We start from the raw sequence: 57,671 nt of genomic DNA on the forward strand, positions 1-57,671 counted from the left end.
CGGAACCGCTTGAAATTGGTCCAGTTATCCGTCTGCTCCTTCCAGAACTCCCAGGAGTCCTCCCAACCGTTTATAAGCATCTGCAAAAGCATGGTGGTCGCCACCGAGCGCACAAGCACCTTGGTGAAAAACTGCCGGTAACGCGCGGGCATTCCCGGCGGGGGCGCAATGTCGCCGATTGCCCGGCTGATTTTTTCGTTTAAGCCCGGCACAAGGCCCGTCACCATGCGGAAGTTCGATTCCGTCCAGTCCGGGGCCAGAAGCAGCAGCCGCGCCGCTTTCTGCAAGGTCGGATTTCTGCCCATGCGCCCCAAGTGCAGGCCGCCGAAGTCCTCGTTGATAAGGCGCGCCGCGATCTCGGCGACCTTGTCCGCGTCCGGGCGCGGCCCCTTGCCTTTAAGGTGCGCGTCGTGCCGCTCCTGCAACAGGTGAACGTACTCGTTGACGAACGCCTCGGCCTTGAGCCCCGCGAAAAAGCGCCCGAAAAGGGATGTCTCGAAATTCTCCCGGCCCCGCCTGATGCCCCGGATAACCTTCACGGCCCGCTCAAACCCGGCTGATTCCGCAAGGCTTTCCACGATGCCCGGCATGGAGCGAAGGGCGCTCTCGTTCCAGTCGGCAACTTCACCAAGGGTCAGTCCGTTTTTGACGCCCAGGGTGATGAGGGGGTGATTGTCCATTATCTTTTGGAACCCGGCCTTGTACGCCGAAACCGGGTTGACGCCCGCGCTCTTGTAAACCCGGCCCGTCATTGGGTCCTTCATTTTGCGGCCCGCGATCCATCCGTGATTCACAGCAAGCGCCCAGCTTCGCGTTCCCGCCATGTGATGGAAAAAGCTCGACAAAAGTATCCAGCTTTTGAGGGACGCATTGAACCGCGCAAGCCACGAGGCCCCCGGAGTCTGCCGGAAAAGCGCGTCAATGGCCGTCATCTTGTTTATCATTTCGGCAAGCTCGGCGGGCGCGTAAAGGTGCCGCTTTTCCCACATATCCGCCACCTCATGCGTGGGGCGGTGCTGGATAAAGGCCTTGCTCCAACCCTTTTGCGCCGCGAATTCCTTTGCTTCCTCTTCGGTGTCGAAAATCCGGTAAGCCCGCTCATTGCCCGCAAACTTGAACAGCGCCCATTTCTCCGGCACATGCCGCACCGGAGCCACGAAAAACGACCGCGTTCCGTAGGTGTCTACCATCAAAGCCGATGCGTCGTCAGGCCCGGCCCCGGCGCTTGCCGACTGCCCCGTCCATTCCCAGACCGAAAAGCCCGGCGCTTCCAGCTTCGCGTATCCGGGGCGGTTGGAATCCGTATCAAAAAGCCGCCGCCCTTTCGCGTCGCGGGTTTCGTAGCCGTTTTTCAGAAAATCCTTATGCGCCAGAATGGTTTCAAGCTCTTCGGCATAGGTCCCCCAACTGTTGGTGAGGCCCTTTACGCCAAGCTCGTACCCGGCCTCCCAACCGTCCAGAATTGAATCCAGGCTCCGCTTTTTGGCGGCGGTGGTGGAAACCCTGAACCCGTAGCCGCTCCCCGCGCCCGAAAACTCGGCCTTTCTTTTTTCCGGGAAGCTCCATATCCGGCGCACGTAGTCGTCGGCAAAGCTCTGAATGACCTTGTTGGCCTTGGCCACGTTAAAGGCGTTCGTAAAGCGCCGCCCGATCTCATCCGCCAGGGCCTTTTCTGAGTCCGTCAGGCTTTCCACCCGGTCCAGAATCGCCAAGTGGTCCTTGATCTTGAGCTTCTGCTTTCGTGATGTAAGCGGGCTCATCATCTGTTTTTTTGCCCAGGCACGATGCTTTTTGATCCTGCCAACATCGCCCTTCACGTCCCGCCAGACCATGAGGGCCATGTCCAGAAGGTCGCTGTCCGTGTTCCGTTTCCACTCATCAAACCCCACAACCTTCTTGCCCAGAAACTTCCGGCTTCCTGCAAGCTGCTGAAGGCGCTTCTGAAGCCTCATCACGTCCGTCCGGGCCTGCTGAACCCCCACGTCCTTCTGCTCAAAAAGCCGGTTGGCGTAGCTGCGGTTCTGCTCAAGGTCCCGCGTCAAGGAAGGGCCTGTTGGCTTGACGGTGGAAAAATCCACGGAGAGATTCCTGCCAATGGCCGCCTCAACCACGGTCGGCCTTCTGGCCTGAACCGCGCCCCGCTCCAAGTCCCGCACCACGGAAAGCCCGGTTTGCGTAACAAGGTTCACCAGGGCGTCCGCCCAATCGGCCAGCCGTTGCAACACCTGCCCCACAAAGGTCTTGCGGTCGAAATCCCTTTTTGCAAGCGCCCATTCCACGTAGCGCGCCCGGTCTTCCTTGCCGCCCAGGAGGGCGTCATCCTTTTTTCCGGCTTCGTCAAAGGCGCTCGCAAAGGGGAGCTTTCCAGCCTTGTGCAAGCCCTTCACCGTGGCGCTCAGGGCCTCGATCTCATCCTTTGTAAAGAGTCCCAAGTCCTCCAGGCCGTGGGTCGCCTCATGCGCGAAGGTCCATTTATCCCCGGCCTTTTTTGAAATCGTGATCCGTCCGTCGCGGTACTTGCCCTTCACCACCTCGCCCGTTTCAAGCTCCCGGCCACGGCTGGCCTTAAAGCTCACCGAATCCGCGCCGATTTCGTCTACCGCCTCCACCAGAAAGCCCACACCGTCCGCGTTCTTCACGAACACCGCGCCGTCCGGGCTTCTGCCCACGCTCCAACCGGCCTGCTCCGGGAAAAATCCCCTCACTTCCCGGATGCTGATATCTGCCCAAGGCGCGAAGGCATCACCGTCAAAGGCCCCGGTAATGTCCCCGGTGGAGAAATCCGCGACCGGCAAGTGGCTTGCAATCCCAACCGCAACAGCCGCTTCCGCGTCGTCAGCTTCTTCCGGCTTTTCTCCAAGCCCGGCCAAAAGCTCATCATCGCTTTTGTCGTAATAGGCGACTTCGCCCCCAGGCTGGCCGTCGCCCGCCACCAGCACGTCCAGGGTCACGCTTCGCAAGGCGTTGCGCATCCCGAACATGACCGCGTCCATCATTTTCCGGTCCGGCTCAACGTCCGGCGGCGCGTTCTTCCCGGCCTCCTCAAGGGCCGCGTTCACTTCACCAAGGCGCTTTTCGGCGGACTCAAGCAGGCCCTTTTCCTCAAAGGGGATTTCGGCGTTTTTGGCGTAATCCGCCTTTTCCCTTTGCAGGTTTTCAAGGCGCTTTTGAAGCCTCCTGTCCTTGCCGAAAACCGGGGCCGCCTCGCGGTTTTCAACGAACTCCAAGGCACCCTTGGCCGTTGCGTACTGCATTCCTTCCCTGGTGTAGGCCTTTTCGGCTCCGGGTATCCCGCTAAAAACCACCGTGGCCTTGCCCAGGTTGTTCACCCCGGCTATGGTTTTTTGCTCGTTACCGTCCTTGTCCGTGAATGTGGGCAGGAAAAGAGCGTCAACCTTTATCTCGAAAAGTCCCCCTATGCGGAAGGTTGCCGTTTCGCCGGGAAAGCTGTGTTTCTCCCGCAGGGCCTTTAGTTGATCTCTATACTGGCTCCTGGTTTCCTCTTTTTGGGAGTCCAGAATCTTCTTTTCAAGAACCGCTTCCTGGAACTTGAAGTCGTCAAAATCCCTTTTGGTGTAGTTTTTGAAATGCTCCAAAGCCTTTTTGCGGTTCTCGGCGTGGAACTTTGCCGCCAAATCCAAAAATTCCTTGCGGCCAAGCTCCCAGCCTTCAAAGGTAATGGTTTTGGCCTTTATGTCGCCTTTTTCGTTCTGCCCGAAAACTGCGCCGTAAGCCTTTTCCGCAGTCACGGCTTTTTCTATTTTGGGAGCAGCCTCCTCGATCTCCCGCTTGGTTTGGGCCAGCATCCGGGCCGCCTTTGAAACGCCCATCTCCCAAAGGGATTTTTTCACCTTAAGATCGTTCACTTTATGGGCAAGGTCGTGCTGCTCCCATAAAAGGGGGTTTCCCGCCGCCGCCGCGCTCATCTCTGAAAAGCTCAACTGCTCCGAGCTTACCGGCTCAGTCATGGTGCGGCTCCATTCCTCGGACCCCAGAATCTTGTCTATGAACCGCTGCTTTTTCTCCAATATCTTGTAGAAGACCGAATCAAGGGACCGATCCACAACATAGTTGGTGATCTTCACGATCTTGTTCATGTTACCAAAGCGCACCAACCGCCCGTTGCGCTGCTCGAAAAGCATGGGGGTGTAGTTCACGTCAACGTGATGAACCCGCACAAGCCTGTCCTGGATGTTGACTCCAACCCCCAACGACTCGCTGTGGCCGATTATGACCCTGGCCTCGCCGCTTCTGATCTTGTCGAACATCTCATTTGCGGCCTTGTCGGTCTTGGCCTCGCTCCGAAGCAATATCTCGTGCCTCGGCACCCCTTTTTGAACAAGCAGATTCCGTATTTCGTCATAGGCGTTGAAATATCCGGGCGTGCCTTCGCCCGACTGGTAAACGTCCAGAAAAACCGCCTGGGACAATCGGTCCTTTTCGGTTTTTTTCCAGGTATCAAAAATCTCGTCCGCAACGTGAAAGAGTTTCCCCTCCTTCACGTCCGCGAACCCGATGGGATCCACCAGCCTCAAATCAATGGCCGCCTTACGGGCCAGAGTGTTTATCACCACCGGCACCGCCGACGAGTCCCGCTTGTCCTGCCCGCTAAGTTTTTCCCACGACTGCATCACGCGCCGCAAGCCCGCTATGAACATGCCAAGCCTGTCCGAGCGAGGAATGACTTTGACTTCCGGCTTGCCGCCCTCGATCTGAGGCAGGTCAAGGCCCGCGTTGGCCGTAAGCATTATGTCGGTTCCGGCCTTGAACATGGCCATTAGTTCCGGCATGTTGGTGTAGTCGTTGAACCGCTCCACCCGCTTGATCTGGCCGGTGGCCGTTTCCTCCAAATCGCTTGTGGTGTCGCAGAAGGCCGCCGCGAAGGCGTCGAAGCTCCGGGCGTGATACTGCGCCAGAACGTCCGGGCGCACGTAGCGCATCATGGTCCAAAGTTCTGCTATGGTGTTCGATATTGGCGTTCCGGTCGCCAGCACCACGTTCTTGCCGCCGGTTTTGCCCTGCACCCACCGCGATTTCAAAAGCAGCGTGTCGCCTCGCTGGGAGCTTGATTTATCAATGCCCTTGATCCGGGGCATCCGGGTGAAAAACTCGCCGCGTTTGAAGGCATGCGCCTCGTCAATCAAAAGCGCGTCAATCCCAAGGTCCTCAAAATTGAGGATTCCCGGCGCAACCTCGCGGGCCATGAGCTTTGCGAGCTTTTTCTTGTAGCCGTTAAGTATCCCTTCAAGCTCCTTTACGGAGGGGGCCTTTTTCCCGGCGCGTTCCCGTTCGGCGATCACTGCGTTTTCGGCCTCGTCAATGCGGGCCTCCATCATCGCCTTGTACCGCTCCTTGGAGTCCGGTATGGCCTTGAACCAGTCGTGGGGCACCACAATGGCGTCCCAATCGCCCGTTGCGATCTGGGACAAAACCCGCTGCCTGCCCTTGCCGCGCTGGGTGTCGTCCGGGATCAAAAGTTTCGCCTGTGGGTAAAGCTGCGCGAACGCGCTTGCGTACTGGCCCACGGTGGAGCCCTGCACCACTATAAGAGGCTTGCGGGCGGTGCCAAGTCGGCGCATTTCCATGGCAAGGGTTACAAAGATATTGGTCTTGCCGGTGCCGACCCCGTAAGCCAGGAGCACGGATTCCTTCAAGGCCCGGCTGACGGCGCGCTTTTGAAGGTCGCGCAACTTCACATCATGGCTGGCCCCCGGATAGTGCTCGATTGCCGGAGCCGCAACCTTTTTGGTCACGAAACGGTTGATCTTGTCGTTGTATTGGGCCGCCACGTTCGGCCCCCATTTTTCATGCCCGGCAATCCAGGCGTTGAAGGCTTTCACAAGCTCCTTCTGCTTGGCCACGGCCCCCTCGGTGGCTTTTTTGTTCAGCACCTGCCGCACTCGCTCTTTGCCCGAATCGTCCGTATACGGCACCGGGTCATGGCACACCGGGCGCTGCTGGTTAAGCGACATCCTCAAAAAATCGTCCGCCGAAAGGGAGCCGCCGCTCCACGTAAACTCCCAGGAATCGCTTTTTACCTGATCCCCGCCAAAGCCCTTTGTAAGAACGTGGGTCACGCGCTCGTCGTTGACGCTTCCCAGGCGACTCACCGAAACATCATCGAGGCCCAAAACCTCGGAGCCGAAATCCGTGTAAACGTCAGTGTCAATCCATGTTGCGCCGGGCCTCACCGCTATCTGGCCTATGGTAAGGTCAACGGGCAGAACCCTTTCAAGCGCCAGCGCGTTCTTCTCGTACCTGGTTACGTCCTTGGCGAGCTCCCGGACCTGCTCGAACTTGGCTTTTACGTCTCCCGAAAGATACTCCGAGGCCGACACCCATCCGCCCGTGGCCGGGTCGGAAAAAACCTCCGGGCTTTCCCAGAAAAGGCTTTCAATCTCATCCTTTGTCTTTCCCATCACCTCGGCAACGTAGCCCGTGTCAAGCTCGCCGGTCATGGCGTATGAAACCGTCACGGCGTCCCCCACGCTTTCCACGTTCTGGGGTGTCCTGGTAGGGAACATGGTGCGGCGCGAAAGGCATTCGGAAGGAACGTACTCCACCACGTCCTTGAATATTTTGTCCCCGTTCGCGGCCCGCGCTTCCTCCTTGTGAACCTTCGCCGTCTCAAGGGCGGCAACCGAAACGTATTCGGTGTCAATCTTGCGAAGAAATGAGCCCCCTTCGTGAAGGCGCTTGTGGTCCCGCACAAAGGCGTCGTAGTGGGTTTTGAGCGCCTTTCGGGCGCTTTCGACTGCGGCGTCCGGTGCGTCCGGGTCCAGTTGCAGGCGTATGTAATCCTTGAAGGCCCTTTTGATGGCCATGTACTTTCGGGCCTTGTCGCGGGCCTGCTTTGCGCCGCCTTCTTTGTCGGAGAAAATTTCGGCCTCCCGCAAGGTCCCCTTGGCGGCATCGCCCCGCGTTATGGTGGGCTCCGCGTATTCGCCCTTCACAACGGTGTAAAACCTGCCGTCAACCTCTACAAGGCTTCCTTCCTGATCGCCGGGCGAGGCGGGGCGGCGGTTCACAATCTCGCCCTTTTCGATCTGGCGGCCCTGCTCCATTATGCCGGGCGCGAAATTCCCCACAGCCCGCGCCAACTGCTCCGCAAAAGGCGCGTCCTCCTTCGGGAAAACCGTGTATTCCTTTTCGTCCGCCTGCCTTGCGTGCATCTTGCCGCGCATGGAGTGGGTCCCCAAGACCATTTCAGGATGCTCGGCGAAATACTTGTTAATGGTTGCGGTGTTGCCCTCTTCGGGGATGTCGATTTCCACGGTTTCCAGGAATGACGGGTTATCCACGCTCGCCAGTTGGTCCCCGCGTTTTTGGAACACCAATATGTCCGTCACAACCTCGGTTCCGGCGTTTGCCGCAAAGGCCGTGTTGGGAAGCCGCACACCGCCAACAAAGGCGGCCCGCTGGTGCAAAAACTCCCGAACGCTCATGTTGCTTTTGGCGTTCGCGGTCCAGGCGCTTGTAATGGCGATAACAAGCCCGCCGGGGCGCACTGCGTCCAGGGATTTGCCGAAGAAATAATTGTGCAGGCTCCACCCGCCGTAAGCTGGCCGGGAGGCGTCGTAAACGCTGCTTTTTTGCGCAAAGGGAACATTCGTGATTACAAGATCGAAGCCGTTCATGCGCCGGGCTTCTTCAAAGGGCGCGACCTGAACATCGGATGCGGGATAGAGGGCCTCAAGCACGGCCCCGGTGAGGCGGTCTTTTTCAACGGCGGAAAAGCGGGATTTTTCTGCAATGTCGCGCGGTGCCAAGCCGATGAAATGCCCGGCTCCGGCAGCGGGCTCAAGCACACGCCCGCCCGAAAACCCAAGCCGCCGGGCAAGGGTCCACATGGCCCCTATGACTTCCCGGCTGGTGTAATGCGCGTTTTGTGTGGATTCGCGGGCGGAGTTCCACTCCTCCTGGGTCATGAGCCCGCCGAGCAAAGGATGCAGGGCGCGCCCGTATTTCCTTTCCCATTCAAGGTATTTTTCAAGCCCGACGGAGCCCCGCCCGAAAAAGCCTTCGGGAGTCTCGTCCGGGTATTTTTGTTTGAAATCCAGGAACTTGGTGAACCTGTAATCAAAAACCTTCTGGGAAAAGGCCCCCCATCCAACAAACTTTGCAAGGGCCTTTTTTTCCGCCGGCGTTGCGGGCCTGCCTTCGGCCTTCACGGCCAAAGCCGTGCGCAAAGCCTCGATGTTCGCCGTTATGCGGGGCTCCACACCGCCCACAACGATCTCATCATCGGGCGCTATTACGTGGTTGACACCCTGTTTTCCTCCATGTCCTTTGCCGCTTCCCGGTCCACCCAGGCCCAAATCTCTTTTCTTTTGGCCTGCGCCAGGGGCTTCGGCGGTCTCACCGCCATCAGGGCCGGGCCGTCGGAGGGCGCTATCACCGCGTACTTGTACTCTATCGCCTGATCCTCGTCCGCGCCCCGTTCCTTCACCCGGTAGTAGCTCACCATCGCCCGCTGCACCGCCTGCACCACCTGCCTGTCGAGCCTTGCCGGGTCCTCCTGGAACATCTCCCATGTCTCCGCCGGATAGTTGTCCAAGAGCCAGGTCAGATGATCCCGGTACTCCGCCCTGGTCCTTGGTTTCTCGATCTCCACCCGTATCAGGTTGCTCATTTGCGGCTCCTTTCGCTTCGCTTTGTTTGTCGGAAACAAAGCGTTCTATATACGGTTTTATGCCCGCACCCAAGTTAACAATTAAGAACGAGAAAAATTCCTTGGCGCTCTTGCCCGCCGCCCGGAACGCGGCCAGGGACTTTTCAAAGTGCGGCTTGGCTGCGGCGTAGCTTTCCTCATCAAAGCCGCCGATACCGGGGAAGCTTTTGAGGCCCCCGCGCGATCCGCCCGCAAGCTCGTAAAGGGCCGTCAGGGATTCCTCAACACCCGTCACGCCCTGCTTTGCAGCCTCACCCAGAAAACCCGCAAGGCTCTTTTTCGGCCCGGAAATTTCTTCCTTATCCGCCTTGGGAACGAACTTCCGGCCCGTCATCATTGCGATTGCGCGGCTTTGAGGCGCAGGCGAAGGCGCAGCGGATTTCGATTCGTCAGGGGCGCTTTCGGGAAAGACTGCGTCAGCCTCAAGACCGGGAGAGCCTTCCCCGTTTGAAAGACTGCCCGCCCGCTCCACGACGTCAGCCACAACGGTGTCAGGGTCAAAGGGCTCGACGGGAAGAATTTTTTCCTGCTTCTCGTCAAGAGCCGCCCGCCGGACCGCGCTTATTATGTCGGAAAAAACGCCCCGGATTTTCGCGCCGCTTCTTATGTTGCGGTCGATAAAAAGGGCCAGGGCGCTAATGTCGCGGGGGAGATAGTCGGTTTCCTCGAACATCCGGCCCTGGTCCACCATGTCAACCACCAAAAGCTTTTTGGCCTTGGCCTTACGAACAATGGAAACGGCCTCGATGATCTTTTCGTCAATCCGGGAGCCCTTCAAATCCGGGCTTGCAACCTTGGCCTGCACCATGGCCGGAGCCGTGGCCATCAGGGCGTTCAAAAGGTTTTTCTGGTCAGGGTCGGTTTCCTCGCTTATGGCCTCAAGGTATTGGTCCCCCCAGGCTTTCACAAAAACCACGTTTTTCACGCGCTCCAAAAAACTCTTGGTCACGCTTCCGTCCGCGCCAACCATACCGGCGGCGGCATTCAGGCCCACCTTTTCGGCCACTCGCTGCAAAAATCCAAGGTTTGCGCTTGCGCCCACGTCGCCGGATTCGGACGGATGAAACAGCAACAAATCCTCGTCCGTAATCATGGCGGCGTCCGAAAGGGCCTGCTCGGAGCGCGAAAGCGCCGCGCCCTCGCTGTCGTTGGCAAGGCGCGTGAACTCCACCCGGTCCTTCACTCGGCTCTTGCGAACACGGACCAGGACGGGCCGCCTCGTTTTCAAAACCGCGCCCGGATCAAGGCCGAAGTCCCCGGCGTTTTTTACAAGCCAGTCCTGGTAAGCTGAAGGGTCGGAAATCGAGCCGTAACCGCCCGACTGGTAGGTGATCCCAAGGGCCATGACGCGCCCGTTGCCAGCCTCAACCACCATGTCAGGCCCCACGATGGGAGCCCCAAGGGTGACGCTCGGTGAGGCTCCCAGCTTGGCCGGAACGAGCCGCCGGGCGATTTCAAGAACCTTCAACTTCATGGTTTCGCGCTTGCGGTCGCGGTTTTGCAATTCGGCGGGATAGGCGGGATTGGTGGAAAAATCGGTGTTGTTGGAGACGTTGAGCCTGTCAATGGGCGCGACCGCGTACCGGAATTTTACGGGCTCGTCGCTTTCGGGCAGATAGGTTTCGCCTTCCTTGCCCCAGGCTTCGGCGGGAATACCAGCGGATTCGGCCTCGTCCGTTTCATCGGTTGCCGGTTTCGTTTCATCCTTTGCGACTTTCGTCCCGGCCTTTGTTTCAACCTTCTCGGCCTTTTTCCGCCATGCCGCAAGGAGCGCCGCCATCTTGTCGGCCTCTTCCGCGTGCCACCGCGAATCCCGGTCATGTGCCGCCTTGTTTTTTAATGTTCTGGCCCGCTCCGCGCTTTCCCGGAAGGACTTCGCCCTTTGCCGGGCGAACGCGACCCCGCGCACAAGATCGTCTTCGGTCTTGTATTTTCCATCCTCCAAAACGTCGCGGTAAACGTCCGCCACGGGGATCGCCGGATCGTCGGGTATCATCCTTTCAGCGCCGACCGCCTGGACAACCACCCCGTTATCGGACTCCACGGTAAAAATATGGCGGACCTCCGAAGCTTGGCCACCCAACACGCCCTGCATCCTGTAGCTTTCGTGCCCGGTTATGGTGCCGCGCCGCCAGGGCTTGCCGTCCTTTACCAGAATCACGCGGTCGCCCTTGTCAAGCGCCTTGGACTTTTCCTCATCAACGGCAATGTCCGGCAGATCGTCGCGGCCCTTCAAATCAACAGGCTGCAAGGCGGCCTGCGCGGGCTTTTTGCCGGTAAGCATCTGCATAGCAGGGCTCACGGGCTTTGATGCAGCCTGCCCGGCGGGCTCGCTTGGATTGGTTTCCTTGCCCGAAAGAGCCTTCAAAATCCTGTTGGTGGGGTCGGCGTCGCTATAAAAGCTCCAGGCTTTTCTCGGCCCATACCAGCGAGCACCCAGGCTTTTAAGCTCCATCATGTGGGTTTTGGTGTTGCCGGTCACTTCCCAAACAGGCTTGCCCTTTTTGGTGGTCGCCCTGGTGACGTTAAGACCGTAATCAGCCAATGATCCGGTTTGCTGCGCGGCGGGCTTTTTGCCGGTAAGCATCTGCACTGCCCGGCTTGGTCCGGGCGCTTTTTCCTTCTCCGGGGCAGGCTCGGCAACCGCCTTGCCCTCAGCTTCCCTTGCCGCCTTTTTCGCTTCTATCTCGCCCGCAAGCTCATCCAGAACGCTTGATAGCTCGTCCGGATGCTCGGCAAACCACGCCAGTTCGGCGTCAATGTCAGGCTTGGCGGTTTCCTTTTCAGACGGAGCCGGTTCTGCTTCCTTTTTCCCGGATGTAGCCCTGGCTTTTTTAAACGCCTCAAGGTCGGCCCGGACCTCATCGGTTCCTTCGCCCTCGAAATAATCGCGTAGCTGTTCCGCTGTGTCGAAAAATATCGTCTGCGGGCCATCATTATCCAGAATATAGGCAAGCTCAGGGCTTTCAACACCGTCAACAACGGTGCTTCCGCGCCGGTAAGCCTCAAAAAGCCTGTCGAATTTTTCCTTTCCAGCATCAAGAGCCTTTGGCTCAGGCGCTTCTTCAATCACCGGCTGAACAAGGGGCTGGTCTTCGCTGTCTTCGCGGCCAGGAGCGGGATTTTCAACGGCCCCATCAATAACCTGATTCCCGGAGGCCTCCGTGCTTTCCACATCCTGCGGTTCCGGGTCATATTCCTCCATCACCGGCTGCTCGCGCCTCATAAACTCCGGCGTTTCATATACGTATTTGTCATTCAAGGTATTCCAGGGGGTTTCCCCGACTGTTTCGCCCTCCTGGCTTTCCTCAACCGGGCCATCCCAAGCTGGTTCTTCATAAGCATCAGCAATGGGTTCATGCGCTGGAACGGGCATCGGGCCGTACATTTCTTCGGCAACCTGCCGGGCGAAAACATCCGTGGGCTCCTCGCCATCGAAACGCGCAAGCACCCCATCCCAACCTTCGGCGTCCTCAACGTCGCTTCTGATGAATGCCTTCTGCCCGGCGGACAAAAGCGCCGTGGTATCGCCGGAGGAAACGGCAGCCTCGGTTTTGGCCTTGCGGGATGCTTGCACAAGTTGGGCCGCATCGTTCACGGAGCGCGCCACCGAATTTTCGCGCAGGGCGGCCTTGCGGTCGGCTTCGCGCCTGCCTGCCGCTTCCTTGCCGATTTCGGTCACGGCCCCGCCTGTCCCTCGCATGGGTCCGGTGGGAAGCGGAATCCCGTCATCAGAAACCGCCGATCCCAAAAGATCGTCAAGGCCCTCCTTGGCCGCGTCAACCGCCGTTTCAGTCGCCGCCTTCCTTGCCTTGGTTTTTTTGCTCCAGGGGAAGACCCGAAAATGTTTCGTTTCGTAAAGTGGCTCCCGGCCACGCAGCAGATTCAGCCGCGCACCGGGCTTGCCCATACCCGAAAAATCCTCATCAAGGGGCACGGCTTCGCCTTTTCGCACAACCTCTGTGGCGCTTTTTTTCCAGGCAGCGCTTACAACGGGGGATTCCTTTTTTATGGCGTCCGCAACAAGGTCAACCGCCCAAAGCCTGTCCTTTTCGCTTGCAGTGGAATCGGAAAGATAACGGGCCGCCCGGCCTTTTTCCCTGTGGGCTATTACAGCGCCAAGCCCACCGAAGATAACGCCGGTGACGGCTGTTGGACCAAGAACATCAATGGCTGCTGACCAGAAACGGTCATCGCCCATGTCAACCGAGCGGCGCACCTCCGCCTGAACGCCCGCCGTGAGGGCCTCGCCGGTCATTTCGGTTGCGGCTGTTCCTGCTATTCGCCCGGCCACCTGCCGCGCCCTGGTCGCCAGAAGGCTTTGAACGCCAAGTTTAAGGCCCGCCTTGCCGGGCCTTGTCAGGGGTTTCAAGACCCCGGCTGTGACGCCCTCAAGAAGGTCCGTTGCGAACTCGAAACCTCCCTCGGCCAGGGCGCTTTGAGCCGCCGCGCCCGCCGCCGTTTCTTTGTCAATGCCCTGGTTGTGGGCCTCCTCCATGAAGGAATCGAATTCCGAAAACCCGTAGACAGTGCCGCCCGAAAGGGCGAACGCGCCCACGGCACCAACCGGGCCGCCGATCACCGCGCCCGCAATCGTTGCAGGCCCCTGGGTGGTGAGGCTCTGGCTTGCGCTTTTAACTCCTTCGGTAACCCACCGGCGAAGGCCCGTTCGGGCCTGTTTGCTGGTCTGCACAGCCGGAGTGTCGTAGGAAAAATCCGAAACAGATTGAACCGCCCGGTCAAGAAGTCCGCCGCCTTCCTGTTCGTCGCTTCCACCCGTCACCGCCTGCAAGGCCCGAAGGCCCGTCTCCACACCCTTAACCGGCCCTGAAATCACGGCGGCTCCAACGTCTTTGGCAAAGCCGCCCGCTCCGGGCCTGTCCGGGGCCGTGTCCTCCATGTTGGCGTCTATAAAGGAGTTGCGCCGCCGCCTCATGGTATCCTGGTCGTAGGCCGGGGGGCGGCCCTTGGGGTTTTCCCACTGGTCGAAAAAAAGCCCCAGGGATTCGCGCTTTTTCGACGGCTTTTGCGCCTGGAATTCGGGTGAGGCGGTGAACTCCGACAAAGCACCGGTTTGCCGGTCGTAGTCGGCCTGACTTCCGGGAATCAGTTCCTCAAGGTAGTCGTCCAGGCTGCTGTTGTAGAAACCGCGCGGCATATCGTTATCCCTTTATCGGCTGGCCAACGGGTATCATCCCGGCGGGGCGTTTCACCGGCTGCGGGCCGTAATTCAAAATCGCGTCCATGGCTTTTTGGATTTCGCCCTCGTGGCCGCCTTTCCGGGCCTTGTGCAGATTGCGGCCAAGGGCGACGGCAACGGAGCGCGGAAGTTTTTTCAGGGCCATTTCGGTGCGGGCCTCCTTCTGGCTTCGCTCGTAGCCCTTTTCATCGGCGGGTATAACATCGGGCTGGTGTCCGGCCTTGCCGGTGGGTTTTGCGGAAGGCGGGGGCGTATCCGCGCCGCGCCCGTAATAGTCGGCGCTCAATTCCTCTGCGGGAATGAAGCTCTCCCTGAACTTGGCGTATCCGGCGGAAGCGCTCTGGGCGGTTCCTTTGCCCTTTTTGCCTTCATCTTTCTTTTCACCGCCGCCCGAATAAGCGGCCCGATCCACTTCGTCCATGGCCCCCCAGGCTTTGCGGGCGTCGGACTCCCACCCGCTTACGCGCTTTTCTATCGTTCCGTTGAAATAGGGCGATGCCTTGAAAGCCGCCTGCACCGTGGCCGCGCTTAGGGGAGCCGTCCCCGCGCCTGGAAAGAGCGCCTTGAACTGTGCGGCTGCTGCGGGGCCGAACCCGTATTCTTTGATCCAGCCGTCAAGGGTTGCGGATTTCGGATGTTTGCCGGAGGCCGAACCGCCGTACCCGCCACCGCCGTTCGCGGCCCTGTAGTCAACATTTTTGCGGGTTTCACGGCCTTGGGCCGCAATTTCGTCAAGCCTGTCCTGCTTGGACTGCCTGCGTTCCTTGTCGCGCTGGGCTATGGCGCGGGTCTCTTTTGCGCGGTCCCGGACCTCATTCACCACTTCGCCCCACTCTTTGGCGTCCGGCAAGTAGTCGAGGTTCGGATACCGGCTCTTTATGGCGGCCTGCTCATCCTTGGTAAGCCCGCCTTCCGAAAGCCTCTGCTTCACGGGTTTTCTGGTGCGTCCGTCCTCAATCTGCGCGCCGATTGCCGTTGAAACATCTATTGCTTCGGCCCGGATAACGAGTTTGCCCGTGTCGCCCTTGTAATGGGCAAGAAACTTCTCCTTCGCTTCGGGCGTCAAAAGGCTTGCCCAATAGCCCACGGGCCTTGTCTCGCGGTTGCTGCCCGGAAGATCACGCAGCCTTTTCACCTCATCGCTCACCCGATTGATGTTCACATCTATCGTTCCGAGGCTGTCCGGCCCCCAACCGTTGGCCACGGCCTGTGAACGAAGGTCATACAGAAGGTCCAGCCGCTTTTGCTCGAAGGGGAGCGGATCCGCCGCGTACGCCTTTCGCTTGGCCGTAGCTTCGGCCAGCCTTGCCTTGGCCTTCTGAACCCCTGGAGAAACATTATCAGCGTTTGAGGACGTGCGCGGGTCATTGCCGGTTGCGTCGTTTGCTCCTGGAAGCGAAAAAGCGGCGGCAATGCTGCGCGGATCATTGGCCCCCACGTTTGGGGATGCCGGATCATTGCCGCTTGGAATGCCGCTTGACGGAGCGTTTGCTCCGGGGGTGAGGGCCTCTTCGGACTCGGCGGCAGAAAGCCCGGCAACGGCCTTTGCGTGATCATCCTCAAGTTTGCGGCCCACGTTGGTTTTCCCGGCCATTATGGCCGCAAGCCGACCGCCGAAGCGCTTCTTCATGTCGCCATTGCTTACGAATTGCCGGTCGGTGCTTACCGGGTTGCGATACTTCCACCGCTTTGTTTTGGGGTCGAAATCGGCCTGCATGACTTCGGAAAAATCGCCCAAAAAGTCAGTGGCCGCGTGAGCCTGATCCAGGGGGTCATCGCCCCACAAGTTGCCCGCAAACGGCTGGTTTTCCATTTGAAGCTCGGCAAGCTCGGCTTCACGGCGCGGCCTTTCGTACTTGTCGAAAAGGGCGGCCTCGGTTTCGATCTGCGCCTTTTTGAGCCCAAGCTCGGCCCGCTCATTCTGCGCCCGGCCAAGGCCCGCCACGCCCTGCGTAATGGTATCGGCCAGCGAGGCATAAGCCCGCCCAACGTCCCAATCAGCCATTATTCATCCTCCGGGCCGAAGTCATCAAAGCGCCCCGCGCACCTGATCCAGAAGCGAAGTATTGGAAGCCGCCGCGTCGCCATTGCCATTCATTTTGCTCATCAGCGCCGAAAATTGCGCATCGTCGCCGGTGTAGTTGGTGCGGGGAAGCGACACCCCGAACACGGTGTTAAAGTAGCTTTTCGGCTCAACCGCCTTGGGGTTCGCGTCCCAAAAAGCCGTCGCCCGTGCGTTTGCGGGCTTGTAGCTCGTGGACTTGTCCCAGGCCGGGCTTCCGTTTCTGCCTCCGGTTACGCTGAACATGTCCCGTATGTCGTTCGTGGCAAGCCCAAGCTGCTTGCCGATCGCTTTGCCTTCCTCGATATACGAGGTGAAGTCCGTGGGCAGGCTGTCGTAATCAAAAAAGGTGTAGTCGCCCTTGTTGGTTGTGCCGGTCTTTCGGTTGGCCATGTAAACCGAGTCATAGTCCGGCGCGTCCGGGACCGCGTAGCCGCGCTCCCTGGCCTTGGCCCATCCGTTTTGAGCGGTTGACCAGTCCTCCTTTAAAACATCGCTTCGATACGCCTTGTCCCAGGGCGAGTCGTCGTTGCCGAAAAGGGCGTCATTCACAACGTCCATGCCGGTTTGAACCGGGTTTGCAAGCAGATTCCCGCCGCCGTAAGCTATGGCTGCGGCCAGGGCGGCAGGTCCAAGAATGCCGGGGATTCCTGCAAGAGTCGCCGTCTTGGCCGCCGGAGCAGTCGCGGCCAGGGTTCCGCCCGTGGAATATGTGGTCACGGGAGCAACGCTTGCGGCAGTAAGGCCCTCGGCTGCTGCTGCGGTTGCTGCGGGCGCTGTTGCGGTTGCGGCCCATTTGGCGGCCAATGACGGGAAGATTTTCGCCAGGGCCGCCTTGCCCGCGCCGATGATCGGAGCCGTAAGCCCCAACTGGTGCGCACCCATAACGCCGGAGACGCCAAGGCCAAGCTGGCCAATGGTTTCCTGGTTGGATGCGCTTTCCCGGTTTGCGGCAAGCTCTTCGACTGCTGTTTTTTTTTCGAGTGCTATCCGCTGGCGTTCAAGCTCAAGTTCCGCCTTGGCCGCGTCATCGGCGGCCTTGTAGGCGTAAAGCTCTCTTAGGGAAGGCGCAGCGGCTTCAACCTCGGCGGCGGCGCTTGGATAGAGCTTTTTCCGGTAAACCGCACCCATCTGACTTGTATTAGCCATTGCCCACCCCCAGGCCCATGGAGCCCCGTTTCTTTATAAACTCGCTCAGTTCATCCAATTGATCCTTGGTCTGTCCGTCCTCCCGGAGTTTAGCCAAGCCCATGAGCCCGGAGATTCCAACCTGTGCGGCCCCAAGCCCTGCGGTTTTGCCTGCCTGATCCTCACGAAACGATTTTAAGGCCCCGGCCTCCCAAACCTTGTTTGCAAGGGCCTCTTTTTGAAGGCCAAGCCCTGTGGCTGCGTTTTTCTCCTTGGAGGCCGTGGCGAAATCCTGTGTCATGTTTTTGGCAGCCAGCCCGGCGAGACCCGCGTCAATGCCCGCCGTGCTCACCATGGGCGCGTTCTGAGGAGCCTTGGCGATCAACCGCGCAACGGCGCGCTGGTACTGCGGAGTTCTTTTCAGGGCTTCGAGGTATGCGGATTGGGCGCTCATGAGTCCTCCCGTTCAACCTTGTATTCGAGGCCAAGGCCCTCAAGCCAAAGGCCGGGAGCGGAGGCCGAAGTTACAGCCGCAATCCTGAACCGCACGGCCCAACCTTGGGCGTTGATGGAAACTGTTTTGCGAAAAAGCCTGCCCGCGCCAGCGTTTAGGGCCACGGTTCCAAGGCTTGTGAAGGAGTCGCCGCAATCGGGAGCGACCCCCAGGGCCGCGTTTGCGGGCTCGCTCAAAAGATGTCCCCAAAGCCGGATTTTGCTCACCAAGGCCCGGTTCCAGGCCCCGGCAAGCAGCAAGTCGCCTGTTTCAAGCTCGCAGGTAATGGCGGTGCCGTTCCAGGTTGGGCCGTGTTCCAGGCGCAGAACGTGGCCGTAACGCCCGCCGCCGTATACATGGCGAACGCCGGAAGCGCTTGAAACCGGCACCGCGCACACCGGGTGGTTGTTCTCGCCGGGATTTTTGGCGAACCACGCCCGCTTTTTGAGATCAAAGACTGCCCAGAAATCAGGCTCGGTTGAATCATTAAGGGGTAGCAGAAGGTTCAACTCGCCGTGGGCGGAGTCGTAGAACATCACGGCGCAGTCCAAAGCGTCCGGGTTCACGAAGTCCGGGGAATCCTCGTCAAAGAAGCGTTCGAGTCCGCATAAAGGAGTCAGCACCGCGCCGTCGAAAACAACAGGACCTGCGGCTGAAAGCCAAAAAGCCACGTTCCGGCCCAGGCCCTGGTTCACCTCAAAGCCCATCTCGGCGGCGCAAAGGGCACGCGCCGACACGCAGCCAATGGAGCCCGAAACAAGCCGAACCGCGAAATCCTCCGGGTTGCTGCCGGTCAAAATGTAGGTTTCGGTCTTTTTGAGGCCCAGCCAGAAGGAGTGAACGTCGTTCCCGAAGCGGTTGAACATTTCTATCCCGGCGACCAAAGGTTCGTTACCCCCGAAGTAAAGGGCCTGTTTGCCGCCGTCCGAACTCAATTCCCCGTTGTTGACTTCGGGAGCAGATGGGGCGGAGAAGTCTACGCGCCCGCCTTCGCCGCCTTCGGAGTAGCCGCAAAGAAGCAGGCGTCCGCCGTAAGTTGATGGAAAATCGCAGGCTCTTGGGGCCTTGCCAGCCGGGATGCCGAAGCAGGAGTCAATTTTTACGTCCGCCGAAAGCGCCGCTGAAAACGCGATCCTGTAGGCGTAGCCGTTCACTCCGAAAAGACTTGCGGGCGCTTCCTCGGTTTCATTTGGCGGGTTCCAGGCCATGACTCCGCTCTGGCCCAGACTCACCCAACTCATCGAAGTCCCAAGTATTGTCCCATCCCGTGGCGCTCCAAGGCTTACCCAACTGGCAGGCCCGTGAAAGGAAACCGTGGGCCGCGCCGTGCTTGCGTTTGTGCTGCCCGCGATCATGGAGAAAACAAGGCCCGCCATGCGCTCCTCGAAAATCACGGTCACATACCCCGTGGTTGCAAGGGCGGAAAGGTCAGCCGCGATGGGATAAAGGGCGCTCGAAGCCTCGGCAACTTCCAGGGTGTAGTCCTTGTCAGCCGCGCCGGTGTAAACGTGGAAGGCTATGGCCGTGCGGTTCACGCCGTCCCAAACATCGCCCAATTTTTGGAAGGGCGCGTCAAGGGTGAGCCTGCAAATTTCGGCGCTCCCGGCGGAAAGCGAGAAAAGGTAGGCATAGAGGAAGAGCCCGCCGAAATTCATGGGCCGGGCCATGCCGCAGGTTGAAGGGAACGAAATAGCGCCCCGGTCAACGGAAAACCCGGATGAACCATCCGTCACGTAGAGCGCCGCCATGGTGTTGCCGTTCCAGGCGGAAACGCCCACGCTTGCGCCGGTTTCGTTGTTAGGAGCGGACAGCAGCGCCTTTGCGCCTTGAATCGGCCTTGGAGAAAATGCAAGAAAGCTGCGGGAGGGCGTCATGTACTGGTTCACCGGGAGGGTGAAATCGCTGGTCCACCTGCATACGCCCTTGCTCCACCGGAATTCGTCAATCCTGCCGTTGACGTAAAGATAGGTTGATCCGCCGCCCGCGCCGCGCCCGATTTCGAGCGGTGCGGCAAAGTCAGGTATGTTCACGATCCCGCCCGGCCAGACCGCAAACACGTTTTTGCCGTCCACGAAAAGGTACCACTTGCCCGTGCTGTCCCGGCAAAAGGCGATGTGATACCACCTTCCCGTGGTGAAACCGTCGGCAAAATGAGCGGTGTTTGCTGAAAGATCGGAGCCGTTTCCAATCCAGAAGGTTAGGAAGTTATTGCGCAAAAGAAGCGAAAAGCTGTTCAGCGAATCAACCCGCTGCTCGAAAACAAAGGCCCCGTTCGGGTATGCGCCCGGAAGCACGTTGAAGTTCACCCAAAAATCAACACTGAAAGCTCCGGTTCCAATATGCCAGTCGGCGGAATCGGCCATTGAAACGTAATCGCCAGCGCCGTCCAGGGCGAGACTCGATGCGCCGAATTTTTTATCAACGGTTGAAAGCTTTGCGTTGCCGTAAAAGGTTACAGAGTGGGCCGAAGCGGACGAATCCGTGGTGGATGTGGCCCCGTGGCTTCCGTCGAAATGCAGCAGGCACTTGGTGTATGCGTCGTTGCCGCCCCCAAGCTGCATGGTGTTGCCGGTGGTTTTCAGATTGTTGTTGATGGCCTCGGTTACATCCAGCACGCCGTTTTCTCGGTTTTCGTAAGGGAGCGCCGTTATGGTGACAGCGGCCCCGGCGGCTTCGGTGACGATAACGTCCTCAAGCACAGTCAGGGTTTTGTTGCCGGTCCCGGAGATTGAAAGCACGGTCACGGTGTTGTTGTTGGACGCGCTCCCGGAAATGGTGATCCTCATACCGGGCCGAAAGCCTGCCGCCCAAAAATCCACGGCAGCCGATGCTATCGTGTCGCCGGACGCCGCAAAGCTGATGTCCGAGGCGGTGACTGTTACGTCGGTCAGGAGAAAGCAGGCTGCAACCTTCATGTCCGGCCCGTTCCAAATACAGATTTCCCTGCTGTTGGCGTAAACCGCGCTTCCGTCCGGGCCTGTTGAGAAAGCGCCGCTTGTGGCTCCTTCGTCGTCCTCCCAGAGGACTTCGGCCTCAAACTCGCCTGTTGCGGGCGGTTCTGCCCGGTTCTCGAACACCCGGCCACGGCCCAGGGCGTCTTTGGCGCGGACCAGCAAAAACGAGGCGTCATCGGGTGTGGAGCGTATCTGCACCCCGCAGTCCGGCGTCAAGGCCCCAAGCAGAAGGCCGCTTACATCGCCCGTGACGCCCGTACCGGGAGCCGGATTTGACACTCAGCCGCCATCGTCGGAGGCCACAACCAGATACCGGAAGCTGACGGGCTCTTCCAGAACGTCGGAGAACTCCGGCACCTGCCCGCCGAACGGGACCGAATAGCCGGAGTCCGTGAAGATGTTGACCGTGACCCTGCCGTAATCACCATAGGTTGCTTCGAAGCGGATCCGCACGTAGTAGCGCACGCCCAGGTCAAGCTCGATTGCGCCGCCCGCGCCGCCGTCCGGGTGCAGAAAGGTGAGGGCGATCTTGCGGCCATAGCCCCATGAGGTCATATTGATAAGCGTCGCGTCCAGGGCGAGGTAGTCCTCGTGGTCGGTGTAGCGCAACTGGTCGTTGGTTTTCCCCGTCGAGTTCACCATGGTCCAGAGGCAAAGCCCGCCGTGGCTCAGGTCAACGTCCGCGCCGTCCGTAATGCAAAAAGAGAACTTGTGCTCGAAGCTTTCGGCAAAATATCCGGCCCCGAAATCCCGCGTAACCGCCACGGCCTCAAGGGCCATCAGGTTTGACACGGCGATGCTGTTTTGGCTTACCGTAAGGCGGTTGTCGGCGGTGTCGGTCTCGGAATAATTGGCGGCGAAATCCTCAATGCCCGTTGAAAGCGGCTGGGAGTTGATCCGGCTGAACCCGGAAACAGCCTTCAATCCTCCGCCCGGAGCGTATCTAAGGTTCACGAGCTCCCGGTAGTTCTGCGGCCCGATGCGCGAAGAATCCACCGAGGCGGCCCATGCGCCGTTGAAATCAATCTCAAGTCTCTTGGGCTCGTAGGCCATGTAATCACCTCTTTCGGGACTCGAATCAGAAAACAGATTCCTGCATTTTCAGCCGATAAATGCCCCTGGGGAGGCGCTCAACTTTGCCGTCCTCGATAAGGCGGTCCAGAATTGCCTTTGCTCCCTGATTGGTCTTGCACAGCATATGACCCACCATGTCGAGCCTTGACGGCCCCTGACCTGAAAGCCCGTTCATCACGACCTCTTTCAATTCCTCGATCTCATCCATGCAGCACCTTCTAAAGTCTTGTGGGATATGAATTCTGCGCCAGCGCCATTCTTCCCATGCGCTTGCGCGCTTCCCTGATTTCAAGCTCGTAGGTCTTGTGCCAGTAATCGGCCCCGGCCATTTCCTTTTTGGTGTCCATGAAAAGCGCCGCCGCCTTAAGGCAGATCGCCGGGCAGTGCTCGTCCGGGATTCTCCAGGTTCGGTAATCCGCGAAAACGGGTTCGGGTTTCGCCACGTAGTCAATGCGAAACGTGTCCCCGGCGTTTAACGAAGGAGCCCACAAGTAAAGCTCGTGGGTTGCGGCTGGCATCAGAACCGCCGCGTCGTTTGCGGCCCACTGGTTGACCGCACCGCCGAAAAGGGCGGTTACAAGGTATGTTTCGTTGGCGTCCTCGTCAGAAAGGACATCCAGTACAACACCTTTGGAGCCGTCCGTGGTGTTGGCGACAAAATCGCGCGGATGCAGAAGCGGGGCAAAATCGGCGGAGTTCAAAACAAGGGTGCATTCCCCGTTCGCAACGGCCCCGGAAACCTTGGCACTCCCGGTCCTTGGCGTGGGGGCTTCGGACCGGGAACGGATGGTGAAGGCGACGGGGGTTTCCTCGGCCTCGGTCCTGTCGGCCAGCCGGATTTTCTCGTAGCTTGTCAAAACCGGCCATGAGACATCGCCGCCTGCCGTCTCGTATCTGGCGAACAGGCGGCGATTGCCCATGGTGCGCTCATAAGGCTCGATGTAGTCGGGCGGAAGCGGGTAGGTTTGCCGACCGGCCACGGTGGTTATGGAAACGCTCGAAGTCAGAATCCGGGTGCGGCGGCAGAAGTCCAAAGCGGCCTCGTCCAGGTACTGGTAGGCTTTCCTGAGCGGACAATATGCTTCGCTCACGCCCACCTCGTTCAAGGCGTCCAGCATTCTTTGAACGGCTGCCGCTCCGTGCATGTCAGGCCCCGCGTTCCGTAGGGTTCAAAGGCTCTTCCGGCTCTTTGGCCGCCCGATCATAAAGGTTCGCGCCGCAATGGGGGCAGACCGAAACATCCTGGTACATCCGGTCATCCTCCAAAGAGAGCTTCCCGCAACGGGGACATCTGCGCAAATCGCTAAACGCCATGAGTAAAAGTCCTTAGAAATCCGCTTCCTCGTTATCCGCCGGTTTTTCTCCGGCATCGGCTGGCCTTGCTTCGAGGTCGCCCGCAACGGCCACGGACTCCACCGGCGCGGGCGTTTCAAGTGCAAGGTCGCTTCTGCGATAGCGAAATTCCTTGAAAAGGATTTCATCGCATGCACCCCACCAGTCGGGCCGGGATGTAAAGTATTCGCTCCATACGCCCGGACCCTGCCACTCGCCGTCACCGTCGCGCCGGGAGCGGTAATAGGTCGCGGCGTCAAGGTCGGCCTCGGCGAACATGGCCTTGTCGTTGTGGTCGGCGGCCTTGGCGGCCAGCCGCTTGTTGAGCGCCGCGTAGTATTCCTCGGAAATCCTGCGGCCCTTCATCTTCCACCAGCGGTCCGCAACTTCGCGCTGCCGGGGGTCAGCTATAACGTCCAAATCTTCCGGCCCGCGCACGGGCGCGCCGTTTTTGAACCCGTACTGGCCGTCCGAAAAAAGGAAAATCTGCCCGTTGGAAGCCTGCCAGCTTCGCACCACGGTCAGCACCTTCTGGCGTTCAACGCCGGTCGCCGGGTCTTTTACGGTCACAGTCAATGTCTGCATGGTTTTTCATTCTCCGATTAAAAGAAGGGATACCGTGACCGCAGCAGGGGCGACCGTCGCCGGAAGCTCGATCATCCCGCCAAGGTCGTAGGTGGTGCTGGCCGCCGTCCCCGGGAGACGCGGGAAAACTTCGCTGCCGCCGGAATCAAGCACCTTCGCGCCGTCGGTGTTGGCCGCCGCCGCCGTGGCCCCTGTGACCACTCCCTGGGTGTAAATTTTCACCTTGTGGCTGGACGGATCGTACTTGTAGAGAAAGCCGTTCGTGACCGGCTGCTGAACAAGGCCGAACTGTATGATCTTTTTGAAGCCGAAATTGCCTATTGCGGGAAGCGGCACGCCCCCCGCAGGATAGGTCAAGGCCCCGTCTCCGAAGGAAACGTCAAATATCCCCATGGTCTTGTGTGACCTTGGGGAGATGTCCACGCATCCGCTTTGGGGTGAGACCGCCACGTTTGCCGAAGTAATCGCTGCCATCGTTCATTCTCCAATCTTGAAGCCCTTTGACCGGGATTAGGTTGTCTCGATCATATCCGGCAGGTTCGCCATCACCTCCGGGTCGTACTGAACCAAGAGGAAAGGCCGGACGTGTCCGGCTGCTCCGGTCCCGGTCGCTCTCACGGTCAGTTCCGCAACAACCTCATCACCGGGCATGAGCACGGTCCCCACCGCAGCCTTGTCGTAAAGAATCTTTCCGGCGGCGGTGGTTCCCAGGATGAAGTTGGCTATGTCGCCGTCACCGCGCCCGGTGTCGCTTCCGGCGGTGATGCGCCTGTCGAACTTCATGACAGGTGTCGTGGTCGCGCCCGCGCAGGCTTCCGTCACAAGAAGCCCGGCCAGCAGCACGATGCACTTGAAGGGCACTATGAAAAACAGGATGTCGGCAGGGGCTTGGTCGCAGTCCACCCCGGCGGTGTCCGCGTAGCCGACCGCCTGCATCATGGGGAGTGCTATTGGAAGATCGCTTCTGAGCATTTCAATTCCTCCTTGTGGCGGCCCCAGAAGGAGCCGCCGTCAGAAAGTTCTATGCAGAACAAACACGGATTATTTTCGCTTCGCCATCGTTGGCGGTATCCCAATAGGTCCCGTATGCCACCTTGCCGTACCACGCCACGGCCTTGCGGCGTCCGAAGTCGCTCTTGTAGTTGGGATCCGCCAGAAGATGCGGCGATTCGATTTCAAGGCGTGCAAGGGCCTCGTCGCCGAAGACGATTCCCTCGCCAAGAACGCCGCCGCTGCCCACGCTGTTGGAAAGCGCGGACTCGTTGGTGACCTCGATGAGGCGAATCATCTCCACCCGGCCAAGCTCGCCGGTGTAGAGCACGTCGCCTTCCCGCAGGTACTTGAACCAGTCCTCCAGGCCCTTGTCGTCCTTGAGGCCGCGAAGGGCTTTTGTTGAAAACAGGCCGATGTAGTGGCGCGCCTCGTAGGGCGGGATGTGCAGGTCTTTGACCATGTAGTCGCGGATGAGCCCCAGGAGCGACTTGTTTATGTTCTGGGTGGCGACGGTTGAAGGCGTGCCGTCAACGTCCCAGGTGCCGGACGTGAGGCCCGTGGGGATGAAGCAGACCTTGGCGGATTTGAGCGCCGATGCCGAAGCGTTGTCCATGCAGTGATGCATCTGCTGCATGAGGGCCTTCTGGCAGGCTTTTTCCGGGTCGAACACGGAAAGGTCCTGTGCGAGGCTGGTGAATTCCACACCGCGCCCGAATTCCTTGATTGAGAGCGTGCGGGAGCCCATGACCAGGGTGTCAATGGGGATGCGCACATCTTCGGTGAGCTCGCCGTTGTTGGCAGGCACGGCCATGGCCTTGTAATGGGGAATCGTGATGGATTCGCCCATGCCCTTGCCGTATTCGGAAACGTTTTTGGAAAACTGCGCGATGATGAACTCGCCCGCCGCCACCTTCATCATTTTGGCGGAGAGCTTGTGGTTCTTGTAAACTCCTGTCAGGGCGTCGTACGCCCAGGTAAAGGCTTTCGCCATTGCTGCCCCCTTTCATCACAGGCGGCGGCGGGCCGCCTTTATGGCGTCGTTTAAGGTGAAGGGCTTTCCGTCGTCGGGCTCATCCGCCCCGGACGCTGGAAGGCCCATCCCACCACGGCCCATCGGGCCGAACGAGCGCCGCACAGGCCGCGTTTTTGCCGCCAAGTAGCTGTTTGTTTTTTCGATTGCCCAATCGGTCTGGGCGTCAATGGAAAGCGGTTTGCCGCCTTCGTCCGCTGCCGGAGCCGTGGCCGCGAAGCCGTAGAAAACAGGCATGTCCTCATCCGCGATTTTGCCCCGCGTACGCGCCCGGTTTTCGATGTAGGACCGCACTTCCTTGGGGTCCGCCTGCTGGCGCGGCGCGGGTTCATCCCGTTCCGGCTCTGGTTCGGGCGGCTCCCTCCTTTCGGGCGGCGCGGGCGCGGCGTTTCTTGCAGCCGCAATCTTCCTGTGGGCTTTCGCCCAAATGCGTGCGGCCTGCTCTTCGTGATCGGGCGCGTCTTCGGGAAGCGCGTTCACGGCCCGGACCGCCTCCAGGTAATACCCGGTGGCTTCGTCCTCATCCCTGGCCTCATCCACCTCACGCCTTGCTGATTCCTCGGCTGCCCTTTCCGCCGCCTCGCGTTCCTCCTTGAGGCGCTTGTTCTCCTGTTCGGCGCGGGTTGTGCGGGCCAGAAGCGACTTGTACCCGTTTTCGGCCTCGGCCTGGCTCTTGAACCGGAAACCGGCAGGCTCATCCTGCCTTGGTTCGGGCGGATCGGCATGGCCAGGGTCGTCCCGTTCCGGGGCCTCGCCTTCCTCTCCGTCGTCGTCCTGTCCGATGGGGCCTGCGCCTGATTCGGCAGGATGCCCCACAATCACCCGCTGATTGCGCATTACCTCGTCCAGGCTTGCGCCCGCCGTGCTTTCTTCCTCGACTTCAACTTCCGTTCCGGCCATTTGTTTCTCCTTCCGGCGTGGTCCGAAAAATTTCGGGGCCGTTTGAAGCCCGGCGTGGTCCGCAGTGGCGGGGCCGGGGAATTTGTGATAAATCCTAAAAATTCGATGGGAGCCGCCTGATGGACATCTATGGCCTCCCCGCCGCTTTTGTCTTATCTTGCGGCTCCCACCGAACTTGATCCCCCGGCCCGTTCCATTTGGGCGACATGCCCGCGATGGATCGCTGAAACAAACCGAGGGAAATCGAATCACGTTCTTTTGAGGAACCTCCTGCCCGCCAATTCCTCGGCGGCGCTTGCGGCCTGACGCTCCTTGAGGCCCATTTCGTTCAAGAGCGACAAAAGGACCGATGCTTCGGGGTCCGCCATTGCAAGGGCCTCAACGCGGGTGGTGAACCTTTCCCGCACGAGATCCACGAAGATTTTCCCCTCGCTTGTTTCGGTGAAACCGGCCAGGGCGGCCTTGGCTTCCAGGCGCTTTAAGTGCTCCGCCTCGGCTTCCTCCGCGTTCCGCCCGCGCTTTTCCTCATTGGGCCTGCCCGTTACCGGGTCCACTCCCGTTCCCCTCAATGTTTCCCTCCATGGCTGCCGTTGCCTGAGCCGCAAGCGGCGCTAAAATTGACGCCAGTTGGGCGTCGTCAATTTCCTTCGCGGTTTCGGGCGAAACGAACACGTCCTCGTCCGAAAGGTTCGTCCTCACCTCGATGCTCTTCAAAACCTGTCCGGGCCTTATGAACGGCGCGAATCGAGGGTTGCCCGAAAGCGGGATCACGATCTCGGTTAAAGTCCGCAGGGTTTCGGCGTCCTTCATCAGGCTTCCCATGCCCGAAACGTGGAAGGCCCCGGAAAGCTCCGGCAGATTTTCTGGCCTGCCGTCCGCGCCCTCGGCGACACCGGCCTTGGCGAGGAATTCGTCGCCCATCACGTCCGCCAGATCGGCGTAATCCGCGAAGGCGAGCAGGGTTTCGTATGCCGCAACGATGCAATGCCCCGCGCCTTCCTCGAAGTTCTGGCCCACCATGCTGTAGGGGGCGATACTCTGGTCCAGGCTTTGGCTTGCCTCGCGGGCCGTGACCTCCTTGCGTAGGCCCGGAAGTCCGCGCACAACATCCGGCACAAGGCTGCCTTCCTGGAAAAGCCCGTTGTAGAATTGCATGTTGGAGAGAACCGCCCCGGTAACGTCCGGGCGCTTGGTGACCCTCACCGCCTGCTGGCCGTTGACGGTATCTCGTGTGATGATCTTTTTTCCCGGCCAGTCCTCCACGTCGGCGGGGTCGTCAAGGGCGTCAATGTTGACTTCCCGCGTCGGGTTCACCTGCCACTTCAAGGCGTCCTCGTGCAGGCACATGAGATTGTTCATGGACTCCCAGACGGAGGTAATGCCCTGCAAGAATCCGCGCCCGCCGTAGCGCAACAGATGAGGCAGGGGCGAAAAGGACACCCCCGGCCAGCGGATGGTGGCGTATGGCGAGGACTCGACTTCCGAAATCAGCCGCCCGCCCGCGATGGAATAGCAGGCGTTTTCAAGCAGAAGTTCGCCGCGCGGCGAAAGCACCTGCCCCCAGTACTCGTCCACCTGGACCATTTTTCGGAACGCGCTACGCTCCCAAACCTGATCCTTCCTTTGCCGCACCGCCTCCTCGCTCATGAAGGGGTCCAGGCTGTCGGCGGAACTCCGGCTCGTATCCCAGGACGCTTCAACGTTGAAATAGCGGCCCCTGGCCTGCTCACGAAGCAGCACGAAATTGTCCACCCATTCCCGGTGAATCCAGAACATGCCGCCCCAGGGGTCACGCGGAGGCGCGTCCGGGTCCCGCAGAATCTTCCAGGGCTCCACAAGCTCGAACGAAAGGCCCTGACGCGGGGTCCACACCGGGATCATCTCCATGGAGACACCAACGGCCAGCGCCATCATGCAGGCGTCGGTGAAGCGAAGAACGAACTTGGCCCGCGAGGCGGACAAAATCCGGGTCATCAGGGGCCGCCAGAAGGCTTCGGCCCTGGTGTCGCTTTCATCCGCTATGGATAGAAAATCCGGCGAGAAGGCTTTTCTCACCGTGCTCGCCCCGAAAAGCACCGTGTTGAAGGGTTTCGGCACCACCACCCGGCTTTGCCAGGACTCCTTGTCCTTGTAAAAAACCGGCTCCTCCTCCTGGAAAACCCGGTAAAGGTCGTGCTGGGCGCGCCGGATGTCCTCATTGGCCTTGAGGCTCGATGCGATCATGTCCGTGGCGAAGGCCACGAAATGCCGCTCGTTCTCCGCGCTGTAGGCGCTGGCCGCCTCCTCGCGTTCGGCGAGCTCCTTGGGGTCCGCGTTCAAGAGCCTTTCGCCGCGCGCCTTGATGTCGGCAACGAGTTTCGCGCCGGGCGGCAGTATGAAATCGTCCCCGCTCACAGTCCGGCCCCTTTGGCGTTCGGAAAAATTGCGTCAAAATTGGCGCGGTACGCGGCGCTTCCGGCCTTCACCCGGCACGAATTGCACTGGCAATCGCCCCGGCATTGATGCGCGTCGGGCTCCCCGTTGTGGCCGTTTTCGGGGTGGGTCTCGCCGCCGCACTCGGTGCACTTGTAGAACTCCGCGCCGTTTGGCCGCCTCATGGCCCACACGTTTTCGTATCGCTTCAATGCAAATATCCTCCGGATGTGTGCCTGGAATGGCCGTAGCTTTCGGCAAGGCTTTTGGCCCTCACGTTTCGGGCCGAGGTCTCGCTTTTCGTGGCCCGTTCGCGCCGGAACGGGAAAACCTGCGCCACGAGATACGAGAAGGCGTCGCCCACGTGGCTGTGCGCGTCCTTTTCCGGCTGTGTGCCTATGATGTTGCCGCTGTTGTCCTTCTTGAAATGCCAGCCGCCGTTCAAGGCCCGGTGCAGCGGATACGCCGAACGCGACACCACCACCAGCGGGTTGCCGTCCGGCGCAAGGCGAAGAAGCGCACTTTTGAGGGGGTTCAAACGCGCTGCGAGTTTGACCGGCCCCGGCTCGAACCGGGTTTTGAGCTTGTCTTCCAAAAGCCGCGCCGTTGTGCGCTGAACGCTGGACTGGTCCGGGGTCCTCATGGAAGGGTCGCCGATGTCCCGCCAGTCGCCGATCTTGGGTTTTCCGACCGCGCAATACTTGGGAGTCGAAAGGAGGGTGAGAAGCGGGCCTTCGATCATTTCCTCGATGGCGCAGCCGTCGCCGCAAAGAACGTCGTGAACGATGAGGCGGCCAGGATTGATGTACTGCGATACTATGATGCAGGGGTGATGCCATGCGTCGTAGCCGCGTACTCCCAGGGCTCCAGGAACCACGGGCAAAATGGACTCGGTGAAGTGGATTTTGGCGTTGTACTCCGGCGTCACCGCGCACCCGCGATTCACCGGCGCGGCCCGGCCTTCAACGTAACGCGCGAATTTTCCCGGATCGTTTGCGAATGCCACCTTGTTGGCGTCGCGAGCGTGCTGGTTTAAGTACTTGTTGTCCTTGTACGGAATCCTGAAGCAATCCTTCAGAATCCGCCCGCCGGTCTCAAGATTTTCGATCATCACCGCCGGAGCCATGAACAAATCCTCGGTCCAGTGGTTCTCGTCCGCCGGGTTCTGGGTTATCTGCACCCGCATGGCGGTCCCGGCCTGCCTTGCGGCGCGCGCCATGGCAAGGTCGAACACGTCACGGGGAAGGCCCGCGTTTGCCTTTTCCACGATGGGCGCGGGCTCTTCCAGCCAGATCATGGCGTACTGCGGCCCTTGGAGTTTTGAGAGTGAGGCCGGGTCATCAATGCCGAAAAGGTCGCACTCAACACGCGGCACGCAGTCAATGACCATGCGCTTGAAATCGTCGTGAAAATGCACGAACCTGCCGAACATCCTTTGCAAGTCCGGCACGGTTGAGAGCTTCAAATTCTGGTGGGTGTCGCGGATTATTGCCGCACGGATGGGCACCCCACACCGGGCCGCGTGGCGAACGATAGCCACCCCGCCCGCGTAGGTCTTGCCCTCGCCCATGCTGCCCATCAGCATCACCACCTGGGCGTCGGAGTGAACGAAGGCGCTCTGGATGGGGGAAAGGTCGAAGAAAAGGTCACCCATTCCTGCCCCCGGTCAGCATGGTGAAAACCTTGCGCTCGCCGCCGTTTTCATCCATCAGGCTGCGGGCTTCGTCGCTCTTGCTGTCCAAAATGAAAATCCGGCCCTTGCCGTCATCCTCCAGCATGGCGGCCTTGGTGAGCTTGAGGTCAATGATCGGCGGCATCCAGCATGGCCCGCCATCGGGCCGCCTCAGCCTTGATTTTAACCGCAGCTTCCGCCAGCCGGGCGTGACGGTTCTCCACGGTCTCCCGGAACATGGCGAGGCAACTCGCCTCGATCTCCTCCAGGGCTTTCAAGTCGGCAGGCACCACGGCGTTGACGTGCTCTGTGAAAATCTCAGTTGCGGCTTTTTTGATTTCGGGCTTTTTGGCGTCGATAAAGCGGGTGACTGCGGTACGTGTGACGGAGCGGCCCCTGTGCTCATCCGAACCAAGCATGAACTCGTTCAGGGCCTCCGCGATTGCGGACGGGGAGGTGATCCCCTTTGAAAGCAGTTCGAGAACCTTGGGAGCCAATCCCCATTTCTCGATTTTCGTTTGCGTGTTCGCCATAAAGCCCTGCCTCGTGTAAATTGGCGTGATGGGATCCTGGCGATACGCATACCACGGGTTTTTCAACTGATATTTTTCAACAGGCTGAAATCATGATTTTTTCTCGCTAAGTTTTGGGATACGTCGGAAAAAAACTTAGCGAGAAATGTGGCATTTTTACCCATATTTTTTCAATTTTTGGCGAGAATTTTTCAATTTTTTTCTTGACGCGCTTTTTATGTCAGGTTGAATACCGTCAAAGCTGATATTGCTGTAAACATTCATCAAGTTCCTTATCCCCCCGAATCCCCGCGCCGTTGCGTAGAATCCCCGCATCCCGCAGGCGTTCAAATGTGCCCGGCGTGGGCTCGGAAACCTTCAAAAATCCCATGCGGGCCAATGATACCAGGGGGGGGAGTCCCGGCCTCCCCGGTTTTCGGATTTCGAGCAATGCCTTTTGCTCAGAAATATGAGCGCCTATTAATGCTCAATTATAATGATCGTATAATACAGCCTAATCATTATATCTTTTTTATGTTGTCATAAAAAAGTGCTCTTTAATAAGGCTCATTGCATGGAGCAGGACTTCCGGTTTCCGGTTCGGCGTCTCGCTAACTTTTACATAAAAGTTAACGAGAACCAAAAAACGGAAAGCCCCGTCAATCAAGGCTTTCCGGCATTTGGCCGCCTTCTGTCGCCCGGCAAGGCCGAAATCCCGCTCTCAAACACTACATCTTGTGGCGGCCCGCATGTTTTCCAGGTCTGACAGGCCGAAAATTTTAGGACGGGAAATCACCCGGTTGCGCCCCGCGTTCCCCCCTCTACCCAGCGTCGAGAGCCCGCGCGCAAGACCGGCCGCCTCGGTCCGGGCGCTTCCAGGGCCAAAACAGCCGCGAAAAAGAATCAGACCTCCCACCCCCGCATGTTTTTGGCTCCATTCGGGTTCCGTCCAAAGTTGCGTCCAGCTCCCGTCCGCGAAGAGCCGCGCCAGCCGTGGCCCGTCCAAACAGTCCGGCAAAATCGGTACATTCTTTTTTTATATATTACTTTCTCGAATTTGCCAGAAATATGGATCAACAAATACACAAAATCGCCAATTCTCTAAAATGAATATACGCGAAAGATAGGGAAATTTCTGGACGGTCTGGACGAATATAATAAAAACAAGGCGTTATGCTCTTCAACTTTGGACGGAAACCGGACGCAACTTTGGACGGATTTTCCCCTGCGTCTCCCTCAATCAGGGCGGATAAGTCAGGTTGAGGGCAGGCGGGAGGGCTGCGGGAGATGAGCGCAGGTAAAGCCAAAAGAGGGCGCGCAAAGATGGGTGAGGTGAGGGCTGCGGGAGAGACGCACAGCAGGCAGGGACAAAGGCGAATCGGTAAAAAGCAAAGGCATCGGATTGGCGGGCGGTTCTCAGGCAGCGTGGCGCACGTGGCCGCACTGAAGGAACCCAGGAAGCAGGAAGCAAGGGAAACGATCAAAGGAGGGCTATGGCTCTCCTGGCCAAGCGAGGATCGCGGGAGAGACGCGGCGAAATCACCTTTGCTCCAAGCACCTGCCTTTCAGGTTCTTGACTTTTGCATGAATAGGAATCACGATGTTTGAAATCCAAGCGATGCCCGGAATTGACCCGAAAAGGTAGCTACAACAGCTTTTCAAAAAGCCGATTTTCATGTTCCATCATTTCTTCCCTCTTAACGGCTGATACCATGGATCTTTCGCAAATAAAAATCTGGCAACGATTGAAGGCAAACCTGCCTTCTGATGTGGAAAGCTTCCTGACATCCATAGCTGAAGCCGATTACGGGCAGGAGGCCGACGAGCATTTCCAGGCATTAAAATCCATTCATGATGAGGACAAGCTTCCTTGTCCGGTGGATCCGTGGTTTCCTCTGGAAGTGTTGGAACTGAGCCGTTGGGACTTGTCGCATTATACCGAATCGGACCCTGAAATCTCAAAATTCCTCAAATTACGAGTATGTTACTGCACGACCCTGCTTCTGGCTGTATGCGCCGACAGCGAGGGGGGAAGCATTAACTGCTGTGCTGATAACATAGCCATTTCCTTGGATGTATGCCGGTCGCTTGGCAAGGAGTGGATGATCGATTTGTTTGATTATTTGGGACTGGTGCACGAGAAAATCAAGGAAGGCAATGACACTGAAACCCTTTTGTTCTTTTGTCTGGGTCAGTTAGTTGGTGCCTGCATTCTCGGCCAACATGAGAATGCTTTCCGGTGGAGGAAGGAATTTCTGCTTGCGGAGAAACGTCATATAAAAAATTGCCACACTTACAAAGCGGAGGATAATATTCTGGCCTACTCCTGGGGCCTCCAACGCCCAGAGATTTGGGCTGAATTGCTTGATGTCTGTTGGGAGCACCCCGCTATGGAGGGAGTATACCCTCGGTGATTCTGGACTATGCGAGACGTTTCCGCATCAGCACCAAGAGCAAGGGGGCCATTTGATACAGGCAAAGACTGATCGGAAAAAAGCAAGGCATTTGATTAGCGGTCGGAAGCCGGAATCCGAGCAGCATCCGATAGAAACACCAAGCCCGGCCCGGATCACTCCGAGTCGGGCTTTTTTGGGCGCCATTGGGCTCAATTTTGGGCTCAATCAGGATTTTTTTGGGCGCATTTTGGGCGCAAACTTGGCCGGATATGCGCCGATTTGAGCGGAAACGGAATCCGGGCCTTACCGGCCCGCATCAACCATCAGTTCGCTATCGCCTTGAAATAATTGGCGGAAGTGCATGGGAATCGAACCCACCTGGGACGCTTCTCAACGCCCCACACCGGATTTGAAGTCCGGGAGCCCCACCAGTGAGCTTGGCACTTCCCTGGTTTTCTGCGGTTCCTGCTACGGGCAAAAGCATTTCCCCGATGCGGATGATCGCCAGCCGATAAAAGCCGACCGCGCCGGGGCGGAATCTTTTCAATCCTCCGCGATTTTTTCCATCCTTTTGCACAACGCGAAGTTTTGTATTATAGTCCCTCCCGCCCTGTCAACAAGAGCTTGGAAAACAAACGCCCCCAAACATGCGCGTAAAGGATTATCTATCGATGATCGATCCGGCCCGTCTGGCAAAAACCTTCGATTCCCTTGTCCGCATCGACTCCATAAGCCTTCACGAAGGCGAAATAATGGCATGCCTCACCCCAATGCTGGAAAACCTGGGCGCAAGCGTCAGCTTTGACGACGCCGGGAAAAAGTTGGGCGGCGAATCCGGCAACCTCATAGCAAGGCTTCCCGGAAACGGGTCCGGCCCCCCCCTTCTTATCTGCGCCCACGTGGACACCGTGGAGCCGGGGCGCGGCATAGTCCCGATCCTGGAAAACGGTATCTTCCGCTCATCCGGCAACACCATCCTGGGCGCGGACGACAAGAGCGCCGTGGCCGTGATTTTGGAAACCCTCTCGGTTCTGGCCGAGGATCGAATCCCCCATTCTGCCCTTGAAATAATCTTCACCGTGGCCGAGGAAATCGGCCTTCTGGGCGCGAAAAACCTGGATTACGGCATGGTGCATTCCAGGGCGGGCTACGTCCTGGACGCCTGGGACCCGGACGCCCTTATCACCAGCGCCCCCTGCGCCAACCGCATCACCTTCGTGGTCAGGGGCAAGTCCGCCCACGCGGGAAGCTCCCCCGAAAAGGGCATCAACGCCATAGCCGCAGCGGCCCGCGCCATTGCCGAGCTTTCCCTGGGCCGGGTGGATTTCGAGACCACCTGCAACGTGGGGGTGATCGAGGGCGGCAGCGCCACCAACATAGTGCCGGACCGGGTGCTGGTAAAGGCCGAGGCCAGGAGCCACGACGAATCGAAGCTGGCGCGGGTGACCACCGTGATGGAGGAGGCCTTCCGCCGGGCTGTGGCCGACACCAACCGGATGATAACGCCCGAAATCGGGGCCGCCTCGGTTGAGGTGGACATCGAAAACGACTACCGCGCCATGCGCATTGAAGACGATCATCCGCTTGTTCGGGCGGCGGTCAGAGCGGGCGCAAGCCTTGGGCGCACCGTGGTCACCAAGGCATCGGGCGGGGGCTCTGACGCCAACGTCTTCTTTTCAAAGGGCATACCCGCCGCCATCCTTGGGTGCGGCATGGCGAACGTTCACACCACCCGCGAAATCGTTTCGGTGGATGACATGGTGAAAAGCGCCGCGCTTTTGCTTCGCATAATCACAAATCACGGCATGGAGGGTTGACATGGCAGCCAAAAAAAGCGCCGAGCCGTCTAGCCTGGGCGGACGCATAAAGAAAATCCGCCTGGAAAAGGGATGGAGCCTCGCCCAGCTAGCGGGCGAGACGGGCGTTGCCGAGAAGGAACTGGAAAGGGTGGAGGAAGGCGCGGTGATGCCCGCAGTGGGCACCCTTCTCCTCATCTCCCGCGCCCTTGAGGTGGACTCGGACAATTTCCTGAAAGAGGAAAAAGAGGCCCGGAAAACCCGCGCCGAGGCCTTTGAAAAGCGCACCGAGAACTACGCCTACTGCACCCTCTCGCCGGGGGCGCGGCACAAGCACCTGAAAGCGTTCAGAATCACCATAGAGCCCAACTCCGCCCACCAGAGCGTGGGATACAGGCACGAGGGCGAGGAGTTCGTGTACGTCCTTTCCGGCAAGCTATCCATAACCGTGGGCGAGCAGACAACGATTCTGGGGCCGGACGAGAGCCTGCACTTCAACTCGCTCATTCCGCACAAGCTGGCCAACACGAGCAGCAGCCAGACCAAGGCCGTGGTCGTCCTCTACACTCCCTGAGAGGAGACACAAGCGCGAACTGCTGTGTCAGGCATCGCCTCCCGGCTCGGTCACGTACAAAAGCGTACGCTCCATCGCCGCTCGCTCGCCTTCCTTGCATTTCATCGCTTGTGTCTCCTCTCAGCCGAGGCTTACGGGAATGGCGGCAGAGAATCGTGCTTGTGATCGCCCCGCCGGGTCGAGGCTTGCGGGAAGGGTGGGCAAGGCTTGGATTTTCGCAGGTTGGGTGGTTCTGTGCGAAGCGCAGGTTCACCCAACACTTTTGAATCATTTGAGAAATGTTGGGTTAACCCTGGCCATACGACCATGAACCACCCAACATAGCGGTTTATAAGCGGCTGTTGTTGGTTTTATGTTTAAAAAGGAGAACACGATGTCTTTTCAACTGACGGCTGAACAGCGCATGGTGCAGAAAATGGCCCGCGAGTTCGCCCGGAAGGAACTTCTGCCCCTGTCCATGGAAAGGGACAAGTCCAAGGAATTTCCGGGGGAAAGCCTCTCAAAGATGGGCGAGCTGGGCTTTCTGGGCATGATGGTTCCGCCGGAGTACGACGGAGCGGGCGCGGACACGGTCAGCTACGCCTCGGCGCTTTCGGAGATCGCCTACGCCTGCGCGTCAACTGCGGTGGTGATGAGCGTGCATAACTCCATCGTGTGCGAATCTCTCATGAAATTCGGCTCCAAGGACCAGAAGGACCGGTACCTCGGCTTTCTTGCGCGGGGGGAATGGATAGGGGCCTTTGCCATGACCGAGCCCCTTGCGGGGTCCGACCCCGTGCGCCAGGAAACCACGGCCACCAAAACCGACAAGGGCTGGCTCATAAACGGCGTCAAGCGCTTCATAACAAGCGGCAAAAACGCGGAACTGGTGATAGTGACCGCCAAGACCGATCCGGCCAGGAGACACCGTGGAATTTCGGCCTTTCTGGTGCGCCGGGGAACCCCCGGCTTTTCGGTGGGGCGTCTCGAAAACAAGATGGGCCTTTGCGCCTCTGACACCGCCGACCTCTACTTTGAAAACTGCGAAGTGGACGGGCGAGACATCCTGGGAGGCGAGGGAAGCGGCTTTCTCATCGCCATGAGCGCCCTTGACTGCGGGCGCATAGGCATCGCGGCCCAGAGCGTGGGTGTGGCCCAGGCGGCCCTGGACGCAGCCGTTTACCACGCAAGGCACCGCGAGCAGTTCGGAAAGCCAATAGCAGCCAACCAGGGCGTGAGCTTTCCAATAGCGGACATGGCGACGGAAATCGCGGCGGCAAGGCTTCTCATGCTCTCGGCGGCGGCAGCCAAGGACCGCTTGGAAAATTTCACCGTGGCCGCCAGCATGGCCAAGCTCTACGCAAGCGAGATGGTGAACCGCGTTGTCGCAAAAGCCTTGCAAATCCACGGCGGTTATGGCTACACAAAGGATTACGCCGTGGAGAAGCACTACCGGGACGCCAGGGTGTTCACCATTTACGAGGGAACAAGCGAGATACAGAGGATGGTGATTTCCCGCCATTTATTAGGCTGACAGGCTGCCTGAAAACGCGAATTGCGGTGTCGCGCATCAAAGCCAATTCCGCCACGTACTTTCAGTACGCTTGCTCATTGGCTTTTCGCGCTCCTTGCACTTCATCGTTTTCACTCAGCCTGTCGATCTCAAATTTGGAATTGAGAGTAAAATCAACAAGGAGAGAAAACCGAAAATGTCGAAAGCCACCTTCACCCAGGACGGCAACGTGGCCGTCATGACCTGGGATAGCGGCGAAAACCGCTTCAACCCGGAATTCCTCGAAGATACCCTTGCCTGCCTCGACTCCATAGAAAAGGAGACCGACGCAACCGTTCTGGTGGTGCGCTCGGCCCACGAGAAGATATGGTCCAACGGCCTTGACCTGGACTGGCTCATGCCGGTGGTCATGGCCCAGGACGCCGTCACAAGCAAGGCCTTCTTCTACAGGTTAAACGACCTTTTTAAAAGGGTGCTGCTTTTCCCCATGCCCACCGTGGCCGCCATGAACGGCCACGCCTTCGCGGGCGGGGCGATTCTCTCCTGCGCCTTCGATTTCAGGTACATGCGCTCGGATCGCGGCTTTTTCTGCTTTCCCGAAGTGGACCTGGGGATCCCCTTCCTGCCCGGAATGCTGGCCCTTCTTAGGAAGGCCATGCCCGGAAAGACCCTCGTCGATCTCACCCTCACCGGCCGCCGCCTCACCGCCGCCCAGGCCATCGAGATGGGCGTGGTGGTTGATTCCGCGCCCGGCAACGAGGTGGTTGACAAGGCCGTCGCATGGGGCAAAACCATGAACAAGCGCCGCAACGTGGTGCTTGCCATAAAGCGCGAGCTTTACAAGAACGAGGAGCGGATTTTTGACGTGGAGGATCCGCCCATAATCGAGAGTGGCCGCCTTCAAGTTTAACAGCCCGTCTAAAAACGCGAATCGCTGTGTCACGCTTCAAAGCCAATTCCGCCACGTACTTTTAGTACGCTTGCTCATTGGCTTCTCGCGTTCCTTGCGCTTCATCGTTTTTATCCAGGCTGTGCGCTGAGATTTTCTTGTGAGCTATGAAGGCTCCCTCTGGTCAAAAAGCGCCGGATTTCCTTGAAAAGGCGGTCCGGCGCTGTTGTTTGAAACTCTCCCCCAAGCCCCCCAAGGCGTTTCCCCTCATGCGCGTGGCCTTTGTTCAAAATTTCTGGGAGGACCTGTCAGGACCGCTTCTGCTTGCGGAAATCCTTGTGAGGCAGGGCCACGAGGTGAGGTTTTTCCTGGAGGAGCGCGGATTCGAGAAGAAAATCGGACTGTTCGCGCCTGACGTCATCGCCCTTTCCGTCTGCACAGGCCAGCACCACTGGTATCTCGATTTCGCGGAAAGGGCCAAAAAGGGCCTTTCCAAAAAGCCCCTGGTGGTGATGGGCGGGCCCCATCCCACCCATTTTCCCGAAATCGTCAAACATCCGGCCATTGACGCCATCTGCCGGGGCGACGGAGAGATAGCCTTTCCGAAGTTTCTTTCGGGCGTGGTCAAGGGGACGCCGCCGGTAAACGTCGAAAATTTCTACGTGAAACTTGGTGGCCGGGTTTACGAAAACCCCATTGGCAAGGTGATCAGGAATCTGGACGAACTTCCCATACCCACCAGGAAGGAGCTTTACGGGCCGTACCCCTTTCTGGCCGCCTCGCCCCACAAGAAGATCATGGCAAGCCGGGGCTGCCCCTTCAACTGTTATTACTGCTCCAACCACGCCTTCCGGGCACTGGCCAGGGGAAAAGGGCCGTATCTTAGGTGGCGCAGCGTGGACCACGTAATGGCGGAAATCTCACTTGTGAAGGAGCGCTACGGGTACAGGTTCCTTGACATCAGCGACGACCTTTTCACCTTGAACAGGAAATGGGCGCTGGAATTCTGCGAACGATACGAAAAGGAGATAGGGCTTCCCTACGGGGTCAACCTCCACGCAAGGTTCATTGACGACGAGATCGCGGCGGCGCTCAAATCATCGGGATGCAACTCGGTGGCCTTCGGTGTGGAGTGCGGAAACGACAAGACCCGCAAGGAGCTTCTGGGAAAGGATGTCACCAACGCCGAGATACGGCGCTGCGTGGAAATTCTGAAACGCCACAAAATCTGGTTCCGCACCTATAATATTATCGGGCTTCCGGGCGAGCCCCTGGAAACCACCCTGGAAACCCTGCGCTTAAACCAGGAGCTCAAACCCGACTACGCCTGGTGCACGCTTCCCCTGCCGCTTCCCGGAACGCGGTTCGCCGAAATCTGTACCGAAAAAACCGGCATGGCGGAAGACGAGGCCATGAGGCGGCTCAACAAAAGCTGGTTCGACGCAAGCGTGGTGACCGGGCCGGACGCCAAAAAAATCCAGAACCTGCATAAGTTCTTCGGTATCCTGGTGCGCCGGCCTTGGCTCATGCCCCTTGTGGACATCCTGGTGAAGCTGCCGCCCAACCCGGTTTTCCGCATGATAAGCCAAGCCTACTACGGAAACCAGATGAAAAAGCGCACCCACATGGGCTGGCTGCGGCTTTTCCGCATATATTTCAAGGTCAGAAAGCAGTATTGAAAGCGGTACGGCGTCATACCCCGATCAAATTTTTCACAAGGCCGATTTTCTGCTCCAGGTTTCCCTGGCGGGCGATCATTATTCTCTGGGCCTGGGGCGGGCCCGCGCCGTGCATGGATTCTATCAGGTAGGCCACGGATCCGCTTCCGGCCACCAGGTTTTCTATGAGCCTGAATAGCCGCATCCTCTCCCCGGTTTCGACTCCGGGGGCGGCGGCAAGATACTTTTTGATGTAGGGGCCGCTTTCCGGGTCGTCGAAATCCGCCGAGGACGGCATGGTGCCCACGAGCCCGCCCGCGATGTCTATGGCAAGGCGTGCGATTTCAAAGGGAAAGCGCGTGACGTTCTGCTTGCATACATTGGCGAGCAGCGTATTTATGGCGTAGTTGCCCGCCGGGGTCTTGTGGCCCAGGTGCGAGCAGGCTATGGCGCAGGCGAACATGGTTTCATTTAAATGAATCATTTCAACGAGCTTGTCTTTTATGTGGCTCGCGTTTTCCACTCCGTTCATGCGGGCCATGAGGGCTGCGGCACCTATCAGCACGTCGCCCGTGCCCACCTTGCAGCCGCCGTAGCTCTGGCGGTGGTAGCCCGCGAAAAGCTCCACAAGGGGCCCCGAAAACTCGGTCTCGCCGTTTAGGAACACTCTCTCGTTCGGGACAAAAACGTCCTCGAACACCGTCATCACCTCCTGTCCGCCGTAGCAGGTGTTTCCGGCGTCGAATCCGGCTTCGAGCTTCCGTGTGTCGCTGGCCTGCCTGCCGTAGATGTGCTTTACGCCTTGCGCGTTGGTGGGAACGGCGAAGGCCACGGCCCAGTCCTCTTCGCCCCGGCGCATGGAAAGGGTGGGCATGACCAGTATTTCGTGGGCGTTGGCCATGCCGGTCTGGTGCAGTTTGGCTCCCCGCACAACGATTCCGCCGGGCTTGCGGTCAACCACGCGCAGGAACATGTCCGGGTCCGGCTGGTCTTTCGGGCGCTTTCCCCGGTCGCCCTTGGGGTCGGTCATGGCCCCGTCCACCACCAGATCGTTTTCCTGGACCATCTTCCAGTAATCGGTGAACCTTTGGTGGTAGCCGGTTCCCCGCGCCCCGTCGCAGTCGAAGGTGGTGGCGAACATGGCGTTGGCCGCGTCCATGCCAACGCAGCGCTGGAAGCAGCAGGCGGTCTTGTTGCCGCAAAGCCGCTGCATCAGGACCTTTTTGACCAGATCGTCGGTGCTCTGATGAAGATGTGTGAAGCGGTTGACTGCGCCTCCCGAAAGTCCGCATGGCGTGGTTAAAAGCCCGCTGGTTTCGGGGTCGTGCGCGAGATCGAAGGTTAGGGCCACGGCCCTGGCCGAAGGAGCTGCGATGGGGTGATCGGATGGATTTTCCACCGCCTTGCCCATCATGCTGGCGGAAAGTTTCAGCTGACGAAGGGATTCCAGGTATTGGGAGCCGGTCTTGAGGGGCATGGCGGTTCCTTTTGGAAAATGACGGGTTCGGTCAAAATTTTTCAACGGGACATAGCTTATCAAAAATCGCTACCAATTGCACGATTGATCGTTTTCCGCCTCAATCGAAAAAGATTTCCATGATGTCCGAGAGTACGCAGTCGAAGTCGAAGCCGCCCTCGCGTCCTCGCGCCGGGCTCAGGGTCACCTGGCCTAAGCCCGTTATGGCGCACCATAAAACCGCCACTCCGCGTGAGGGCGGAAGGCCGCGCAAGGCCCTGGCCATTTCCGGGCGTTTGAGAAAGTCTTCGAGCTTTCCCAGAACCCGCGCCAGGGCCACCTTAACCTCCATGGCCATTTCCGGGGACACCGCCTCCATGGTCTTGTCCCCAAGGGCAAGGTAGCGGAACACGTCGATGTACTGGCCGAAGGCGAGATAATATTCCCGGTAGCTCCCGGCCATGGCCCGTATGGCCTCCTTCGATTCGCTTATTTCCATGGCGGCGGACACGTCCTCGCACAGCCCGGAAAGCCGCCTTATCAGAAGATATACGAAAATCTCCTCCTTGGTCCTGAAATACAGGTACACCGCGCCGGGTGAGAGCCCCGCCGCCGTGGCCACGCTGCGCACCGTAACCGCCTCTATGCCCCTTTTCTGCATTATGTCCTGGGCGATTTGGGCCAGATGGTCCTTTCTGGCCAGTTTTTCCTCGTTTCTTATGTCGTCGAACTTTTTCATTTTTTCCCGCCCGCAAAATTTTTCTTGACATCACTAAACAACGTTCAGTAAATTGAACTATAGTCAATTTGCGGATTCCATGTCAACCAAATTTCTTTGAAGCCTTCCGGGGGATAAAATGGAAGAGTCCTGGAACACCGAAAAAGCCGCAGTTCACCAAGGTCTTCTGCGCCTCACGGCCCGGTGGGCTGCGGACAAGACCGTTGATTTCGGCGGGGGCTCGGAACTCCGCCGCAGGGCGATAATCCTCAACCATCGCCATTACCGCGAAAAAATCGGCGTTTACCGCTCCCTCTGCGAACGCGCGGGCCTTGGTGGCGAGGATCCCTCCATCGACTTTATCGCCCGGAATCTGCTTCTGACCGACGAGATTTTCAAGTCCTATCCCCAAAGGCTTCTGGACGAGAGCGACTACGCGGGCATGAACGCCTGGCTCTCAAGCCTTTCGGACCGGGAAATCACGTTCGACACGGCTGGCATCGACAACGTGGAGAAGTGGCTCTCGGCCCTTGCGGCCAGGGGCGTAACCGTGGTTTTTTCCAGCGGAACCAGCGGAATGGTCTCCTTCGTGCCCCGGGACGGCCGCACCTGGGAGGCCTTTACGAGGCTTCCCGCGCTCTACATGCCCGCCCTTCTGGCCGAGCGGGGCGTGTTCCCGGCCTGGCAGTCAAAGCTTCTGTCCCTTGCCCTCAAAAACCTTTCGCCCGATACCTATTTAAATCTCACCCACAGGCTGGGCCTTCCCGGTATAGACGGGTTTTTCTGCAATTTTGCAAGCGGGCTCCAGGGAATCCAGATCGCGGGCCAGCAGGTGGCGGCGAAATTGAAAAAGGCCGAGTTCCTCTACCCGGCCAACCTTTCAGCGGCAGCCGTTCGCGCCGTGGTGCGCGGGGCAAGGACTGCCGAGGAAGCGGCCCTGGCGGAAGCGTTCCTTTCGGAGACCGTGCGGAAAAAGGAGTTCCACTACCACAGGCTTTTGGCGTCAATGGAAAAAAGCGCCAAAAAGGGCCGCCGCTGCCTCATTTTCGGCGCTCCTTACCTTCTTCTGGAACTTTGCGAACGGGCGAAAACCCACGGAATGTCCATCCGCCTTCCCAAAGGCTCGGCGGCCATTCTGGGCGGAGGCTGGAAATCCTTCGAGGGAAAGCGCCTGGCAGAGGACGAGCTTTACGCCCTTATAATGGAAACCTTCGGTCTTCCGAAAGAAGCAGTGGTGGAGGGCTACTCCATGACGGAAATCCAGGCCGTGATGCTGAAATGTTCCGCCGGGCGCTACCACGTGCCCCCCTTCCTGGAAACCCTGATTCTGGACGAGGCCCTGAATCCAATCGAAGGCGACGACATCACGGGCGTTCTGGCGGTCCTGGACCCCTTTGCCGAAAGCTATCCCGGATTTCTGATTACCGGAGACACCGTGAGGCGCGTCAACGGCCCGTGCGCCTGCGGCAGATGCGGCCCGGCCATCCTCACCATAGCCCGGACTCCGGGGCGCGAAGTCAAGGGTTGTGGGGGGATAATGGCAAAGATAAATGCCTGAAAGCCTGTCCAAAAACGCGAATCGCTGTGTCACGCGTCAAAGCCAATTCCGCCACGTACCTGTGGTACGCTTGCTCATTGGCTTCTCGCGTTCCTTGCGCTTCATCGTTTTTGATCAGGCTTCGTGTTCCCTTTTACGTAGATTGATATAAGGGCGGGGGAGTGGGAAAGATGAAAACGAAACTTGAGGAATTTGCGAGGGAAAACAAGTTGTTCCGCCTGGACGAAGACGGAATTCTCCGGCTTCCCATAGTGGTCAAGGGGGCCTTGCGACTTCCTGGGGCGGTGAGCCGGGCGGAGATAGACAGGGCCTTCGGAGCGAAAGGGCCGGAATCGACCTCTGCAAAGATTGGGGGAAACCTCGTTCTGCGGGAGCCGGTTTACGACAGAAAGAGCCTTGAACGCACCGGGGAGACAGTCTTCACGGTTCTGCCGGATTTTTTGCCGGGGGAAGTGATCGAATCCGATACCGGCAGGATTGCTGAACAACTCGCGCCAATGACTTTTTCGGGCGTCACGAACTGGCTGGACGGCGTGCGGGAGGCGCTGGAAAAATCTCCCGGCTTCGTTGATGAAATAAGGCGGGACACCGCAAAAACCAGCGAACATCCTGATTTGTGGCACGACGGCGGATTCGCGGCCTTTCCTTTTCTGCTGGATTCGGCCCAAGCCCAAAAGATGGTGGACAGTGAACTGTCGGTCTGGGGAATACCGGGGAATGATCTTCTGGACAAATGGTGCGACATACCCGAACCAGCCAGGGCCGCAGACCCCGCGCCCATGCTCGCGGCGGCGCTTTTCGGCGATGATCCGTTTTTGAGTGTGGAGCGGCAGCCCCTGCTTCGGGCCTTTCCCACGCGCCAACTGCACATCACGGCGGGAAACGCGCCCCAGATTCCTCTAATCAGCCTTCTTCGGGCCGTTCTCACAAAAAGCGCGGTGACCTTGAAAGCCCCCTTCGGGGCGGTGGTTCCGGCTGCCCTTCTTGGCATGGCTGCGGCGCTCATGCTGCCGGATTCCCCAATCACGAAAAACATCTCCATCGTCTACTGGCCGGGCGGGGACGCATCCTACGAGGACGCCCTCATGAGCCCCGGAAGTTATGACCGGATCATCGTGTGGGGAGCGCCGGAATCCGTGGAATCCGTCAAAAAGCGGGCCATCTACACAAAGGTTCTCGCCTTCAACCCGCGCTACGGGGTAAGCTTCATCGGGCGCGAGGCCTTTGCCGGAAACCTTTCAACCGCAGCCCGAAGGTCCGCAACCGATACATGCGTCGCCAACCAGAAGGCCTGCATCGCAAGCCAGATTCACTACGTGGAAGGGGATATGGAACAGGCGGCGACTTACGCAGAGGCTCTGCGGGAGGCGCTTGCGGCCTTTGACCGGGCCGCTCCAAACCTCGTGCTTCCAAGGGTCAAAGGCGACATAAAGCGGCTTCAGCGCGGACTTTTCGTTAACGCCAGGTGGTTCGTGAACCTGCGGGACGGCGCTTTTTCATCCGGAGCGGTACTCCCGGACGGCGAGTTTCCGCTATCCGTCCTCACCATGAGCCGCCTTGTGATGGTGCGCGCAGTTCCTGACCTTGGCGGCTGTCTTAAGTACCTTCACCCCGGAGTCTCCACCGTGGGCGTCTATCCGCCAGAAAGGCTTTCCGCCATGCGGGATTTGATAGCGGCCCGGGGAGTATCCAACGTGATCGACCTTGGACGCGCGGGCACGGGCTACGGCGGCCAGAGCCACGACGGGATGATGGTTTTATCGGAATTAGTTGACTGGAAAAACGGCTAACGCATTCTGAAAAGGAAGACATCCATGAAGCTTGATTCCGGGAAAATCGTCCTGGTGACCGGGGCCGCAAGCGGCATAGGTCGGGCCTTTGCGCTCGCCGCCGCGAAAAAGGGCGCGAAGCTGGTGATAACGGACATCAATGAAAAGGGCCTGGCCGACACTGCGGAGCGCATAGCCAAACAGGGCGGAACAGTGCTTTTGATCAGGGCCGTAAACGTCGGCGACTTCGAGGCCGTATCGGCCCTGGCGGAGGAAGTCCACACGGGTTTCGGTCCGGTGGACGTTCTGGCCAACGTGGCGGGCGTGGCCACCTTCGCCCAGGTGGAGGACATGGCCCACAAGGACTGGAAGCGGGTGATAGATGTCAACCTCTGGGGCGTTGTCCACTTCATCGAGGCATTTTCGCAGCAGATGATCCGGGCGGGCAGCGGGCACATAATAAACGTGTCGAGCCTTGCCGGCCTCATGGGTGTTCCCTGGCACGGGGTCTACTCGGCCACGAAATTCGCGGTTAACGGGCTTTCGGAGGTGCTGCGTCTGGATTTTGAAAAGCACGGGATTTCAGTCACCCTGGTCTGCCCCGGAGCCGTGAACACGGGCCTTGTGGAAAGCGTGGAGATTTTTGCCAAAGGGGTGGAAACGGGACGCTTGCGCGACAGGTTCCGCAAGATCGCGATTTCCCCTGAAAAGGTGGCGGATCAGATGATTTCCGCCGTCGAAAAGCGGAAATTTCTCGTGATGACCTCCATAGATGTCAAAATCGCGTGGTTCGTGAAGCGCCATTTCCCGTGGATTCACTACATGGCCATGCGTCTAGTAAGCAAACTCATGGACAAAAACCTCGGGAAAAGGAAATAGGAGGACATCATGTCCGGCGAGTCCCGCCTTCTTTTTTCGCCGCTCTCAATTGGAAAACTTTCGGTCCCGGCGCGCCTTTTCAAAACCGCCACATCTGAAACCAGGGCCTCGGTGGACGGCTTTGTCACCGACGAGCTTCTGGCCTTTTACGAGCCGATCGCAAAAGCGGGAACGCCCCTCATAATCACCGGAAACCTCTACGTGACGAACGAGGGCAAGTCCACTTACCGCATGTGCGGGGCCGACCACGACGACAAGATTCCGGGCCTCGCCCGCTGGGCGGAGTTGGTTCACTCCTACGGCGGCGCGCTTTTCGGCCAGATAAACCACTGCGGCAGGCAGGTCATGGCGCGCGCCATGGGCCTATCAAGCGCCGTGTCCGCCTCGGACGTGCGGGAAAAGGTGATGGGCACCAAGCCCAGGCCCCTCACGGTTCCCGAAATCCGCGAAACGGTGAAGGCCTATGCGAAAAGCGCCGAAATCTGCCAAAAGGCCGGATTCGACGGGGTGCAGCTCCACGCGGGGCACGGGTATCTGGTCAACCAGTTCCTGACCCCCTACACCAACCGGCGAACGGACGAGTACGGCGGCACCTTTTTCAAGCGCCTTCGCTTTTTGCTGGAGGTCTACTGGGCCGTGCGGGAGCGCTGCGGGGCGGATTATCCGGTGATTTTGAAGCTGAACGGCGAGGACGCCCTTCCGGGAAGGCGCGGCCTTACCAACAGGGAGCTTGTGGACGTGGCGAGAATCCTCGAAAGCGAGGGCCTGGACGCGGTGGAAATCACCGTGGGCCACTACGAGAGCGGCTTTCCCATGATTCGGGGAACCTTTGACGAGTTCTTCAAGGGGCTCATGACCGAGGGCATAGGCGACCAGCTTCCCTGGTTCCAGCGCACCGGGGTAAAGGCCGCAGGCCCGCTGATGGCCGCCGGGTTCAACTTCCTTTGGTCGCCAAGGGAGGGCTTTAACACGGCGCACGCGGCGCGTTTCAAGAAGGCCCTAAAAATTCCGGTGATCTGCGTGGGGGGCTTCATTTCGGGCGAGAAAATGGAGGAGTCGATAAAAGCGGGCCGGTGCGACGCCGTGTCGTCAGCACGGGCCATGATCGCCGACCCCGAACTTTTCCGGCACGTGAAAGATGGCGTTAAAGGCCCCCAATGCGACTGGTGCAACGCCTGCATCGCAAGAGCCGGGAGGCTTCCGGTTGATTGCTACAATAAAAAGGTGAAGCCGGAACAGGAATAACAAGGCGCTTATTGCAGGGCCTTTGCCGTTTTATGGCCGCGTCCCTGAAAATCTATAATGGTCAGCTCCGGCCTGCAAAAAAGCCGGAACAGAAAAACAGACACCCCCACGCCCCGTGTAACATAGAGATCGGAGTCGCCAACACGGTAATATCCCATCTCGAAGCGTCCGTTGATGGAGGTCACGGGCTTCCTTTTTTGCCAGGGCCAACGTATCTGGCCCCCGTGGGTGTCCCCGGCAAGGACCGCGTTGACTTTTTTACCCCGAAGCCAGCCCATGACCCTCGGAGTGTGGCTCAAAAGGATGACGGGAACCCCGGCTGGCCTATTTTTTAGGGCCTTGCCGGGGTCGCCCTCGCCGTAATACACGTCGTCGATTCCAGCGATATAAATCCTTTCGGTCCCGATTTTCAACTGTTCGCCGCGATTGAAAAGCACCCTGTATCCCAGTTTTTCCATGTCCCCCAAAAGCCCGGCGTCAAGTGCTCCTGACCAGTGCTCCCAATTACCAGGAACAAAATAGCTCATAGTGGGCTTTTTTAGTTTTCCGAGCCATGCTCTACAGGCGGGCCATTTTTTCAGGTTGTCGATGTTATCGCCGGTAATAAACAGGAAATCGGGTTTCGCCGCCGCTGTTTCCTGGGCCAGCCTTTTTATGAGGCGGTTTTCCCTTTTGAAATGAAGGTCCGAAATAAGGACAGCCCGGAACCGGCCCTCAAAATTTGGCAGGGAAAGAGTTATCCTTTCAATTTTCAATGAATAGGTGTGGAAATACAGAAGCGCGAAGGAGGCGGCACACAGGGAGTACACCACAAATCTTGCATATTTTAACCGCTTTGAGGCCATTATGCGTTTTCCTGCGGGCAATTTTTTTTGCGGGAACAAGGACCGGTGGATGTTACAATATTTTAATATGATAAACCATGTCGTTCTTTCATTTCAACCTGGAAGGGAGAAATCCAATGCGACTGAAACGGCGGATTATACTTTTGCTGGCGGCTGTTCTGTTCGTGGCGGTGTTCGCCGGGTGCGGGCATTATCTGGCCATTGATGCGGCCAATCCCCACAGGGCCTACGTGGCGGAAGGCGGGGCCGGAAGCGCCGTCGGAACGGAAGGAGGCGGGGAAGGCTTATCCGGCCCGGAAAGCCAGGCCGTGCGGTTCTGCCCGGTTTTCGTGGTTCAGAACGACCGCCCGGAAAACCTCGTGGGAAGCGTGAAGGCCACCAAAAGGGAGGGGGGAAAGCCTGAAATCGCCATCGATACCGATGACCCGGCTGTCTATTTCGAGGAAAAATCCTTCACGGTCGGCGGAAAAAACCTGACGAACCTGATCTATCGGGTTCATTTTTCCAACACGCCTTACAGCCTGATACCCTTCATTCTCACAGCCGGGAAAAACCCGGGAATAATGCTCATCGTGACCCTGGACGAGGCCCGAAAGCCGATACTCGTAACAACGGTCCACACCTGCGGATGTTACGCGGCCATCATCCCCACCACGAACCTTGACCCCAAATTCCTGCCGGAAAACCATCCCAAGGATTATCAGAGGGTGTACGGCGAGCGCCTCCCGGCCATGCTGGATTTCAAGTCGGCGGATGCGCGGCTCGTCGCGGTTCTGCGTCCGGGCGTTCACAGGCTGATGGAACTGTCGGCGGTGGGCGCAACGGATTTTTTCGGTGACGGTAAAACCTTCAAGCCCGTTCCCATGAAGGTGCTTCCCATGGAGGGCTTGAGGCGTCTTCCCCTGCCGGACGGCGGGACAATTAGCTTCTTCCACGACAAGGGTATCCTGCGCGGGCACGTGAAGGGCTCGGTGAAACCTTTCGAGACCCTTCTCATGAGTTGGATGCCCCTGGACCTTTTCGTGGGCGCAGACAAGGATTTTGCCACGGACCTGACGGAAAACCCCTTCTACACGAGCCTGAAGCCCTGGAACCGTCATTCCTCGGACCTTTGGGACTTTCCGGCCTTTCTGAAATTCATGGGCTACCGCTTTGATTGAAACATGCTTCATACCGTGTTGGGTAAACAAAGAGGCCCGGAGCTTTGCTGCTCCAGGCCTCTTTTTTTAATGAATAGCAATGAAACGAAGAAACCGGAAACTGGCTATTTCGGGACCTCGTCCATGCTTATGCCAAGGGCGTTGGCGACCCCGATTCCATAGGCCGGGTCGGCCTTATGGCAGTTTCCGATATGGCGCACCTTTATCTCCTTGGGCGCGTCGCCAAGGGCGCGGGCGGTGTTCTCGAACAGCACCTTTTGCTGAGATTTGCTCATGAGCCGGAAGAGCTTTCCGGGCTGGGAATAGTAGTCGTCGTCCACCCGGTGGTTCCAGTGGTCGGCGGCCCCTTCCAAGGAAAGGGGCGGCTCGGAGAAATCCGGCTGCTCCCGCCATTCGCCGTAGCTGTTGGGCTCGTAGCCAAGGGTTGATCCGTGGTTGCCGTCCACCCTCATGGCCCCGTCCCGGTGGTAGCTGTGAAACGGGCAGCGGGCCTTGTTGACGGGGATAAGATGATGGTTGACGCCCAGGCGGTAGCGCTGGGCGTCGCCGTAGGAAAAAAGCCTTCCCTGGAGCATTTTGTCCGGCGAAAAGCCTATGCCCGGAACGATGTTGGCCGGGTTGAAGGCCGCCTGCTCCACTTCCGCGAAGTAGTTTTCAGGGTTGCGGTTAAGCTCCAGAACTCCCACCTCGATCAGGGGGTAATCCCCGTGGGGCCACACCTTGGTGAGGTCGAAGGGATTGTAGGGGCGGGTGGCGGCGTCCTTTTCGGGCATGACCTGGATGTGGAAGGTCCAGCGGGGAAAATCGCCCTTTTCGATGCTCTCGTAAAGGTCGCGCTGGTGGCTTTCGCGGTCTTTGCCCACAAGGGCCTCTGCTTCCTCGTCGGTCAGGTTTTTTATCCCCTGCTGGGTTTTCAGGTGGAACTTGACCCAGTATCTTTCGTTTGCGGCGTTTATCATGCTGAAGGTGTGGCTTCCGAAGCCGTGCATGTGCCGGTAGGTGGCGGGAATTCCACGGTCGCTCATCACGATGGTGACCTGGTGCAGGGCTTCGGTAAGCGATGTCCAGAAATCCCAATTGTTTTTGGCGCTTCTCATGTTGGTGCGCGGGTCGCGCTTGATGGCGTGATTGAGGTCGGGGAATTTTAACGGGTCGCGCAGAAAAAAGACCGGCGTGTTGTTGCCAACGAGGTCCCAGTTGCCCTCTTCGGTGTAAAACTTCATGGCGAAACCCCGGATGTCGCGCTCCGCGTCAGCCGCGCCCCGCTCGCCCGCCACCGTGGAAAAGCGCAGGAAGCACTCGGTTTTCTTGCCGATTTCAGAAAAGATTTTCGCCCTGGTGTAGCGGGTGATGTCGTGGGTTACCGTGAAATGCCCATACGCGCCCGAACCCTTGGCGTGCATTCTTCTTTCCGGGATCACCTCCCGGTCAAAGCTGGCGAGCTTTTCCAGGAACCACACGTCCTGAAGGAGCATGGGGCCGCGCGGCCCGGCTGTCAAAACATTCTGGTTGTCCAGTACGGGAGCGCCTGCGTTGGTGGTGAGCTTTTTCTTCATGATGACTCCTTTCAGGGGTTAGGGTTTTTTGTTTGTCTTTTCGCAATTGGCGCAAATCCCGATTACTTCAACCCGGGTTTTTTCAATTGTTCCAAGGGCCTTAACCGAGTCCGGGATTTTGAGGCCGTCAAGCTCCCGGCTGTAGAAATCCCGCGTCATGCTGCATTTGTCGCATACGAAATGATGATGGGCCGCCGTGTTGGCGTCGAAGCGTATCCTTTCATGAGGATGGTTCAGGGTGTCTATCAGCTTCAAGTCAACGAGAAGCCACAGCGTGCGGTAGACCGTATCCAGGCTGATTACGGGAACCCGCTCCCTTACGGCCTTGAAGACCGTTTCCGCGTCCGGGTGGTCGATGGATTTGGCCACTTCCCGGAAAACTTCCAGGCGCTGATGAGTGAGCTTGATTCCGGCCTTCCGAAGTCCGTTTCTGAACATTTCAAGGCGTGCATTGAATGTTTCCGCATCAGGCTCCATTACGAACTCTTCCTGCTTGAGTTTGATTTGTAGATAAGAATTATTCCTATTTAGCGGGGCTTGTCAAGTAAAAGTTCCGCAAGGTTTCCATGTTCCATAAAAAGCAGACGGCGGCGGGCTTTTCGGGCCGCGCCGCCATTTGACGGGGGTAAGGAAGCTAAATGGAAGGGCTACAAGGCTGCCATTGCGTGAAGCGCCAAATCCTCATTGATCCCGTGCTCGATCATGCCGATTCGGGCGTCGCGCCAGATTTTTTCCGCCGGGAACTCCTTGGTGAGCCCGTAGCCGCCGAAAATCTGGATGGCCTCGCTTGCCACGAGTGTTGCGGTTTCAGCGGCCAGGCACTTTGCGGCGGCCCCGAACACGGCAGGAGCCGGGGAGGCCGAATTGGCCTGATACATTGCAGTGCGCCTTATTGAGGCCCTTGCGGCTTCCAGGTTTTTCAGCATGTTGAAGAACTGGAGCTGGATGTTCTTGTGAAAGTAGATGGGCTGGCCTCCCTGAATGCGGCCCTTGGCGTATTTGGCGGCTTCTTCCCACGCTCCCATTGCGGCCCCGGTGTAGACCGCTGAAACGAATCGGATTTCCCCGCTTGCCCGTTTCCGCCTCGCCTCTTCCATCTCCTTTTGGCCCATTACGGCGCAAAGGCCCTTGGGGATTTTCACGTCTTTGAGTCTTATTCCCGCCTGATTCAGGGTCCGCTGGCCCGGCCTTTTCCGCGAAGGCCCCACCGTCACGCCTTTTTCGCCAAGGGGAACAACGCAGAAGCCCCTTCCATCCTGGCCGTCCTGTTCCCTCACCGTCACCGCGAAAACCGCGTGGGTGGCTATTGCGCCGTTGGTGACCTTGGGCTCCCCGCCATTAAGCACCCAGCCCGCGCCCTTTTGCTCCGCCGTTATTCCCGTTTCCGCGTCCGGGTCGTCAAGGCCGCATGTGGCGGAAAGAGCCCCGATCATGGCGCAGTCGCGGTCGGCGCAGTACGCGCCCGCCAGCTTGTCAGCAGCCGGAGTCTTGAAAAGGGCCATGCACTTAAACGCGGCGTCGCTGGCGTTGAGCGAGAGGGCAAGTCCGATGTCGGCGGCTCCAAGGCGCTCGGCCAGAAGAATCGATGCCAGCCAGTCAGGCTCCCCCATTCCGCCAAGGGCTTCGGGGATTCCGTTCAAGTGCAGATCGAGCTTTCTGTAGCCCTTCCAGACCTCCCAGAAAACCGACTCCTTTTTAAAGATGTCCGCCACACCGTCCAGGCTGTCCAGCTCGATTCCGGCGGGCCGCATGATCTTCGCCGCGAACCTCGCAACCTCCTTCAGCATGGCCTTTGTTTCCTGACTTCCGATCACGTCCATATCGAAAAGGGACATGTTGCGCCTCCTGTCGTGCTTGTATCTGATTGGGACTTTTTCCTGCTTTGTTTAACAGTCGTAATATGCGGGCTGGGTAAAAACGATGAAGTGCAAGGAAGAGTGAAGCGGGCGGGGAGGAATAGTACTTGTCGTACATGACGACCCGCCCGCTTTGCTCTGACACAGCAATTCGCGTTTTTACACAGTCCGCCTCAAAGGCCCTCGCAGGAGGCCATGGCCAGCGCATCGTTCACCCCATCTTCTATGGTGGAGGCCCTGGCGTCCCGGAGCATCTTCTCGATGGGGCAGTCCGGATTGAGGGCCTCCTCGCCGAATATCTGCATGGCGTCGTCAGCCACGGAGCAGGCTGTCTCGGTGGCTGTGATCTTGGACAGGACCCCGTATTTGCCCCACTCCATGAGGGCGTTGTGCCTGTCCGGGTTGGTGAGGGACATGGAGAATTTGCGAACCGCCTCGCTTTTTTCGTAGGCGCACAGGTATCCGTTGATGGCGTTGCCAAGGGCCCAGAAGGTGGCCTTGCTGGAAAGGCTCGTCCCCACGGGAAAACCCGAAAGCATCGAGAAGAAGTGGTTGGCCACCTTGCGGGCCAGAAGGCGCGCCGCCTCCACTTTTGCGAACATGCGGAAGAGCTTGATCTTGATGTCCTTTCTCTCGTACAAAAACTCGCCGTTTCGCTGGGTGTTGCGTGCATGATTGAGGGCCAGATCAAAGGACGCCTGGGCCTGGCTTGCGAAGGTGGCCCCCATGCTGGAGTTGGCAAGCCCAAGGATGGCGTGACCCAAAAGGTTGGCCCCGAAAAAGCCGGGGACCGAGATCAGCATGTACTTTTTGTGGACCGCTACGTTGTCGAAGATGATTTCGCCCTGGTTGAGGGCGCGCTGGCCCACCTTGTTCAGGGCCGCGCCCCGGCTGACTCCCGGAAGGTCCAGTGGGCAGAGGGCGATGCCGCTTCCGTGGACCCCAAGGCTGGAATCCAGGCCCACATGCAGAACAGCGTGGGTGGCGATGGTGCCGTTACTGACCCAGGCGCTTTTCCAGCCGTTCACTATGTATTCGTCGCCTTTCAGAACCGCCGTGAGTCCGGGAGCGAGCTTGGGGTTGCATCCCTCCCGGCTTGTTCCCATCACCCAGTCCGTGCCGTGGTCGGGTTCCGTGATGGCCCAGCAGCCGATCATCTCGCTTTTTTTGTCCCGAACGTATTCCTGGCTCCAGTTGCGCACGCCTTTATCCGCCGATAAGATGGACAGGGCAAAGGGCATGCCGGAGACAAGCAGGCTCACCGCAAGGCCGCCGTCGGCGTAGCCCATCTGCTCGTTCACCAGGGGCACGGCCAGCGGGGGTAGGTCGCCCATGGTTCCGCCGTAGGCCGCAGGAATCATGGCCTTATGAAGTCCGCGCTCCCGAAAGCCCCGGAAAACGTCCCACAACACCGAGTTTTTAGCTATCACGTCCTTGGGGTCCCGCAGGCGGTCCAAGGCTATGCCAGCCGGGCGCACCACGTCGCGTCCGAACTCGGCGGCGCTTTCCTGCAAGGCTTTCAGTCTTCCCGTTATCTTGGAGTCAAGCTCAAGGGTGGCCAAGGTGTCCCTCCTTTGGAAATGGGCGAGGAGCAAGGTGCAAGGCTTTTCCCTGGGAGCGCGGGCGTCCCGCCCGCTTTTGCCGTCCAATGCGGGCGGGACGCCCGCGCTCCCAGGATAAACTCCTGATGATTGTTTTCTGGCGATCTTAAATGAGGCCCAGGAGCGTCATACAAATAAGGAGCTGACCGAATCCCCCGCATGGCTTCTTATGATGGCCTCGGCAACAAGGGGCGCGATGGACAGCACCCGGATTTTTTCGAGTTTTTCCGCCTCCGGCCCAAGGGGGATGGTATCGGTAACAACAAAGGATGCGATGCTGGACTCCCTGATCCTCGAAACCGCAGGCCCCGAAAGCACGGGGTGGGACACATAGGCGTGTACGCTTGTGGCTCCCCGGTCCGTAAGGGCGCGGGCCGCTTCGCAAAGGGTTCCGGCGGTGTCGGCCATATCGTCCAGGATGACGGCGGTCTTGCCCTTCACTTCGCCTATCACGTTCATGGCCTGGGCCTGGTTGGGGGCGCTCCGGCGCTTGTCGATCATGGCGAGGTCCGCGTCCAGGCGCTTGGCAAAGGCTCGGGCCCGCTCGGCTCCGCCCGCGTCCGGCGAGACTATCACCACCTTTTCGTTGTCAAAGCGGGTGCGCATGTCGGAGATCAGCACCGGGGCCGCGAAAAGGTTATCCACCGGCACGTTGAAAAAGCCCTGAATCTGGCCCGCGTGCAGGTCCATGGTGATTATGCGCCCGGCCCCCGCCATTATAAGCATGTCCGCAACGAGCCTTGCGCTTATGGGCACCCTGGGGGTCACCTTCTTGTCCTGGCGGGCGTAGCCGTAGTAGGGGATGACGGCGGTGATCCTCTTGGCGGATGAGCGTTTCAGCCCGTCCAGCATGAGGAGCAGTTCCATCAGGTTGTCGTTGGTGGGGGGGCAGGTGCTCTGGACCACGAACACGTCTTTTCCCCGCACGTTTTCCTGGATTTCCACGCGGGTTTCGCCGTCGGAAAACTTCTGGGCCATGGACTGGCCAAGGGGAAGTTTGAGGTACTGGCAGATTTTCCCGGCAAGAACCGGTGTGGCGTTTCCCGAAAATAATGCAAGGTCGTTAAGCATGGGGGCCATCCTTTTGAGATGAGTTGTCCGGTTTCGGGAACCGGCGAAGGATTCAATGGGGGAAAGGCCCCCGTCCCGGCCCCTCCGGGGGAGGGTGGATGAGCCGGGCGGGGGTTTGGCTGCCATTAATTTCAACGTGCGAAAAACCCGGAACCGGGCGGTTTCGGCAGTGCTACTTTTTCTTCGTCTTTTTCGGAGCGCCGCCCTGGGTTTCGGCCTTGAATATCTTCATGGCGTCCGCCGGAGTCGCCTTTTCGTGGACGATGGCGAAAAGGGCCTTCATCATGGCCACGGGGTGCTCGTGCTGCCAGATGTTGCGGCCAAGGTTGACGCCCTTGGCTCCCTTGGTCATGCCGTCGTGCACGAAATTGAAGACGCCCTGGTCTTCCACCTTGGGCCCGCCAGCCATGATGACCGGAACCGGGCAGCCGTAGGACACCTTCTCGAAATTCTCGCACCAGTAGGTTTTCACCACCCGCGCCCCAAGCTCGGCTGCAATGCGGCAGCACAGGCCCAGGTAGCGGGAGTCGCGCTTTTCAAGCTCCTTGCCCACCGCCGTCACCGCCATGACCGGGATTCCGTAGCGCTCGCACTCGCTCACCAGTTTCGCAAGGTTCATAAGGCTCTGGCGCTCGTAATCGGTGCCCACGAAGACGGAAACGCCCACAGCCGAGGCGTTCACGCGGATCACCTCCTCGATGCTGGTGAAGATGTCCTCGTCCGCAAGGTCGTGGCCGATAACCGAGCTTCCGCCCGAAACCCGCAGGATTATGGGCACTTTAAGCGCGGGATCGATGGCGTTGCGTAAAACGCCGCGCGTGACGAAAAGCCCGTCCGCCCACTGGGTGAGGGGCGCTATGGTGTCGCCTGGCCGCTCCAGCTTTCTCGTGGGTCCCTGGAAATATCCGTGGTCAATGGGTAAAAACATGCAGTTGCCGTCTTCCCGGAAAAGCCGGGACATTCTGTTACTCATACCCCAATCCATATAGCCTCCATTGCGCCCGTCTAAAAACGCGAATTGCTGTGTCAGGCATCACAGAAAAGTCAGTCACGTACGAACATTCTGATTCAGCCCAAGAACTCTGTGATTTCTTGGGCGGGTACGCTCCTTCCTTTTCTGTTCGCCAACCTTAGCACTTCATCGCCAAAGTTCAAATTGATAGACAGGCTTCGATCCCGCTAACTTCGACGGGTTGAAATTTGTTTGATATCAAGAGTTCATGGCAAGCTGGCAAACGGCTTAACCGTTGCATTAATCGCCCTCAAAGGAGCACAGTGAGAACACCTTCTGGTCCGGGATGCGCTCACGGCCCTTCAAGTCGGGAAGCTCCACCACGAAGGCGCATTCCAGAATGTTGCCGCCCAGTTGCTGAACAAGCTGAACCGCTGCGGAGATGGTGCCGCCGGTGGCGATGAGATCGTCCACGATCAGGACTTTTTCGCCGGAGCTGATGGCGTCCGAGTGCATTTCCACGGTGTCCTTGCCGTATTCCAGGGAATAACTGGCGCTTATGGTGGTAAAGGGGAGTTTGCCCTTTTTGCGGACAGGAACGAAACCCACCCCCATGCGATAGGCCAGGGCCGAGCCGAATATGAAGCCGCGCGCGTCGATGCCCGCGATTTTATCGAGGGCGGTGTCCTTGTAGCGGGCGTAGAAAAGGTCGATTGCCACCCGAAAGGCAACGGGGTCCTGCAAAATGGTGGTTATGTCCCGGAACATGACGCCCTCTATGGGCCAGTTGGGCACCGTTCTTATAACCTTGGTCAAGTCCATTATAGCTCCTCTTCCGAAATGGTCTTCGGGGTTGTTCGGGGCTGTCTCAGGCGATTTTGGCCGCGACGTTTATGAGTATTCGCTTCACGTTGTCGGCGTTCTTGTGGAAGACCGCCAGGATGTCGTCCCAGGTCACGGGCTCCTCGTCGGTTTTCCAGCAGTCGTAGTCCGTGCTCATGGCTATGGCCGCGTAGGGAATGCCTATTTCGTTCGCCAGAATCGCCTCCGGGGCCACGCTCATGTTTATGATGTCGCCGCCGATTATTCTGAACATGTGGGATTCGGCGCGGGTGGAGAACCGAGGGCCTTCTATGGTTATCATGGTGCCCCTGTCGTGGATTTTGAGACCAAGATCGCGGG

42 protein-coding genes and 1 tRNA gene (1 of these 43 running past the window's edge) are annotated in these 57,671 nt (G+C 58.8%); 11 read left to right on the forward strand and 32 right to left on the reverse strand.

The annotated features are described in order from the left end of the window. The 20 genes from HZB23_10685 to HZB23_10780 form a co-directional block, all read right to left on the reverse strand. Positions 1-13,829: hypothetical protein (locus HZB23_10685; GenBank protein MBI5845121.1), on the reverse strand; the 13,829-nt coding region annotated here is incomplete at its 3' end. Between the two features lie 4 nt (positions 13,830-13,833). Next, positions 13,834-15,876 carry a hypothetical protein gene (locus HZB23_10690; GenBank protein MBI5845122.1) on the reverse strand — a complete coding sequence of 681 codons (2,043 nt, stop codon included), beginning with the start codon at positions 15,874-15,876 and terminating at the stop codon, positions 13,834-13,836. A 24-nt stretch (positions 15,877-15,900) separates the two neighbouring features. Continuing rightward, entirely contained in the window at positions 15,901-17,082 is a 1,182-nt protein-coding gene (locus tag HZB23_10695; GenBank protein ID MBI5845123.1) for a hypothetical protein, read from the reverse strand. Continuing rightward, entirely contained in the window at positions 17,075-17,515 is a 441-nt protein-coding gene (locus HZB23_10700) for a hypothetical protein (protein ID MBI5845124.1), read from the reverse strand. Before HZB23_10700 ends, HZB23_10695 begins: the two co-directional genes overlap by 8 nt. Continuing rightward, positions 17,512-20,787: a LamG domain-containing protein gene (locus HZB23_10705; GenBank protein MBI5845125.1), complete on the reverse strand. Its 3,276-nt coding sequence runs from the start codon at positions 20,785-20,787 to the stop codon at positions 17,512-17,514. The genes HZB23_10700 and HZB23_10705 overlap by 4 nt, the downstream gene beginning before the upstream one ends. Then, positions 20,788-21,561 carry a hypothetical protein gene (locus HZB23_10710; GenBank protein ID MBI5845126.1) on the reverse strand — a complete coding sequence of 258 codons (774 nt, stop codon included), beginning with the start codon at positions 21,559-21,561 and terminating at the stop codon, positions 20,788-20,790. A gap of 25 nt (positions 21,562-21,586) precedes the next feature. Next, on the reverse strand, positions 21,587-21,790 hold the full coding sequence (locus tag HZB23_10715; GenBank protein MBI5845127.1) for a type IV toxin-antitoxin system AbiEi family antitoxin domain-containing protein: 204 nt from the start codon (positions 21,788-21,790) through the stop codon (positions 21,587-21,589). A gap of 10 nt (positions 21,791-21,800) precedes the next feature. Further along, positions 21,801-22,727 (reverse strand): hypothetical protein, encoded by a 927-nt coding sequence (locus HZB23_10720; GenBank protein MBI5845128.1) that lies wholly within the window; start codon positions 22,725-22,727, stop codon positions 21,801-21,803. A gap of 1 nt (position 22,728) precedes the next feature. After that, positions 22,729-22,896 (reverse strand): hypothetical protein, encoded by a 168-nt coding sequence (locus tag HZB23_10725; GenBank protein ID MBI5845129.1) that lies wholly within the window; start codon positions 22,894-22,896, stop codon positions 22,729-22,731. 12 nt (positions 22,897-22,908) lie between these two features. Next, positions 22,909-23,499, reverse strand: a complete 591-nt coding sequence (locus tag HZB23_10730) for a hypothetical protein (GenBank protein ID MBI5845130.1) — start codon at positions 23,497-23,499, stop codon at positions 22,909-22,911. A 6-nt stretch (positions 23,500-23,505) separates the two neighbouring features. Continuing rightward, positions 23,506-23,973, reverse strand: coding sequence for a hypothetical protein (locus tag HZB23_10735; protein ID MBI5845131.1), 468 nt, complete (start codon positions 23,971-23,973; stop codon positions 23,506-23,508). A 36-nt stretch (positions 23,974-24,009) separates the two neighbouring features. Next, positions 24,010-24,471: a hypothetical protein gene (locus HZB23_10740; GenBank protein MBI5845132.1), complete on the reverse strand. Its 462-nt coding sequence runs from the start codon at positions 24,469-24,471 to the stop codon at positions 24,010-24,012. Positions 24,472-24,520: 49 nt separating this feature from the next. After that, positions 24,521-25,483, reverse strand: coding sequence for a N4-gp56 family major capsid protein (locus HZB23_10745; GenBank protein MBI5845133.1), 963 nt, complete (start codon positions 25,481-25,483; stop codon positions 24,521-24,523). Between the two features lie 15 nt (positions 25,484-25,498). Further along, positions 25,499-26,422 (reverse strand): hypothetical protein, encoded by a 924-nt coding sequence (locus HZB23_10750; GenBank protein MBI5845134.1) that lies wholly within the window; start codon positions 26,420-26,422, stop codon positions 25,499-25,501. A 248-nt stretch (positions 26,423-26,670) separates the two neighbouring features. Continuing rightward, on the reverse strand, positions 26,671-26,976 hold the full coding sequence (locus HZB23_10755) for a hypothetical protein (protein ID MBI5845135.1): 306 nt from the start codon (positions 26,974-26,976) through the stop codon (positions 26,671-26,673). Further along, positions 26,948-28,816 (reverse strand): hypothetical protein, encoded by a 1,869-nt coding sequence (locus HZB23_10760; GenBank protein ID MBI5845136.1) that lies wholly within the window; start codon positions 28,814-28,816, stop codon positions 26,948-26,950. The genes HZB23_10755 and HZB23_10760 overlap by 29 nt, the downstream gene beginning before the upstream one ends. Beyond that, complete coding sequence (locus HZB23_10765) at positions 28,813-29,046, reverse strand: hypothetical protein (protein MBI5845137.1); 234 nt, start codon at positions 29,044-29,046, stop codon at positions 28,813-28,815. The genes HZB23_10760 and HZB23_10765 overlap by 4 nt, the downstream gene beginning before the upstream one ends. Further along, positions 29,043-30,488 (reverse strand): hypothetical protein, encoded by a 1,446-nt coding sequence (locus HZB23_10770; GenBank protein ID MBI5845138.1) that lies wholly within the window; start codon positions 30,486-30,488, stop codon positions 29,043-29,045. Before HZB23_10770 ends, HZB23_10765 begins: the two co-directional genes overlap by 4 nt. Beyond that, positions 30,481-30,651: a hypothetical protein gene (locus tag HZB23_10775; protein MBI5845139.1), complete on the reverse strand. Its 171-nt coding sequence runs from the start codon at positions 30,649-30,651 to the stop codon at positions 30,481-30,483. Before HZB23_10775 ends, HZB23_10770 begins: the two co-directional genes overlap by 8 nt. Further along, complete coding sequence (locus HZB23_10780; protein ID MBI5845140.1) at positions 30,635-31,039, reverse strand: hypothetical protein; 405 nt, start codon at positions 31,037-31,039, stop codon at positions 30,635-30,637. Before HZB23_10780 ends, HZB23_10775 begins: the two co-directional genes overlap by 17 nt. A gap of 1,583 nt (positions 31,040-32,622) precedes the next feature. Between HZB23_10780 and HZB23_10785 the strand changes: the two genes are divergently transcribed. Then, positions 32,623-33,432, forward strand: coding sequence for a hypothetical protein (locus HZB23_10785; GenBank protein MBI5845141.1), 810 nt, complete (start codon positions 32,623-32,625; stop codon positions 33,430-33,432). A gap of 331 nt (positions 33,433-33,763) precedes the next feature. Here HZB23_10785 and HZB23_10790 read toward each other — a convergent pair. Beyond that, a tRNA-Sec gene (locus tag HZB23_10790) sits at positions 33,764-33,862 on the reverse strand. 223 nt (positions 33,863-34,085) lie between these two features. Between HZB23_10790 and HZB23_10795 the strand changes: the two genes are divergently transcribed. The 5 genes from HZB23_10795 to HZB23_10815 all read left to right on the forward strand — a co-directional run bounded on the left by HZB23_10795 (position 34,086) and on the right by HZB23_10815 (position 39,844). Further along, positions 34,086-35,231 (forward strand): M20/M25/M40 family metallo-hydrolase, encoded by a 1,146-nt coding sequence (locus tag HZB23_10795; protein ID MBI5845142.1) that lies wholly within the window; start codon positions 34,086-34,088, stop codon positions 35,229-35,231. 1 nt (position 35,232) lies between these two features. Further along, positions 35,233-35,784 (forward strand): helix-turn-helix transcriptional regulator, encoded by a 552-nt coding sequence (locus HZB23_10800; protein MBI5845143.1) that lies wholly within the window; start codon positions 35,233-35,235, stop codon positions 35,782-35,784. 373 nt (positions 35,785-36,157) lie between these two features. After that, positions 36,158-37,297 carry an acyl-CoA dehydrogenase family protein gene (locus HZB23_10805; GenBank protein ID MBI5845144.1) on the forward strand — a complete coding sequence of 380 codons (1,140 nt, stop codon included), beginning with the start codon at positions 36,158-36,160 and terminating at the stop codon, positions 37,295-37,297. Between the two features lie 175 nt (positions 37,298-37,472). After that, on the forward strand, positions 37,473-38,186 hold the full coding sequence (locus tag HZB23_10810; GenBank protein MBI5845145.1) for an enoyl-CoA hydratase/isomerase family protein: 714 nt from the start codon (positions 37,473-37,475) through the stop codon (positions 38,184-38,186). Positions 38,187-38,395: 209 nt separating this feature from the next. Continuing rightward, on the forward strand, positions 38,396-39,844 hold the full coding sequence (locus HZB23_10815) for a B12-binding domain-containing radical SAM protein (GenBank protein MBI5845146.1): 1,449 nt from the start codon (positions 38,396-38,398) through the stop codon (positions 39,842-39,844). Between the two features lie 13 nt (positions 39,845-39,857). Here HZB23_10815 and HZB23_10820 read toward each other — a convergent pair whose 3' ends face one another. Beyond that, on the reverse strand, positions 39,858-41,300 hold the full coding sequence (locus HZB23_10820) for a 4-hydroxyphenylacetate 3-hydroxylase family protein (GenBank protein MBI5845147.1): 1,443 nt from the start codon (positions 41,298-41,300) through the stop codon (positions 39,858-39,860). Positions 41,301-41,400: 100 nt separating this feature from the next. Beyond that, positions 41,401-42,018, reverse strand: a complete 618-nt coding sequence (locus HZB23_10825) for a TetR/AcrR family transcriptional regulator (protein ID MBI5845148.1) — start codon at positions 42,016-42,018, stop codon at positions 41,401-41,403. 118 nt (positions 42,019-42,136) lie between these two features. Between HZB23_10825 and HZB23_10830 the strand changes: the two genes are divergently transcribed. The 4 genes from HZB23_10830 (at position 42,137) to HZB23_10845 (ending at position 47,448) form a co-directional block, all read left to right on the forward strand. After that, positions 42,137-43,555 (forward strand): hypothetical protein, encoded by a 1,419-nt coding sequence (locus HZB23_10830; GenBank protein MBI5845149.1) that lies wholly within the window; start codon positions 42,137-42,139, stop codon positions 43,553-43,555. Between the two features lie 170 nt (positions 43,556-43,725). Next, positions 43,726-45,345, forward strand: coding sequence for a hypothetical protein (locus HZB23_10835; GenBank protein ID MBI5845150.1), 1,620 nt, complete (start codon positions 43,726-43,728; stop codon positions 45,343-45,345). A 24-nt stretch (positions 45,346-45,369) separates the two neighbouring features. Beyond that, entirely contained in the window at positions 45,370-46,203 is an 834-nt protein-coding gene (locus tag HZB23_10840; GenBank protein MBI5845151.1) for an SDR family oxidoreductase, read from the forward strand. 9 nt (positions 46,204-46,212) lie between these two features. Next, the gene (locus HZB23_10845; GenBank protein ID MBI5845152.1) at positions 46,213-47,448 is read left to right on the forward strand and encodes an NADH:flavin oxidoreductase; all 1,236 of its coding nucleotides are present in this window, start codon (positions 46,213-46,215) and stop codon (positions 47,446-47,448) included. 8 nt (positions 47,449-47,456) lie between these two features. Here HZB23_10845 and HZB23_10850 read toward each other — a convergent pair whose 3' ends face one another. Beyond that, entirely contained in the window at positions 47,457-48,293 is an 837-nt protein-coding gene (locus HZB23_10850; GenBank protein MBI5845153.1) for a metallophosphoesterase, read from the reverse strand. Between the two features lie 116 nt (positions 48,294-48,409). Here HZB23_10850 and HZB23_10855 point away from each other — a divergent pair, with 116 nt between their 5' ends. Further along, the gene (locus tag HZB23_10855) at positions 48,410-49,453 is read left to right on the forward strand and encodes a hypothetical protein (GenBank protein MBI5845154.1); all 1,044 of its coding nucleotides are present in this window, start codon (positions 48,410-48,412) and stop codon (positions 49,451-49,453) included. Positions 49,454-49,557: 104 nt separating this feature from the next. On the opposite strand, the gene HZB23_10860 is transcribed toward HZB23_10855, so the two are convergent. The 8 genes from HZB23_10860 to mtnP all read right to left on the reverse strand — a co-directional run. Beyond that, positions 49,558-51,009 (reverse strand): catalase, encoded by a 1,452-nt coding sequence (locus tag HZB23_10860; GenBank protein MBI5845155.1) that lies wholly within the window; start codon positions 51,007-51,009, stop codon positions 49,558-49,560. 18 nt (positions 51,010-51,027) lie between these two features. Further along, complete coding sequence (locus HZB23_10865) at positions 51,028-51,486, reverse strand: transcriptional repressor (protein MBI5845156.1); 459 nt, start codon at positions 51,484-51,486, stop codon at positions 51,028-51,030. Positions 51,487-51,656: 170 nt separating this feature from the next. Continuing rightward, positions 51,657-52,844, reverse strand: coding sequence for an acyl-CoA/acyl-ACP dehydrogenase (locus tag HZB23_10870; GenBank protein ID MBI5845157.1), 1,188 nt, complete (start codon positions 52,842-52,844; stop codon positions 51,657-51,659). Between the two features lie 194 nt (positions 52,845-53,038). Further along, positions 53,039-54,427 carry an acyl-CoA/acyl-ACP dehydrogenase gene (locus HZB23_10875; GenBank protein MBI5845158.1) on the reverse strand — a complete coding sequence of 463 codons (1,389 nt, stop codon included), beginning with the start codon at positions 54,425-54,427 and terminating at the stop codon, positions 53,039-53,041. A gap of 165 nt (positions 54,428-54,592) precedes the next feature. Continuing rightward, the gene (locus tag HZB23_10880; protein MBI5845159.1) at positions 54,593-55,537 is read right to left on the reverse strand and encodes a ribose-phosphate pyrophosphokinase; all 945 of its coding nucleotides are present in this window, start codon (positions 55,535-55,537) and stop codon (positions 54,593-54,595) included. Positions 55,538-55,709: 172 nt separating this feature from the next. Further along, a complete protein-coding gene (gene lsrF, locus HZB23_10885) occupies positions 55,710-56,522 on the reverse strand; it encodes a 3-hydroxy-5-phosphonooxypentane-2,4-dione thiolase (protein MBI5845160.1) in 813 nt (270 codons plus the stop codon). Between the two features lie 267 nt (positions 56,523-56,789). Then, positions 56,790-57,311, reverse strand: coding sequence for an adenine phosphoribosyltransferase (locus HZB23_10890; GenBank protein MBI5845161.1), 522 nt, complete (start codon positions 57,309-57,311; stop codon positions 56,790-56,792). Positions 57,312-57,357: 46 nt separating this feature from the next. Then, positions 57,358-57,671, reverse strand: the final stretch of a protein-coding gene (gene mtnP, locus HZB23_10895) for an S-methyl-5'-thioadenosine phosphorylase (protein MBI5845162.1). The gene runs 433 nt beyond the window's last position; 314 of the gene's 747 nt are visible here — the last part of the coding sequence; its start codon lies off the right edge, out of view; it ends in the stop codon at positions 57,358-57,360.

The sequence above is a fragment of the Deltaproteobacteria bacterium genome, from assembly GCA_016235345.1.
In the GTDB taxonomy this organism is placed as follows: Bacteria; Desulfobacterota; Desulfobacteria; order Desulfobacterales; family Desulfatibacillaceae; genus JACRLG01.

Bases quoted from the DNA above. Each gene is read 5' to 3' on its own strand.
- HZB23_10810 (MBI5845145.1), top strand. From the start codon at position 37,473: ATGTCGAAAGCCACCTTCACCCAGGACGGCAACGTGGCCGTCATGACC.
- HZB23_10710 (MBI5845126.1), bottom strand. From the start codon at position 21,561: ATGGCCTACGAGCCCAAGAGACTTGAGATTGATTTCAACGGCGCATGG.
- HZB23_10775 (MBI5845139.1), bottom strand. From the start codon at position 30,651: ATGCCGCCGATCATTGACCTCAAGCTCACCAAGGCCGCCATGCTGGAG.
- HZB23_10855 (MBI5845154.1), top strand. From the start codon at position 48,410: ATGCGACTGAAACGGCGGATTATACTTTTGCTGGCGGCTGTTCTGTTC.
- HZB23_10880 (MBI5845159.1), bottom strand. From the start codon at position 55,537: ATGCTTAACGACCTTGCATTATTTTCGGGAAACGCCACACCGGTTCTT.
- HZB23_10795 (MBI5845142.1), top strand. From the start codon at position 34,086: ATGATCGATCCGGCCCGTCTGGCAAAAACCTTCGATTCCCTTGTCCGC.
- HZB23_10890 (MBI5845161.1), bottom strand. From the start codon at position 57,311: ATGGACTTGACCAAGGTTATAAGAACGGTGCCCAACTGGCCCATAGAG.
- HZB23_10730 (MBI5845130.1), bottom strand. From the start codon at position 23,499: ATGCAGACATTGACTGTGACCGTAAAAGACCCGGCGACCGGCGTTGAA.
- HZB23_10805 (MBI5845144.1), top strand. From the start codon at position 36,158: ATGTCTTTTCAACTGACGGCTGAACAGCGCATGGTGCAGAAAATGGCC.
- HZB23_10840 (MBI5845151.1), top strand. From the start codon at position 45,370: ATGAAGCTTGATTCCGGGAAAATCGTCCTGGTGACCGGGGCCGCAAGC.
- HZB23_10850 (MBI5845153.1), bottom strand. From the start codon at position 48,293: ATGGCCTCAAAGCGGTTAAAATATGCAAGATTTGTGGTGTACTCCCTG.
- HZB23_10820 (MBI5845147.1), bottom strand. From the start codon at position 41,300: ATGCCCCTCAAGACCGGCTCCCAATACCTGGAATCCCTTCGTCAGCTG.
- HZB23_10860 (MBI5845155.1), bottom strand. From the start codon at position 51,009: ATGAAGAAAAAGCTCACCACCAACGCAGGCGCTCCCGTACTGGACAAC.
- lsrF (MBI5845160.1), bottom strand. From the start codon at position 56,522: ATGGATTGGGGTATGAGTAACAGAATGTCCCGGCTTTTCCGGGAAGAC.
- HZB23_10695 (MBI5845123.1), bottom strand. From the start codon at position 17,082: ATGGCTAATACAAGTCAGATGGGTGCGGTTTACCGGAAAAAGCTCTAT.
- HZB23_10870 (MBI5845157.1), bottom strand. From the start codon at position 52,844: ATGTCCCTTTTCGATATGGACGTGATCGGAAGTCAGGAAACAAAGGCC.
- HZB23_10745 (MBI5845133.1), bottom strand. From the start codon at position 25,483: ATGGCGAAAGCCTTTACCTGGGCGTACGACGCCCTGACAGGAGTTTAC.
- HZB23_10800 (MBI5845143.1), top strand. From the start codon at position 35,233: ATGGCAGCCAAAAAAAGCGCCGAGCCGTCTAGCCTGGGCGGACGCATA.
- HZB23_10735 (MBI5845131.1), bottom strand. From the start codon at position 23,973: ATGGCAGCGATTACTTCGGCAAACGTGGCGGTCTCACCCCAAAGCGGA.
- HZB23_10835 (MBI5845150.1), top strand. From the start codon at position 43,726: ATGAAAACGAAACTTGAGGAATTTGCGAGGGAAAACAAGTTGTTCCGC.
- HZB23_10725 (MBI5845129.1), bottom strand. From the start codon at position 22,896: ATGGCGTTTAGCGATTTGCGCAGATGTCCCCGTTGCGGGAAGCTCTCT.
- HZB23_10865 (MBI5845156.1), bottom strand. From the start codon at position 51,486: ATGGAGCCTGATGCGGAAACATTCAATGCACGCCTTGAAATGTTCAGA.
- HZB23_10690 (MBI5845122.1), bottom strand. From the start codon at position 15,876: ATGGCTGATTGGGACGTTGGGCGGGCTTATGCCTCGCTGGCCGATACC.
- HZB23_10845 (MBI5845152.1), top strand. From the start codon at position 46,213: ATGTCCGGCGAGTCCCGCCTTCTTTTTTCGCCGCTCTCAATTGGAAAA.
- HZB23_10780 (MBI5845140.1), bottom strand. From the start codon at position 31,039: ATGGCGAACACGCAAACGAAAATCGAGAAATGGGGATTGGCTCCCAAG.
- HZB23_10720 (MBI5845128.1), bottom strand. From the start codon at position 22,727: ATGCACGGAGCGGCAGCCGTTCAAAGAATGCTGGACGCCTTGAACGAG.
- HZB23_10700 (MBI5845124.1), bottom strand. From the start codon at position 17,515: ATGAGCGCCCAATCCGCATACCTCGAAGCCCTGAAAAGAACTCCGCAG.
- HZB23_10715 (MBI5845127.1), bottom strand. From the start codon at position 21,790: ATGGATGAGATCGAGGAATTGAAAGAGGTCGTGATGAACGGGCTTTCA.
- HZB23_10825 (MBI5845148.1), bottom strand. From the start codon at position 42,018: ATGAAAAAGTTCGACGACATAAGAAACGAGGAAAAACTGGCCAGAAAG.
- HZB23_10750 (MBI5845134.1), bottom strand. From the start codon at position 26,422: ATGGCCGGAACGGAAGTTGAAGTCGAGGAAGAAAGCACGGCGGGCGCA.
- HZB23_10770 (MBI5845138.1), bottom strand. From the start codon at position 30,488: ATGGGTGACCTTTTCTTCGACCTTTCCCCCATCCAGAGCGCCTTCGTT.
- HZB23_10830 (MBI5845149.1), top strand. From the start codon at position 42,137: ATGGAAGAGTCCTGGAACACCGAAAAAGCCGCAGTTCACCAAGGTCTT.
- HZB23_10740 (MBI5845132.1), bottom strand. From the start codon at position 24,471: ATGCTCAGAAGCGATCTTCCAATAGCACTCCCCATGATGCAGGCGGTC.